The organism is Stappia sp. (genome assembly GCF_048261845.1).
GTDB lineage: Bacteria > Pseudomonadota > Alphaproteobacteria > Rhizobiales > Stappiaceae > Stappia.
The window spans coordinates 1-41,144 of the sequence record NZ_JBLXFR010000035.1 but is presented as its reverse complement, the minus strand read 5'-3'; the positions used below and the strand labels follow the sequence as shown (position 1 = coordinate 41,144).

The following is a 41,144-nucleotide window of genomic DNA, read 5'->3' as shown; positions in this document are numbered from 1 at the left end:
TGAGGACGGTGACGCCGTTCCGCGCCGCAAGCCCCGAACGCGGCCGGACCTGGGCCTCCGTTCCCGGCGGCAAGGCGATGGCAATGCCGGTCGGCACCATCGCCCGCGAACCCGGTGCGATCACCAGCGGCGCCTCGACGGCAGCCAGCAGATCGAGGCCGGCGGCCTCCTCGCTCTGGTAGGCGGGCAACGGCAGATCGGCGCCATGGGGCAGGCGGCGCACTTGAACGGGAAGGGTCATGATCTTTTCCGGGTCGACAGTTTCGGGAAAGGCGGGGAAGAGGCTCCGACCATTGTCGGTGATCGCATCGTGCGGCGCCCGGATCAAGCCGTTCGCCGCACTCGTCCACGCCAGATCGGGCACGCCAGATCGGGCACGCCGGATCAGGCGCACCGGATCAGGAAAGCCGCCGCGCGATCTCGGCGACCAGCCGTCGCGCGACCTCGTCCTTGGGGAGTGTCGGCCAATCCTCGACGCCCTCGCGGCTGACAAGACGCACCGTGTTCGCGTCCCCGCCCATCACGCCATGCCGGGGAGAAACGTCATTGGCGACGATCAGGTCGGCGCCCTTGCGGTCAAGCTTGGCCCGGGCGTTGTCGACGACGTCGTTGGTCTCCGCCGCGAAGCCGACGACAAGGCGCGGACGCAGCGTCGCATGGCGGCCGACGGTCGCGAGAATGTCCGGGTTCTCGGCAAGCGCCAGCGCCGGCACCTCGCCGCTGCCGTCCTTCTTGATCTTGCGGCCGCTTGCCTCTGCCGCGCGCCAATCGGCGACCGCCGCCGCCATCACGGCGACATCGGCGGGCAGCGCGGCATCAACCGCCGCCAGCATCTCGCGCGCCGTCTCGACCCTGACCACATCGACACCCGGAGGGTCGGGCAGCGTCACCGGACCGCTGACGAGCGTGACCCTTGCGCCGTGCCTCGCCATCCAGCCGGCGATCGCGTGACCCTGCTTGCCCGACGAACGGTTGGCGATGTAACGCACCGGGTCGATGGGCTCATGGGTCGGGCCGGAGGTGATCAGGACATGACGGCCGGCAAGGCTCGGGCCGACCGGCGCCAGCATGGCCTCGAGCGCGGCGACGATCTCGAGCGGCTCGGCCATGCGACCGATGCCCGCCTCGCCGCGTTCCGCCATCTCGCCGGCATTGGGACCAACGAAGGCGAGGCCGTCGGCGGCAAGCCGCGCGACATTGCGGCGGGTCGCCGGATGGTTCCACATGGCAGGGTTCATGGCCGGGGCGAGCAACACCTTCTTGTCGGTGGCAAGCAGCACCGCGGTCGCAAGGTCGCCCGCCAGCCCGGCCGCCATCTTCGCCATCAGATCCGCGGTGGCCGGCGCAACAACGATGGCATCGGCCTCCCGCGACAGGCGGATATGGCCGACATCGTGCTCGTCGTCGCGGTCGAAGAGATCGGTGAAGACCTTGTCGCCGGTCAGCGCACCGACCGCCATCGGCGTGACGAACTGGCGCGCGCCGTCCGTCATCACCGCGCGCACATGCGCCCCGCGCTCGCGCAGGCGGCGCACAAGGTCGAGGCTCTTGTAGGCGGCGATGCCCCCGCCGATGACCAGAAGAATGCGCTTTTGCGAAAGGTCCACCCGGATCACTCCCCGGTTCAGGCGCCGAATGCCGGCCGGCAATGGTTCGGTCGGGGCAGCGTCAGCTTCCCGAGCCGAATGCACGCGGCGCCGGCGAAACGACGCGCGACCCCGACCCCGTGACCTCGTATATCGCAAGCCCGCGCTGGTTGCCGCCGTCACGCTCGAACCGGAACACCCCGTCGATGCCGAGGAAGCCGTCGCGATTGGTCAGGACCCGCTCGGAAAACCGGGCCTGGCCGGCCGAGCGGACAAGTCCGGCGGCCAGGATCGTGGCGTCATAGGCAAGCGACGCGTTGCGCGGCGGCTGGCTCCCATAGGTGCTGCGATAGCGATCGGCGAAGGCCTGGAAGCCCGCACTGTCAGGCCCCGGATACCAGGCCCCGGTCAGCGGCGCGGCATTGAGAACCTGCGGCGTCTCCCACTGGCCGCTGCCCAGAAGCCGTGTCGTGGCCAGGTTGACGCCGCCGGTGGTCAGCGTCTGCGCCACGAAGGGCGCGACATTGCCGGCGGGTACGAAGATCGCGTCGATCTGCGCTGCATTGGCGGCTATCCGCCCGGCCTTGGCGGCAATGTCGGACGTGTCGTTGCCCTGCAGGGCATAGCGTTCGATCGACACGATGCGACCGCCGGCCCGGCCAACCTCCTGGCGGAACGCCGCCTCGACCACCGCGCCATAGGTATCGTCGGGCAGGAGGGCGGCGAAGGAGCGCTTGCCCTGGCGGGCGGCGTACGAAACGATCCGCGCCACATCGCTGCGCGGCAGGAAGCTCAGCAGATAGACCCCGCGCGAGGCAACGGACTCGTCGCTGGAGAAGGCGACAACCGGCACGCCGGCGGAACGCGCGGCCGACCCGGCGCCGCCGACGGCCGGGGCGAAGACCGGGCCGATGATCAGCTCCGCACCCTCGGCGATCGCGGCCTGCGCGGCCGCCTGACCGCCCTGCGCCGTGCCGCCGGTGTCCTTGACGAGGATCTGGATATCGGCACCCTGGAAATCGGAAAGGGCCAGTTCGGCCGTGTTGCGGAAAACCGTCGCGATGGACGTCGCGCTGCCACCACCGCTCATCGGCAGGAGCATGGCGACGCGGACCGACCCGGTGCCGATGGTCTGGCCGCTCACTGCCGGCTGACCCGCCGGCGTCGAGGGATAGCCCGGGTATTCGCCGAGGCTTGATCCCGAACAGCCGGCAAGCGCCATTGATGCGCCAAGCGCCAGTCCCTGCACGGCCCGCCGCCCGCACGCGGCGCGGAAGGTGTCTTTCACGATTCGAAGCACTGGGCCCGATCTCCCCGTATCGGCAGTCCATGTCCGCGGTTTGCCACACCGCCGCAGGCAGCCTGCGCGCGATCCCCGCGCGCCTTGCAGTCCCGCAAATGCTTATCAGCACGCCCGGCGCGCTGCAAACCTTCGCTGGCCAGCTTGGCCTTGCAGGTGATTCCTGTCAAAACGAACAGGATCGAACCGGCGACACGCGCCTTGCCGGTCCCTGCCTCCCGTTTCCGGACCCGTCATGACTCCTCCCGATCCAGACACTTCCCCCGACGATGGCGACGGCACGGACAATCCGGCCAGGCGGGGCGAAGCCGACGGCGACCGTTCCTTCTTCATCGGCGCGCACCGGCTCGACGCCCCCCGGGTCGCGGCCGGGCTTTACATCGTCTCGACGCCGATCGGCAACCTCGGCGACATGACCGTGCGCGGGCTGGAAACGCTGGCGGCGGCCGATATCGTCGCCTGCGAGGACACGCGCGTGACGGCAACACTCATGCGTCGGTTCGGGCTGAAGACGCCGCTGACCGCCTATCATGAACACAATGCCGAGCGCGCGCGTCCGAAACTGATGGCCGCCCTTGCCGAGGGAAAGGTCGTGGCACTCGTCTCCGACGCGGGCACACCGCTTGTCTCCGACCCCGGTTACCGGCTGGTGCGCGATGTGGTCGAGGAAGGATACCGCGTCTTTCCCGTGCCCGGCGCCAACGCGCCGCTGGCCGCGCTTGTCGGGTCCGGACTTCCCTCCGACACGATCTGCTTCGCCGGCTTCCTGCCGCAGAAAAGCGGTCAGCGCCGCAACCGGCTGCAGGAACTCGAGGCCCTTCCGGCCACGCTGATCCTGTTCGAAAGCCCGCACCGGATCGCCGCCTCGCTTGCAGACATGGTGGAAATTCTGGGCAGATCGCGGCAGGCGGCGGTGGCGCGGGAACTGACCAAGCGCTTCGAAACCTTCGAGCGCGGCACCCTCGGGGACCTGGCCGGGCGCTTTGACGGCGAGACCGTCAAGGGCGAAATTGTCGTCGTCATCGCGCCGCCCGAAGCCCGCCCGGCCGCCGACGCGAAGGACGCGGATGCGCTGCTGAGCGAAGCTTTGGCGACCATGAAACCCGCGGGCGCGGCCAAGCATGTTGCAGGTCTCACCGGGCTCGACCGCAAGGATCTCTACGCCCGCGCGCTGGCGATCAAGGCCGGCTGAACGCCCGGTTTTGCCGGCCGGCATAAAGCATGCTAGGCCAGCCGGGCTCGAACAGCCAAGCCATCGGCTCACCTTCCGGAGACGCGCGTGACCAAGATCATCATGGTGTTTTTCGCCGCCGTCGCCGCCATCCAGCTGATCAAGCCGCTTGGCTGGCCCGGCCTGAAACGCCGCAAGGATGCCTGGAAGCTGGCCGCAGGCGGTTTTCTCCTGACCGTTTTCGCGGTGATCCTCGCCGCCATGTTCCAGCCCACCGCCTGAACGGTCTGCGGAGACTGCCATGACGCGCCGCCATCACCCGGACATGCCAAGCGGGAGGCGGCGCGGCGCCTATCGCCTCGGGTTGCGCGCCGAGACGCTTGCCGCCCTTCTCCTGCGGCTCAAGGGCTGGCGGATCCTTGCCCGCCGCTACCGGGCGGGAGGTGGCGAGATCGACATCATCGCAAGGCGCGGGGGAACAATCGCCTTTGTCGAGGTGAAGGCGCGGGCCGGTCGCGACCAGGCGCTTGCCTCGATCACCCCGCGCGCCCGGAGGCGAATCGCATCGGCAGCCCGGTCCTGGTGCGCCGGCCGGGAAGACCTTGGCGCCGCGGCGCTGCGCTTCGACGCGGTCCTCGTCCTGCCCTGGCGACTGCCCGAGCACATCGCAGACGCCTTCCCCGCCCCGCCCGACTGAGCCGGCAGGACGGCCTGCAAGGGGCTGCGACTGGACAAAGCCCCGCATGGATCGCATATGCTCTCCAACCCTTCCGGGACCGTTGTCCCGCCTTTCACACGCGCCTGTCCGGGCGCCGGAGACCCTCCCATGCCGTCTTCCACACAGCCGACCTCCCGTCCCCTCAAGGTCGCGGTCCAGATGGACCATATTTCCAGCATCAACATCGCCGGCGACAGCGCCTTCGCGCTGATGCTGGAAGCCCAGGCGCGCGGCCATGTCCTGCACCACTACACGCCCGAACGCCTCGCCATGAACGGCGACACGGTCACCGCGGCTCTCGAGCCGGTCACCGTGCGCGACGAACCGGGCAACCATTTCTCGCTCGGGGAGAAGCGCCTCACGGACCTGTCCGAGATGGACGTGATCCTGATGCGGCAGGACCCGCCCTTCGACATGGCCTATGTGGCAGCCACCCACATGCTGGAGAAGATCCACCCGAAGACGCTGGTGGTGAACGACCCGGCATCGGTGCGCAACGCACCGGAAAAGCTGTTCGTCACCGAATTCGCCGACCTGATGCCGGAAACGCTGATCACCCGCGACCGGGACGCCATCGATGCCTTCCGCGCCGAGCATCGCGACATCGTCATGAAGCCGCTGTTCGGCCATGGCGGTGCGGCGGTCTTCCGCATCACCGCCGACGACCTCAATTACGGCTCGCTCTACGATTTCTTCGCGGCCACCTTCCGCGAGCCCTGGGTGATCCAGCGCTTCCTGCCCGAGGTCTCCAAGGGCGACAAGCGCATCCTGCTGGTCGACGGCGAGTTTGCCGGGGCCGTCAACCGGGTGCCGCAGGAAGGCGACCTGCGTTCCAACATGGTGCGCGGGGGCGCCGCGCGCGAGGCCGACCTCACCCCGCGCGAACGCGAGATCTGCGCCCGCCTCGGGCCGGCCCTGCGCGAGAAAGGCCTGATCCTCGTCGGCATCGACGTCATCGACGGATGCCTGACCGAGATCAACGTCACCGCCCCGACGGGCATCCGCGCCGTTGCCCGCCTTGGCGGGCCCGACATCGCCGGCCGCGTCTGGGATGTGGTGGAGACCAAGCGCGGCAGGATCTGAACCTCCCGCCGCGAACCGCCGCCCGGTTCTCCCGCCCCGGTTGTTACCGACTTCCGGTTGCGCTAAGTTGCAAGCGTTCCGATTGCGCCGGTCGCGCGCAAGGCGTGGAGGCGGGAGGGGCGATGGTTTCGCGGGTCACGACGGTCGCGTTCCAGGGGATCGAGGCGCAACCGGTCGACGTGCAGGTGCAGATCGGCCCCGGCCAGGTCGCCTTCACCATTGTCGGCCTGCCGGACAAGGCGGTCGGGGAAAGCCGCGAGCGGGTACGCTCCGCCCTGCTGGCATCGGGCCTGTCGCTGCCGGCCAAACGCGTCACCGTCAACCTTGCGCCCGCCGACCTGCCCAAGGAAGGGTCCCATTTCGACCTGCCGATCGCGCTGGCGCTGATGGCCGCCATGGGCGCGGTGCCGGCGGCGGATCTGGAGCGCTATGTCGTGCTCGGCGAGCTGGCGCTGGACGGAACGATCTCGGCCGTCGCCGGCGTCCTGCCGGCGGCGATCGGCGCCAGCGCTCTGGCCAAAGGCCTCATCTGCCCGGCTGCCTGCGGTGCCGAAGCCGCCTGGGCCGATCCGGATATGGACCTGCTCGCGCCGGTCTCGCTGATCCAGCTTGCCAACCATTTCAAGGGCACGCAGATGCTGTCGCGCCCCGCGCCGAAGCTCAGCGCCGATCCTGCAGCGCTGCCAGACCTTTCGGAGGTCCGGGGCCAGGAGACCGCCAAGCGCGCGCTGGAAATCGCCGCGGGAGGTGGCCACAACCTCCTGATGATCGGCCCGCCGGGCGCCGGCAAGTCGATGCTCGCCACCCGCCTTCCCTCGATCCTGCCGCCGCTCAGCCCGAAGGAGCTGCTGGAAGTGTCGATGATCTCGTCGATTGCCGGCGAGTTGGCAGACGGCCGGCTGACCGACCGGCGACCCTTTCGCGCGCCGCATCATTCCGCCTCCATGGCCGCGCTTGTCGGCGGCGGCATCCGGGCCCGGCCCGGCGAAGTCTCGCTTGCCCATAACGGCGTCCTTTTCCTGGATGAACTGCCCGAGTTCCATCCGCAGGTGCTCGACAGCCTGCGCCAGCCGCTGGAAAGCGGCGAGACGGTCATCGTGCGCGCCAACCACCGCACCAGCTATCCTTCGCGCGTGCAGCTGATCGCCGCCATGAACCCCTGCCGATGCGGCCATGCGGGCGAGCCCGGGCACACATGCCGGCGCGGCGAGCGCTGCGCGAGCGAATACCAGTCGCGCCTGTCCGGGCCGCTGCTCGACCGGCTCGACCTGCGCATCGAGGTCCCGGCTGTCTCCGCCGCCGACCTGATCCGGCCCGCCGACGCGGAAAGTTCAAGCGCCGTCGCAAGCCGCGTGGCGGCCGCGCGGGACAGGCAGACGAAACGGTACTCCGCCCTCGGCGTTTCAGCGCGCACCAATGCGCAGGCCGGCGCCCGGCTGATCGAGCAGGTCGCGGCCCCCGATGCCGCCGGGATGGACCTGCTGCAGGGCGCCGCGGATGCCCTTCAGCTCTCGGCCCGCGGCTATCACCGGGTGCTCAAGGTTGCCCGGACGCTGGCCGACCTCGACGGCGCCGAAACCGTCTCGCGCCTGCATCTTGCCGAGGCGCTGAGCTACCGGGGGTCCAGCCTCGAGCGCCGGGCGGCCTGAACACGCGGCCGCCCGAGTGTCGGTTCCGCCCTTGGTTGGCGGCCCGCAGCTCCCTAAATGAGGGTCCAACGGAGATCCTCATGCAACATTATTCCCTTCTCGACCTGGCCCCCGTGCCGGAAGGCAAGACGGCAGCCGACGCGCTTGCCAACACCATCGACCTGGCACGCAAGGCCGAAGCCGCCGGCTACCACCGCTACTGGCTCGCCGAGCACCACAACATGCCGGGCATCGCCAGCGCGGCAACGTCCATCGTCATCGGCCAGGTGGCCGCGGCGACAAACACGATGCGTGTCGGGGCGGGCGGCATCATGCTGCCCAACCACGCGCCGCTGGTCATCGCTGAGCAGTTCGGCACCCTTGCAACGCTGTTTCCCGGGCGAATCGACCTGGGTATCGGCCGGGCTCCCGGAACCGACATGGCGACGGCCCGGGCCCTGCGCCGGCACATGTCCGGCGAAGACAATTTTCCGCAGGACGTCGTCGATGTCATGGATCACTTCGGCGACCCGTCCGAAGGCGGACCCGTACGCGCCATTCCGGGCGAGGGCACCCATGTGCCGGTCTGGATCCTCGGCTCGAGCCTTTACGGCGCCCAGCTCGCGGCGGCCCTTGGCCTGCCCTACGCCTTCGCCTCCCATTTCGCGCCGGCGATGCTGGAGGAGGCACTTGCCGTCTATCGCCGCACGTTCCGGCCCTCGAAACATCTTGCCGAACCCCGTGTGATGATCGCCGCCGGCGTCTTCGTCGCGGACACCGATGCCGAGGCCCGCTATCTGCGATCCTCGCAGGTGCTCGCGTTTGCACGGCTCCGGACGGGCAGTCCTGGAAAGCTGCCCGCTCCGGTCGAGGACGTTCGCGCCGAGATCCCGCCCCAGGTGCTTGCGCAGGTCGACCAGGCGCTCAGCGTTTCGGCGACCGGATCGCCCGAGACCGTCCGGCGCGAGCTGGCTGCGATCCTCGAGCGCTACCGGCCCGACGAGTTGATCGTCACCGGCATGATCCATGATCACGGAGCCCGGGTCAGATCCTTCGAGCTGGCAGCAGGGATCCTGGCCGATCTTGTGGACGGCGAGCGGTCGCGGGCTCAGGGTCAGGCCTAGGCTCAGGGTCAGGGGGCGTGATCCCTCATTCTCCCGGCCTCGTCGCGTTGCCTCTGGCCCCGTCGCCGAGCCGGCGCCAACCGCACGGTCGGCGAACTCTCGCCCAAGGTCTTTTGCCGCAACGCTTTCTCAATCTCTCCGACGGACACTGGACAGGCTCGCGCGCCATGCGCGGGCCAGCCGGTTTACGAGGAGAGCAGGTGGCCGCCCGCGAACGCCATGACCGAACGGAGCAACGCGACGCCGGAACGATCCCGGCCGGGCGCGCCGAGATCCGCGCGGGCGAGGCTTCGGCGCTCGCCGCTTCGCGCACGCTTGCCGGCGCCCTTGGCGGCCTCATGCGTTTTGCCTTTTCCTTCGCTGCCTTTTTCGGCGGTGCGGCCCTCATGGTGGCGGTGGTGCCGGAGACGCTGCGCCTGACCGTTGCCGGCGCCGCGCTTGCAGTGGCCGGACTGGCGACAGGGGTCTTCGGCGTCGTCGAGGCACGCCGCCGCGCTGACAGGCAGGCGCTCGCCGACGCCCTGGCACGGATCGAGACCCTGACCGGCGAGCGACTGTCGCTCGCCCGCGACAATGAGCGCCTGCGCGACGAGACCTGGCGATTGAAGGAAAGCGACGCGCGCCTGCGCGATGTGCTCGACACGCTGGGCGACGTCGTCGCCCGGTGGCGCCTTGGCGGAGAGATCGTCTACGCCAATGACGCCGCGCAGGGGCTGTTTCCCGACGGCCTGGCCTCGGCGCTGCACGGCAATGCGGATTCCGGTGCCCGCGACCCGCTGGCGACCGGCGCCGAGACGACCAGCGGCGACATCCTGATGGAGACGGCGAACGGCGCCAGGTGGTTCGCGCGTCGCGACGTCGCGGTGCGCGACGGCAAGAGCGGCGAGCCGTTGATCCAGACCATCCTGCGCGACGTGTCGGACAGGCGCGGCATCGAGGACGCCCTCGTTGCCGCCCGCAACCAGGCCGAAATCGCGAGCGCTTCGAAAAGCCGCTTCCTTGCCACCGTCAGCCATGAAATCCGCACCCCGCTCAACGGCATTCTCGGCATGGCCGGACTGCTCCGCGACACACGCCTCACGGCCGAGCAGCGCAGCTATGTCGAGGCGGTGCGAAGCTCCGGCGAGATCCTGCTTCTCCTGATCAGCGAAGTGCTGGACCTGTCCCGCATCGAGGCCGGCCGGCTCGACCTCGTGGCCGACGAAATCGAGATCGCGTCGCTTGCCGAGGGGGTGGTCGAGCTCCTCGGGCCCCGCGCCCAGTCTAAGGGGCTGGAGATCGGCTGCTATATCGCCCCGAACATGCCGCCTCGCATCTCCATCGACCCCACACGCCTGCGCCAGATCCTGTTCAACCTTGCCGGCAACGGCCTCAAGTTCACCGAAACGGGCGGCGTCGAGGTATCCATTGAACCGGCCCCGGACGACACCTCCCGGGCGCGCAGGTTCACGATCGCCGTTCGCGATACAGGCATCGGGTTCGCTGCAGGCGAAGGCGAGCGCCTGTTCGAGGAGTTCGAGCAAGTCGATCACGGCCCGGCTCGCCGCTTCGACGGGGCCGGCCTTGGACTGGCAATCTCGCGCCGACTGGCGCGGCTGATGGGCGGCGACGTCACGGCGCATTCGGATCCCGGGAAAGGCGCCTGCTTTCGCGTCGAACTGCCCCTCGACGTGATCGAGGACACGCCAAACGATTCGACCGGTCTGGGCAACGTTCAGGTCGTCATTGTCTCTGCCAGCCGGATCGAGGCGCCGCTCGTGGCGAGGTCCTTGAAGGCGCATGGCGCGCAGGTCACGCTGGTGACGCCCGGCGATGAAACCGGCGACGAGACCCTGCTTGCCGCCGACCTCGTGCTGCTCGACCCGGGCTGCGTGGCCGATGCCGGAGCCTGGCTCGCCGGCGCCCGCGCCGTCGGTGTCCAGGCGCCGGCCGCCGCCCTCGTCGCGCCCGCCGACCGGGACCGGCTGCCGCGCCTGCGCGAAGCCGGCTTCGGCGGCTATCTGATTCGCCCCGTGCGTTCCGCTTCGCTGGTCAAGCTGGCGCATACCCTGCTCGGCCACCAGAGCGAATGGTGTCCATGGGAGCAGGCGGACGGAATGGCACAGTCCGCCGACGACACTCCGACCACGGAGGAACTCGCCGCGACGTCGACGCCGGCACGGCCCTTGCGGGTTCTGGTCGCCGATGACAACGACATCAACCGGATGCTGAGCGAAGCCTTGCTGCGCAAGCTCGGTCATGAGCCCGTGGTCGTGAGCGACGGCGCAGAAGCCCTGGATGCGGCGGCGGACGGTGGTTTCGACCTGATCCTGATGGATCTTCACATGCCGGTCGTCGACGGTGTCACGGCGATTCGCCGGTTCCGTGCGATGGAGCGCAACGGCAAATGGTCGCACATTCCGGTATTCGCGGTGACCGCCGATGTCACTCCGGATGCCGAGGAGGCAGCGCTTGCCGCAGGCGCCGACGCGGTTTTCGCCAAGCCGCTCGATCCCGATCTCCTGAGCCGGCGTATCATCCGGGAACGCGGCTTGGCCCGATCCTGACGCCGGCTTGTCAAAAACATCGTCAATTGTCACGCAAGTGTCGGGAAAGTATGATCTACGGCACGCTCGACACGATTGATCGCGCGATCCGGCGTGCCCATCCTCATCCGGTTCCTTAACCGGGTGACTTGCAAAACGGACAAGGGCCGCCGAGATAATCATAAGCAGGATGCCTTCGATGCATCCGCTCGGGGGCAGGCAGGGAAGGCATCGGGGCCATGACGAGGAACGCACTTTTGTCGCCGCGCAGTCTTGTGCGCAAGTTCGTTCCCGCAGCGGCCGGTGCAGCCTTGCGCCACGCCTGGCTTCCCGGTGGCAAAACCGCTCCCGCCGGTCGGCACACACCCAGCCTCGGCCGTATCGGCCCGCTTGAGGTGCGCCTGGCGCGCACCGCCAAGGAGATCCGCAAGGCGCAGGAGCTGCGCTACCACGTGTTCTACGAGGAAATGTCCGCGGTCGCCGACCCGGACACCGCCACGCTTGGCCGCGACGTCGACGCCTATGACACGATCTGCGACCACCTGTTGGTGCTCGATCACGAGACAACCGAACGCAACGCGCTAGGCCGCCGCAAGCCCCGGATCGTGGGCACCTACCGGCTGCTGCGCCAGGATGTCGCCGAGCGGCATGCCGGTTTCTACACGGCCAGCGAATTCGACATCCAGTCGCTGGTCGATGCCCATCCGCGTCTGCAGTTCCTGGAACTCGGCCGCTCCTGCGTCCTCAAGCCGTACCGCACGAAGCGGACGGTGGAGCTGCTCTGGCACGGGATCTGGGCCTATGTGCTGATGCATCGCATCGACGTGATGGTCGGCTGTGCCTCGATCGAAGGCACCGATCCCGACCGGCTCGCCTCGCAGCTGGCATTCCTGCATCACAATGCGCGGGCGCCGGAAGAATGGCGCGTACGGGCGCTCGAGAGCCGCTATGTCGACATGAACCGCCTGCCACGGGGAGACGTCAACGAGCGCCAGGCACTGCGTGAACTGCCGCCCCTGATCAAGGGCTACCTGCGGCTCGGCGCCTATATCGGCGACGGCGCGGTCGTCGACCATCAGTTCGGCACCACCGACGTGCTGATCGTGATGCCGGTCCAGTCCCTGAACAGTCGCTACGTCAACCACTACGGGGCTGACGCGGGGCGTTACGCCCACCAGTAGCCGGGCCAGGACGCGGGCTCAGATCGGCCGGGCCCAGGCCGCCAGTCCGCGTGATCGCGCCAACTCGCGAAGTCCGTCGGCGAGCCGGTCACCGTCGAGCCTCAGGAACCCCACCCGTTCGAGAAAAGCGCTTTCGCCCTTCGGCGCCAGCGCGACCAGCGCGACCAGCGCCGGATACTGGGCCCATTGCCCGTATCCGAGGACGCCCGCCAGCAACGAACTCGCCAGTCCGCGCCCCCGGCAGGTCCCGGACACGCCGAACACCGACAACCACAAGGCGCCGTCGAGATCGCCCGCGGCGGCAAACGCGACCGGAGCGCCGCGCTGGAAAGCGGCCCAGACCCGTCCTTCAGAAGCGAGGATGTCGAGCTCCTCGAGGAGCCCCTGCCCGCCAGAGGCCGGCCGCCAGTCACCGCGATCATCGGCCGCGCGCCACAGGGCATGCAGCGCATCGACCTCGGAGCGCTCGACCGGACGCACGACAAAGGCGCCGGCCGGCCTGGTCACGGCTGCGGACCGTCATAGCCCTCGATGATGACAAGGTCGGAGACCGCGTTCCCGAGGCGCAAGGACATGGCGCGCCCGTAGGCCTCGCTCTCGTAACACTCGAGCGCCTTCTCGTAGCTGTCGAACTCGATGACCACATTGCGCGCCCGCGCCGCGCCTTCCTTGCACTCGAACCGGCCGCCCCGCACGAGGAAGCGGGCGCCAAAGGCGTGAAACGCTTCGGCGTTGGCCGCGACATAGTCCCTGTAGGCGTCGGCATCCGTCACGTCGACCCGCGCCACCCAGTATCCCTTTGCCATTCCGTTTCGTCCCCTGATCCTGTCGCGCGCGCCTTGCCGGCGGCGGTTTCGATCTTCAGGCGTAGCCCGTCGCACCCGTGCCTGTAAAGGCAGGCCGGTCGCCACTTCGGCCAGCGCGCGGCAGGCTTAACACCCCCTTAAATTGCCGCATTTAAGCTGCACCCCGACATCGGGGACAGAGGGGCACTTCGCTCCGGGGAAGACACAGACAGCTGGCATGGCACGACGACCGTCAACCGGAAAAAGGCGCGAACCGCGTGTGGAACCCCGCCTCGACGGACGCGAGGCGGGCACGCTCGACATGCGCCTGACCGGCGCCGACAGGCCGGCGGCCGGCGGCAAGCCGTCGCGGCAGCGCGCCCCAAGCGGCCGGAAGGGCGAAGCGGAGACCCGGGGCCGCTCAGGCGGCAATGGCCGTCCGCCGCGCGGCGGGCGCGGCAAAAGCAAGACCCGGCATCGGCGCGGCGGATTGGTCGGGCTGATCCGCCGGACGATCTATTGGGGTTTCGTGTTGTGTATCTGGGCCGGCATCGGCGGCGTCGGCGTGCTCATCTATTACGCCGCCTATCTGCCGCCGACCTCCGAATGGAAGGTGCCGCAGCGCCCGCCCAATGTCCGTATCGTTGCAGCCGACGGCACGCTGATGGCAAATCGCGGCGACACGGGCGGCGAGGCGGTGCGCCTGGAGCAACTGCCGCCCTATCTTCCTCAGGCGGTGATCGCCATCGAGGACCGGCGCTTCCGCTCGCATTTCGGCCTCGATCCGCTCGGCCTTGCCCGCGCCATGTTCACCAATGTGACGTCCGGACGTCTCGTGCAGGGTGGCTCGACCCTGACGCAGCAGCTTGCCAAGAACCTGTTCCTGGAGCCCGACCGCACGCTGAAGCGCAAGGTGCAGGAAGCCGTTCTGGCGCTCTGGCTGGAGGCGAGTTACTCCAAGGACGAGATCCTGGAGATGTATCTCAACCGCGTCTATTTCGGTGCCGGCGCCTATGGTGTCGACGGCGCGGCGCGGCGCTATTTCGGCAAGTCCGCGCGGCTCGTCAGCATCGGCGAGGCGGCAACGCTCGCCGGATTGCTGAAGGCGCCGTCGCGCTATGCCCCGACCCGCAACCCGGACCTTGCCGCCGAGCGCGCCGCGACCGTGCTCGGCGCCATGGCGGAGGAAGGCTATCTCACCGAGCGCGAGGCGACCGACGCCATCGCCGCCCCGATGCGCGTCGTCACACACCATACCTCGGCCAGCGAGAACTACGTCGCCGACTGGGTGATGGAGCGGCTTCCCGGCTATGTCGGCGCCGTCGATGATGACATCATCGTCGACACGACCATCGATCTCGGCCTGCAGATCATCGCCGAGGATGCGCTGCGCCGGGCGCTTGACGAGGAGGGCGCCAAGCGCGGCGTCGGCCAGGGCGCGGTGGTGACGCTGGACGGTTCGGGCGCCGTCAAGGCGCTGGTCGGCGGGCGCGACTATTCCCGCAGCCAGTTCAACCGGGCCGTCAATGCCCGCCGCCAGCCGGGCTCGGCGTTCAAGCCCTTCGTCTATCTGGCGGCGCTGGAGCGCGGCCTGACGCCCGGCACCGTGCGCCAGGACGCGCCGGTCAAGATCGGCAATTGGGCGCCGCAGAACTATTCCAAGTCCTATCGCGGGCCGGTGACGCTGACCGAAGCCCTGTCGCTGTCTCTCAACACGGTCGCCGCGCGCCTTGCCAGCGAGGTTGGTCCGAAGGCGATCATCCGCACCGCGCGCAAGCTCGGCATTTCCTCGCCGCTCGCCTCGAACCTGTCGATCTCGCTCGGCACCTCGGAAGTGACGCCGCTGGAAATCGCCGCCGCCTATGTGCCCTTTTCCAACGGCGGTCACGCGGTCGTGCCCCATGTCATCCGCTCGATCCGCACCATGGACGGCAAGCTTCTCTATGCCCGCAAGGGCGATGGCGGCGGCCGGGTGATCGACCACCGGACCCTGTCGGACATGAACATGATGATGGGCGAGACCCTGATGACCGGCACCGGCAAGGCAGCGCATCTTGCCGGTCGTCCGGCCGGCGGCAAGACGGGCACCAGCCAGGATTTCCGCGACGGCTGGTTCATCGGCTATACCGGCACCATGACGACCGCCGTCTGGCTCGGCAATGACGACAATTCGCCGACCAAGCGGGCAACCGGCGGGTCGCTGCCGGCGACGGTCTGGAAAGAGGTGATGTCGGCCGGCCACCAGGGCCTGCCGGTCGCCGGTCTTCCCGGCATTTCCGACCGCCCTGTCCAGGTGGCGGAACCCGCCACCCCGCTCGACATGCCGATGCGCGACATTCCCGCGGAAGGCGACCCGGCCCGCCGCCTGCCGCCCATGCGCGACGGCGAGGGCAGCGGCGGACCGCTCGACCTGCTCAACCGCATCTTCGGCGGCTGATCTCCGCAGCTACACGCCTGCCGCCCTTGCTCGGCGCGTCGCCAAAAAGACCAGCGCGGCGCCAAGACCGTTGGCGGCGATGATCAGCGCCAATGGCAGGGCCGTGCCGCCATGGGTCATGCCGACGAGGATGCCGACCAGCGCCGCAACGCTCATCTGGCAGATGCCCATCAGCGAGGACGCCGTTCCCGCGCGCCCGGGGAAGGGCATGAGCGCGGCGGCCTGGGCCTGCGGCATGGCAAGGCCGACGCCAGCCATGTAGAGCATCATCGGCAGCACGACGGCGAGCATCGAAGGCACCACGAGCACCGCCGCGATCATCGCAGCGCCTGCTCCCCCCATCAGCAGGCAGCCGGTCAGGATCGTCGCGTCGGCGCCCCGTCTTGGCGCCAGCCGCTGGCCGATCAGCGTGCCGGCCACATAGGCGAGCGCGCAGATGCCGAACACGATGCCGAACACCGCCGGGCTCAGGCCGAAAATGTCCTGCAGGACGAAGGACGAGCCGGAGATGAACGCGAACAGCCCGGAATAGGTCAGCGTGACGATCGCCAGATGCGCCGCGAACGCCCGGTGGCGCAACAGGCCGGCGAAGGCGGATATCAGCACCGGCACGGAGAAGGGCGCGGTCTCCCGGGCCCTGATCGTTTCCGGCAAGCGCCGCCAGATGGCGACCAGCACCGCCGCGGCGAAGGCGAGCGACACCAGGAACACCAGACGCCAGCCCCCGGCTGCCGCGATCAGGCCGCCGAAGAAGGGGGCGACGGCAGGGGCCAGCCCCATGATCGAGCCCATCCGGGCCAGTTCCTGGCCGGCGCGGGGCCCCTCATAGAGGTCTCGCACGACGGCGCGGGCGAGCACCACCGGCCCCGCCGCGCCGAAGGCCTGGAGGAAGCGCGCGCCGATCAGCACCTCGACCGTCGGCGCCAGGGTGCAGGCAAGGCTTGCTCCGGCATAGATCACGAGCCCCGTCATCAGCACCGGCTTGCGCCCCAGCCGGTCGGCAAGCGGACCATAGAAGATCTGGCCAACGGCGAAACCGACCAGGAACACCGACAGCGTCAGCTGTACCGACGCATGCGCTGTGTCGAGGTCGCGCAGGATCGCCGGCAGTGCCGGCAGATACATGTCGGTGGACAGCGGGCCCAGCGCCGTCAGGCACGCCAGCAGGATGGTGAGCGCCCATGTGTCGGGCTTGAGCATGTGACGAGCACCTTTTTCGTGCGGTTGCTGCCGGGCTGTCGCCAGGCGAAAGCCTGTTCCGGTTCCTGGTTGCCGAGCCTAGCCGTAAAGATGCAGGCGGCCGCCCTCTTGCCGGAGCCAGCCACGCGCCTCCTCGGTGCGCGGCGCAAGACGCCGACACAGGGCCCAGAACCGCGGGCCGTGATTCATTTCGGCGAGATGGGCGACTTCGTGAGCTGCGACGTAGTCGAGGATAAAGGGTGGCGCAAGCACCAGCCGCCACGAGAACGATAGCTTTCCGTCCGCCGTGCAAGAGCCCCAGCGGCTGCGCGTATCGCGCAAGGTGAGGGCGGACGGGTAGCGTCCCAGAGCTGCCGCGTGCAGGTCGACAGCCTGTTTGAGGTCCTGGCGCGCCTCGCGTTTCAGCCAGTCGGTCAACCGGCGGGCGAGATGCTCCTCGGCACCGGGCACCTGCAGCAGCGCCTCGCCGGACCCGGTTTCCGCCCGCACGAGACCGCGCAAGCCTCCGGCGGCAACGATGCGGTGCGGTTCCCCGCGCAGCGGCACCATGCCCCCGGCGGCAAAGGCGACAGCGTCCGGCCTGCGGTCGAGCTGCGCCGCGAGCCAGTCGCGCTGGCGCTCGGCGAAGTCGCGGGCGGTGGCGAGCGTTCCCTTCGCCGGAACGGTCAGCACCGGGTCCCCGCCGGTTGCCGGCAGCCGCAGGATGTAGCGCCGCGCATTGGCGTTGCGGCGCAGCTCGATACGCTGCTCGCCGCCGGCGAGCGCGACGGTGATCGCGTCTGGAAGCGGTGCCGCGCGCATCCCGAACATGGCTCTCACGCGCCGGCCAGTTCGTCGAAACGGAGCGGCGCCGCCCCGTTCAGCGGGTTCTTCGCCGACCAGCGATAGCGAATGGTCTCGAAGCGCATCGACCGCGCGTCGACCAGCAGCAGCCGGCCGAGCAGCCCCTCGCCGAACCCGGCGATCTCCTTGATCACCTCCATCGCCTGCATGGTTCCGACCATCCCGGTCAGGGCACCAAGCACCCCGGCTTCCGCGCAGGTCGGCAGCGCGCCATCGGCCGGGCGGTCGGGAAACAGGCAGCGATAGGTCGGATTGGGCGTGCCATCGGCATCCTTCTCGTGGGGCTTGAGCAATGTCAGCGAGCCGTCGAGGCGACCGACGGCACCCGTAACGAGCGGTTTCCTGGCGAAGAAGCAGGCATCGGAGACGAGATAACGGGTGGTGAAATTGTCCGATCCGTCGACGACGAGGTCGTAGCGCGAAATCAGCGCCAGCGCGTTCGTCGCCGACAACCGCACCGGATGCGGTTCGACCGCTACATGCGGGTTGAGCCGGGCGATCGCCTCCGCCGCGCTCGCCACCTTGGGCTCGCCGAGCTGGTCCGTGTCGTGGATCACCTGGCGCTGGAGATTGGACAGCGACACGGTGTCGTCATCGACGATGCCGAGCGTGCCGACCCCGGCGGCTGCCAGATATTGCAGTACCGGCGCGCCGAGCCCGCCGGCACCCACGACCAGCACCCGCGCCGCCTTGAGCTTCTGCTGCCCGGGCCCGCCAACGTCCTGCAACACGATATGGCGGGCATAGCGTTCGAGTTCGGCAGGCGTCAGGGTCGTCATGAAGTGTCCGTTGAAAGATTGGGGGCCGGTCAGCGCAGCAACCGGCCGACGAGACGTGCGGTGTAGTCCACCATGGGGATGATGCGGGCATAGTTGAGACGGGTCGGCCCGATCACGCCAAGCACGCCGATGATGCGCTCATCCTGATCCCGGAACGGGGAAACGACGATCGAGGACCCCGACAGCGAGAACAGCTTGTTCTCCGAGCCGATGAAGATGCGCACCCCCTCGCCGCCTTCGGCGGCCGCCAGAAGCTGGATCAGGTCGCGCTTGCTCTCCAGATCGTCGAACAGAAGCCGGATGCGTTCCAGATCCTGTTCCGCCTCAAGGTGCGAGAGCAGGTTCGAACGTCCGCGCACGATCAGCGACCCGGTGTCTCCACCGGTTCCGCCGCGCAGCGCGATGCCGGCCTCGACCAGCTTGGCGGTGAGTGCGTCCAGTTCCTTCTGGTGCCGGTCGCGCTGGGTCTCCAGCTCGCGCCGTGCCTCCGCGAGGGTGCGCCCGCGAATCAGGCTTGTCAGATAGTTCGAGGCCTCGATCAGCGCCGATTGCGGCAGGCCCGGCGGCAGATCGACGATCCGGTTCTCGACCGAGCCGTCGTCGCCGACCAGCACGACCAGCGCCTTCAGCGGCTCGATGCGGACGAATTCGACATGACGCAAGCGCACATCGCCCTTGTGGGTGAAAACCACGCCGGCGCCGCGCGACAGGCCGGACAGCATCTGGCTGGCCTCGGTCAGCAATTGCTCGCTGGTGCGCTCGCTGCGCGCCGCCTTGACCTGGATCTCGATCTGGGCGCGCTCGTCCTGCGTCAGGTCGCCGACCTCCAGAAGCGCATCGACGAAAAAGCGCAAGCCGCCTTCGGTCGGCATGCGGCCGGCGGATGTGTGCGGCGCATAGAGCAGCCCGGCATGCTCCAGATCGGCCATGATGTTGCGGATCGAAGCCGGTGAGAGCTGGATGGACGGAAGCCGGGACAGGTTGCGCGAGCCCACCGGCTCGCCGGTCTCCAGATATGATTCGACGATCGCGCGGAAAATCTCCCGCGAACGCCGATCCAGCTCGCCCAGGCTGACGGATGGCACGCCGAGTGTCACGCTTGCGGTCCCCGGTCCTCTTGCATGTCTGTCCTCTTGCTTCGCCGCCGCCCGCCATGGACGACTTTCGTCACGGCAGCGGATATTCGCCGCGAACATCTCCGACCCTCGCGGCGAATATAGTGCGTCTTCGCCGCGATTGCCCACCGCAAACACGCCGCCACGACGCGCGCCATTGCGCTCATCCGTTCGAGAAAGCTCAGACAGGCATTTCATTCGGCCCCAATCTTGGATTAAGAGGAACGCCTGACAAGAGCGGGGACACAGCGTCCCTGCGGGACCGGTTTGAAGGGGATCGACATGCGGCCATCCAAACGCGCAGCCGACGAGTTGCGCGCCGTGACGCTGGAACGAAGCGTTTCCAAACACGCGGAAGGCTCGTGCCTGGTCAAGTTCGGCGACACCCATGTGTTGTGCACGGCGAGCCTGGAGGAGCGCATTCCGCCCTGGCTGCGCGGCCAGGGGCGGGGCTGGGTGACGGCGGAATACGGCATGTTGCCGCGCGCCACAGGCGAGCGCATGCGCCGCGAGGCTTCGGCCGGCAAGCAGTCGGGGCGCACCCAGGAGATCCAGCGGCTGATCGGCCGTTCCCTGCGCGCCGTGGTCGACCTGCCGGCGCTCGGCGAGCGCCAGATCTCGGTCGATTGCGACGTCATCCAGGCCGATGGCGGCACGCGCACCGCCGCGATCACCGGCGCCTGGGTCGCGCTGCATGACTGCATCGCCTGGATGCGGGCCCGCGACATGGTCACCAAACCGGTGCTCCGGGACCATGTGGCTGCCATTTCCTGCGGCATTCATGGTGGCAAGGCCGTGCTCGACCTTGATTACGCCGAGGATTCGGAGGCCGAGACCGACGCGAATTTCGTCATGACCGGAGCCGGCGGCATCGTCGAAATCCAGGGCACGGCCGAAGGCACTCCCTTCACCGAGGAGGAATTCGGCCAGCTTCTCGGTCTCGCCAAGGCCGGCATCGGCCAGCTTGTCGACCTGCAGAAACTGGCCATCCTGTGAGGCCCGCATGACCGACACATCCGCCCCGACACAGCGCCGGCTGGCGCCGGGCCGCATCGTGCTGGCCAGCCACAATCCGGGCAAGCTGCGCGAGTTCGATGCCTTGATGGCGCCGTTCGGCTATGATGTCGTCTCCGCCGGCAGTCTCGACCTGCCGGAACCGGAGGAAACCGGGACGACCTTCGAGGCCAATGCGGAACTGAAGGCGCGGGCCGCCGCGGAAGTCTCGGGACTACCCGCGCTTGCCGATGACAGCGGCTTCTGCGTGGCCGCGCTCGGTGGCGATCCGGGCGTCTATTCGGCCCGATGGGCGGGGCCGGAGAAGGATTTCGCCATGGCGATGCGCACCATCGAGGAAAAGCTCCAGGCAGCCGGCGCCACCACGCCGGAGAGCCGCCGGTCCTCCTTTGTCGCCGTGCTCTGTCTCGCCTGGCCGGACGGGCATGTGGAGACGTTCCGCGGCGAGGTCGAGGGAACCGCGGTGTGGCCGCCGCGCGGCAATGGCGGTTTCGGATACGATCCGATGTTCCAGCCGGACGGCGAGAACCGCACCTTTGGCGAGATGCCGACGGCGGAAAAGCAGGGCATGTCGCACCGCGCCCTCGCTTTCGCGGACTTTTCCGCACGGTGCCTGGAGGGATAATGGCGGACACGGCGACGGTTGACGGCGGTTTCGGCATCTATGTGCATTGGCCCTTCTGCGAGGCCAAATGCCCGTATTGCGACTTCAACAGCCATGTCCGTCATGCCAGTGTCGACCAGCCGCGCTTTGCCGCCGCCTTCGAGCGCGAACTTGCCCATTTCGCCGCGCGCACGCGCGGTCGGCGCGTTGATTCTATCTTTCTGGGCGGCGGCACCCCGTCGCTGATGGACCCCACGACCGTCGGCCGTGTTCTCGATGCGATCGGCGGTTTGTGGAGCGTGGCGCCGGACGTGGAAGTCTCCATGGAGGCCAACCCGTCCTCGGTCGAAGCGGACAGGTTTCGCGGTTATCGCGCGGCTGGCGTCAACCGGTTGTCGCTCGGCGTGCAGGCGCTCAATGACGGCGACCTGCGCCGTCTCGGCCGGCTGCATGACGTCGCCCAGGCGAAAGCCGCGATCGGCATCGCCCGCTCGACCTTCGAGCGCATCTCCTTCGACCTGATCTATGCAAGGCCGGGCCAGGACGGCGCCGCATGGCGGCAGGAGCTGAACGAGGCCATGGATCTGGCCGCCGACCACCTGTCGCTCTACCAGCTCACCATCGAGCAGGGCACGCCCTATTTCGAGCTGCACCGGACCGGCAAGCTTGTGGTTCCCGACGTCGACACCGCCGCCGATCTCTACGACCTGACCCAGGAGATCTGCGCCGGTCGCGGCATGCCGGCCTACGAGGTCTCGAACCATGCGGTGCCCGGCGCCGAGTGCCGGCACAATCTCGTCTACTGGCGTTATGGCGACTATGTGGGCGTCGGCCCGGGCGCTCATGGCCGGCTGACCGGCGGCAACGGCAAGTTCGCCACCGCCACCGAGCGTCACCCCGAAACCTGGCTTGCAGCGGTGGAAGCGCGCGGCGAGGGTGCCGTGGAGGATATCGCACTGACGCAGGAAGAGCAGGGCGATGAATACCTGCTGATGGGCCTGCGGCTCGTCGAGGGCGTCGATCTGGCCCGCTACGAGGCTATTGCCGACCGCCGGATCGACCCGCGCCGGGTGGCCGATCTCATCGAGCACGGCATGGTGGAACGACTCGACGGGACGCGCATGCGGGCAACTCCTGCCGGATTCCTCGTGCTCGATGCGGTTGTCGCCGATCTCGCAGCGTAATTTTTACCTAGTTATTTCGCATCATCCCGACGCCCCGCGCCGGCCGGCGCCGGCGCACGGAAGCCGCTGTTGAGGCGGATCTTTTCGACCCCGCACCGGGTTCCGGCCTGTGTGTTTTCGTGACCAATGCCCTGACATCTTCTTCGCGGCGCAGCATATCGATCTCCGTATCGGTTGATGCGGCGCACATCTTTGTCATACTATTTTGCAATGCGAAAAAACACGCGGGCGATGTTGCGCCGCGTCCGCCAGACTGCGAGGTCGGTCACGTGTTCTATCAGGTCTATGAATTCAACCATGCGGCAATGAGCCCGGTACGGGCCACTGCCGACATGACACGGCTCTATTTCCAGAATCCGCTGAACCCGCTGACGCACACCCCGTTCGGGCGCTCGATGGCTGCCGGCTGCGAGCTGATCGAACGCATGACGCGGCGCTACGGCAAACCGGAATTCGGCCTGCCCCAGACCACCGTCAGCGGCGTCAAGGTTCCGGTGCGCGAGGAAATCGTCTGGAGCAAGCCGTTCTGCAACCTGCTGCATTTCGACCGCAAACTCGGCGCGAAGCAGCGCAAGGATCCCAAGATCCTGATGGTGGCGCCGATGTCGGGCCACTATGCGACGCTGCTGCGCGGCACGGTCGAGACGCTGCTTCCCGGCGCGGACATCTACATCACCGACTGGATCGATGCCCGCATGGTGCCGCTCACCGAGGGCCGCTTCGATCTCGACGACTATATCGACTACCTGATCGAGATGCTGCATTTCCTCGGCCCGGACACCCATGTGATGGCGGTCTGCCAGCCGTCGGTGCCCGCGCTCGCGGCCGCCGCCGTCATGGAAGCGCATGACGATCCCTTCGCCCCGGCCAGCCTGACGCTGATGGGCGGCCCGATCGACACCCGCATCAACCCGACCGCCGTCAATGACCTTGCCGAGCACAAGAGCATCGAGTGGTTCGAGCGCAACGTCATCATGAAGGTGCCGTTCCCGCAGCCCGGCTTCATGCGCGACGTCTATCCGGGCTTCCTGCAACTGTCCGGTTTCATGAGCATGAATCTCGACCGGCACGTCAGCGCCCATCACGAGTTCTTCCAGCATCTCGTCACCAATGACGGGGACAGCGCCGAGAAGCACCGCGATTTCTATGACGAATATCTCGCGGTCATGGACCTGACGGCGGAATTCTACCTGCAGACCGTCGACACCGTGTTCATCCAGCATGCGCTGGCGCGCGGCACGTTCCGCCACCGCGACGAGATCGTCGATTGCGGCGCCATCCGGCGCACCGCGCTGCTGACCATCGAGGGCGAGAAGGACGACATCACCGGTCGCGGCCAGACCCGCGCCGCCCACGATCTTTGCACGGGCCTCGGGCCCGACATGCAGGCCCACTACATGCAGCCCGATGTCGGCCATTACGGCGTCTTCAACGGCTCGCGCTTCCGCTCGGAAATCGCGCCGCGCATCCTCGACTTCATGCGCACCCACGGGACGCGCCCGGAAACAGCGCCGAAGGCGGCTGCCGCCGACGCGCCCGTGGCAGAGGCACAAAAGCCTGCCGCCAAACCCGCCAAGGCGTCCGATCCGCTGGCCGAGGTGCTGCTCGCCAAACCGCGCGGCGTCGCCGACGACCTCACGGCGATCACCGGTGTCGGGCCGAAGCTGCAGACCGCCCTCAATGGCGCCGGCATCTTCCACTTCTGGCAGATCGCGGCGCTGACCGACGTGCAGATCGCGGCGCTGGACAGCCGCCTCGACTTCCGCGGCCGGATCGATCGCGACGGCTGGATCGAGCAGGCCCGCGGCCTCGCCGCGCAGCCGACCGCCTCCTGACGACGCAGTCGATGGGCGGCTACCTGATCGCGGTCGATGGCGGCGGCAGCACCTGCCGGGCCGCCCTCGCGGCGCGCGATGGCCGCATCCTTGCCCGGGGACGGGCAGGGCCTGCCAACATCGCCACCGACCCGGTCCAGGCCAGGGCCAGCATCGGCGAAGCGGCCCGCGCCGCGATTGCCGATGCCGGCCTGCCGCCGGAGACAATCCGCGACTGCGCCGCCCTGCTGGGGCTTGCCGGCGCCAGGCAGGCGGCGCCAACGGCCGCCGCGCTTCTCGGCGACCTTCCCTTTTCCCGCACGGAACTCACCGGCGATGCCGAGATCGCGCTGGAAGGCGCGCTCGGACCCGGCGACGGCATCATGGCGATCCTCGGCACCGGCTCCGCATTCCTGGCCCGGCACGGCGGGGAGATCCGCTCCGTCGGCGGCTGGGGCCTGCATCTGGCCGACCAGGGGGGCGGGGCGCGGCTCGGACGGGACGCCTTGCGGGCGGCACTGCTGGCCCGTGACGGCGTGCGCCCCCACGGCCCGCTGTCGCGGACGCTTCTGGCCGCCTTCGACGACGACCCGGCCCGCATAGTGACCTTCGCCGGAACCGCCCGGCCCGCCGATTTCGGTCGTTTCGCGCCGCACGTCTTCGACGCGGTCGCTGCCGGCGATCCGGAGGCGGCCGGGCTTCTTACGACCGCCGTCGCGGAGGTTTCCCAGATGATCGCGCATCTCGACTGGGCGGACCGTCCGCGCATCGCCCTGATGGGCGGGCTCGCGCCGCTTTACGCCCGCCACCTTCCCGCCGGCATGCGCGAACGGTTGTCCGACCCGCTGGGCGATGCGCTCGACGGCGCGGTCCGTCTCGCCCTGCGCATCTTCGCAAGGACCTGAGCCGGCTTGCGCAGGCGCGCCGGCTGGCGCATGAAGGCGGGACACGCCGTCTTCAGCAGACCGCCCGGAGGATTGCAGCGCGGATGACCGAACTCACAGCCCTTGCCGCCGCGCGGATCTTCGACGCGGAACGCTGGCATGACGATGCCGCGGTGCTGGTCGAGGGGGCCCATGTCGCCGGCATCGTGCCGCGCGGCGAAGTGCCCGCATCCGCCCGCCTGGTCGAGGCGCGCGGCCGGATCCTCGCGCCCGGCTTCATCGACCTGCAGGTCAATGGCGGCGGCGGCTGCCAGTTCAACGACGCCCCCGACCATGACAGCATCGCCCGTATCGCCGGGGCGCATCGCGCCTTCGGCACCACCGCGATGTTGCCGACCCTGATCACCGACACGCCGGAAATCACCGCGCGGGCGATCCGCGCCGCGACCGGAGCGAGCCGCGCCGTTCCCGGATGCCTCGGGCTGCATCTGGAAGGTCCGCATCTTTCGCTCGCGCGCAAGGGCGCTCACGACGCGCGCCTGATCCGGGTGATGGAGGAGGCGGATCTCGATGCGCTCCTCGACGCGGCCCGCCTGCTGCCCGTGCTCATGGTGACGCTGGCCCCGGAGAGCGTCACGCCGGAACAGGTCCACCGGCTTGCGCAGGCCGGAATCCAGATCAGCCTCGGTCACAGCGACTGCGATTTCGAGACTGCGTCCGTCTATGCACGGGCCGGCGCGCGGCTCGTCACCCATCTTTTCAACGCGATGAGCCCGCTGGGTCACCGCGCCCCGGGCCTTGCCGGCGCCGCGCTCGCCCTGCCCGGCCTCTCCGCCGGGCTGATCGCCGACGGCATCCATGTCGCCGACCCGGTCGCCGCGCTTGCGCTCCGGGCCAAGGCCGGGCCGGGGAGGGTCTTCCTTGTCACCGACGCGATGGCGCCGCTCGGGACCGACGCCCCTTCCTTCACCCTCAACGGACGCGAAATCACCCGCCAGCGGGGGGCGGATGGCATCGGGCGATTGACGCTTGCCGACGGGACACTTGCCGGCGCGGATATCGACATGGCCGCCTCGGTCGCGCGTCTGGTGACGCGGCTTGGCATCGCGCTCGACGAGGCTTTGCGCATGGCTTCGCTCCATCCGGCCGAGGCCGTCGGCATGGCAGATCGCAAGGGGCGTCTCGCACCCGGACACGACGCGGATCTCGTCGAACTCGATGACGACCTCCGGCCCCGCGCCACCTGGATCGGCGGCAGCCGGCTCTATCCCTTGCCGGACACGCGCGGCGCGCGGCCCGAATAGACGGCAAGTTCCTGCGCCGAAACATCTGCCTCGTCATAGGCGCCGATCAGCACGCCGGTATTGCCGCCTGCCCCGCCCCGCCTTGCAAGGATGGCGGCATCCGAAACGGTGGTCCGCTGGCTGACCCTCAGCGCCCAGTCGGAGAGCAGGGCGCGCAACCGGACGACCTCGCCGGCATGGGCGGGATCACGACCAAGGTCGGTGAATTCCTCCGGGTCGTTCTTCAGGTCGAACAGCATGGGCGGCAGGCCGCCTTCCGCGTGAATCAGCTTGAAGCGCCCGTCGAAGACCATGAAAAGGCGCGCATCCTCAACGGAAACACCCAGCCGGTCGGCGATCGGCGTGCAGGAATAGTCGTATTCGCTGATCACCGCGCTCCGCCATTCCCCGGGCGTCTTGCCATGCAGGAAGGGACGGAGCGAGCGGCCCTCGAGAACGTGCGAGGGGAAGTCCCGGGTGCCGCCATCCGCGACCTCGACGAAGGTCGCGGCCAGGTCGATCGCCTCGACCAGCGCGTTGCAGGTCGTGCCGCGCGTCCCGTCTGCGGCATCCGAAGGGTCGTAGACGATCAGCGGCACCTTCACCGAAGGCTCGTGGAAGAGGTCCTTCTCGCCCATCCAGTGATCGCCGAGATAGTCGCCGTGGTCCGAGGTAACGACGATCATCGTCTCCTCGAGTGCACCGGTCGCCTCAAGATGGTCGAGCAGCCGCCCGAAGTGGTCATCGCATTGCCGGACCAGCCCCATATAGGCGGGGATCGCCGCCTCGCGAACCTCGTCGCGGGCGAAACTGCGCGAGACGCGCGAGGCCATGAAGGCGGCGTAGACCGGGTTCGGGTCCTCGCGCTCGCGCGGATCGCGCAGGGCAGGTTGCACGTCTTCCGGCCCGTACATGGCGTGATAAGGCGCCGGCACGATGTAGGGCCAGTGCGGCTTGATATAGGACAGGTGGCAGAGCCAGGGCACGGCGCGGCGGCTTGCTGCACGGGTTTTCAGGAACTCCAGCGCCCGGTCGGTCAGCCAGGGCGTCTCGCTGTCCTCCTCGCGGATGTTGGCCGGCTCAACCGCGTTGCGCATCAGCCAGCCGCTCCCGACGGCACCAAGCCCGTCCGCATCGAGCTCCTCCGACAGGCCGGAATTGGCGTGATCGTGCCAGGGATTGCGCGGCGCATATCCTTTTGCGCGCAGGAAGTCGTTATAGGGCGACGGCTTGGCGTCATAGGGACCGTCCGGGCCTTCCGCCCACAGCCCGTCATCGCGCACATGCGCGTCGAAGCCGCATTCGGCGATCCGCGCGCCGATGATGCCCTCCCTCGAGATACCAAGACGATCGAGACCGGCGCCGTCGACCTTCATGTGCGTCTTGCCGATCAGCACCGCGTCCATGCCCCGCTCCCGGAGATGATCTCCAAGCGTCATTTCGCCGACTTTCAGCGGATAGTTGTTCCAGGCAGCTCCGTGCGAGTGCACGTAGCGGCCGGTGTAGAAGCTCATCCGGGAGGCACCGCAGATCGGCGACTGGACATAGGCGTTCGTGAAACGGACCCCCATCGCCGCCAGCCGGTCGAAATTCGGCGTGGCCAGACGCGGATGCCCCGCGCAACCGAGATAGTCGAAGCGCAACTGGTCATACATGACGAAGAGAATGTTGCGGGGATGTCTCGGCACGGCGGCGGCTTTCTCGGATGCAGGTGACGGGTACTTCACGGGCGGTAATTGATCCGGCCTGCGGGCTTCTCCGGCAAGCGCGAAACACATTGCAGAGCCAGAATTCCCCAACGTCCGGTTATACAAAGCCGCTCAAATCTCATTTTACATTACCATTTGCATGGCCCATCCTTCCCTATTCGGGATCCCGTCCCGGTGTCCCATCGACGGGCACGGGTCCGAAGTCCTGGGAGGAGACACGATGATCGGTAAATTCATGACGACGATGGTGGCCGCGACCGCCATCGCCGCTGCCACCGGCATGTCGGCACAGGCGCAGGATGTGACCTTGCGCGTGCACCAGATGCTGCCGATGCAGGCGGCCATCCCGGCCAAGGCGATCACGCCGTGGATCGAAGCTGTCGAGACCCAGTCGGGCGGACGCATCAAGGTCGAGCACTATCCCTCGATGCAGCTCGGCGGCGCCCCGCCCTCGCTCTTCGACCAGGCCAAGGACGGCGTCGTCGACATCGTCTGGACCGTGCTCGGCTATACGCCGGGCCGCTTCCCCAAGACCGAGGCCTTCGAGCTGCCGTTTCTGGGTGCCGGCGGCGAGGCCACCTCGCGCGCCTTTCATGCCTTCGTCACCAAACATGCCATGGACGAGTTCGAAGGCGTGAAGCCGATCGCCCTGCATGTGCACGGGCCCGGCTTTCTGCATGTGAAGGGCGAGGGCGTTGCCAGTCTGGAGGACATGAACGGGCTGAAGCTGCGCGGTCCGACGCGCATCGTCACCAAGCTCCTGGAAAAGCTCGGCGCGACCGCCATCGGCATGCCGGTGCCGGCGGTTCCCGAGGCGATCTCCAAGGGGGTCATCGACGGCGCCGTGGTCCCCTGGGAGGTGACGCTGCCGCTGAAGCTGACCGAACTGGTCAACACCCATACCGGCTTCGACGATGTGCGAGGCCTCTACACCGCAACCTTCGTCTTCGCCATGAACCAGGCGAGCTATGACAAGCTGCCCGATGACCTGAAGGCGATCATCGACGCCAATTCCGGCATCGAGACAGCCGGCATGTTCGGCCGTGCGATGGACGAGGTCGACAAGATCGGCCGGGCAAAGGCAGAAGCCAGCGGCAACAAGATCATCACACTCGATCCGGCGGAGACCTCCCGCTGGAAGGCGGCGGCTGACCCGATCGTCGCCGAGTGGATCATCGAGATGAACGGCAAGGGCGTCGACGGCGCCGCGCTGGTCGAGGATTCGCGTGCGCTTGTCGCCGCCGAGGCTGGCAAGTAAGACAGTAAAGCAGTCGGGACAGGCACCCGTCCGCGACAGTCGCCGCCGGCCCGTGTCATCGCGGGCCGGCTTTTCCGGACCGGGCCGCCGGCCGAACGCAGGGATGAGGCAGACCACGTGCGTCACTCCATCGAACGCATGCTCGAGCGGCTTGCCGCCGCCCTTGCCATCGCGGGCGGCGCCGTGCTTGTCGCACTGACGGCCACCACGGTGGTCTCGATTTCCGGCAGAGCCCTCAACTGGGCCGGTCTCGGCCCGATTCCCGGCGATTACGAGCTGGTCGAGGCCGGAACGGCCTTTGCCATCTTCGCCTTCCTGCCCTGGTGCCAGCTGAAGCGCGGCCATGTGACGGTCGATCTCTTCCTCGTGCGCTTCGGACCACGCGCCAACGCGGCGATCGACGTCGTTTCCAACATCCTGATGACCGGGGTCTGCGCGCTCATCTGCTGGCGGTTGTGGCTCGGTCTTCTCGACAAGAAGGCCTATGGCGAGACCACGTTCATCCTTCAGTTCCCGCTGTGGTGGCCCTATGCGGCAGCCATGGCCGGTGCCGTCTTCGCGATCCTTGTCAGCGCTTATACGGTCTGGCGCAGCCTCGATGAAACCCTTGCCCGGCCGAGCGCCGCGCCGCGCCAGGAGTAGCCAGACGTGACGTCACTCGAATACGGGCTGTGGTCGATCCCGGTCCTGCTGGCGCTGATCTTCGCCCGTCTGCCGATCGGTCTGGCGATGTTCCTCGTCGGCGTGGCCGGCACGAGCCTCGTCACCGGCTCGACCGTGCCGATCCTGGCGCAGCTCAAGTCACTGGTTTACAGTACTTTTTCCAACTATTCCCTGTCGATCGTGCCGCTGTTCCTGCTGATGGGCCAGTTCGCCACGCGCGGCGGCATGTCGCGCGCCCTGTTCAAGGCGGCGGAGACGCTGGTGGGGCACCGGCGCGGCGGCGTCGCCATGGCCGCGGTCGCCGCCTGCGGCGGTTTCGGCGCGATCTGCGGGTCCTCGCTCGCCACCGCCGCGACCATGGGCCAGGTGGCGCTTCCCGAAATGCGCCGCTGCGGCTATTCCGGCGCGCTGTCGACCGCCTGCCTTGCCGCCGGAGGCACGCTCGGCATCCTCATTCCGCCCTCCGTGGTGCTCGTCATCTATGCGATCCTGACGGAGCAGAACATTGCCAAGCTGTTCATGGCAGCGTTCATTCCGGGCATCCTGGCGGCAGCCGGCTACATGCTGACCGTGTCGCTCTATGTCCGCTTCCGGCCCGACAGCGCCGGCAGCCAGGAAAAAGCGAGCTGGGCGGAACGGGGTGCGGCCCTGGTTGCCGTGTGGCCCGTCCTGATCATCTTCATCGTGGTCATCGGCGGGATCTATTCGGGCATCTTCACGCCGACGGAAGGGGCGGCCGTGGGCGCCGCCGGCACCGGCATCGTCGCCCTTCTCAATGGCGGGCTCGACCGCAAGGGGCTGGTGGAGTCTTTCCTGTCGACCGCCAGCGCCACCGGCATGATCTTCTTCATCGTGCTCGGGGCCAGCGTCTACAACGGCTTCCTCGCGTTCTCGCAACTGCCCCAGCAGTCGGCAGCCTTCGTCGTCGATCTCGGTCTCAATCCCTGGACAGTGCTGGTGCTGATCCTGGTCTGTTACCTGATTTTCGGCTGCATCATGGATTCGCTGTCGATGATCCTCTTGACCATCCCGATCTTCTTCCCGATCGTCTCGGTGCTCGATTTCGGCCTGCCGCCCGAAGAGTTCGCCCTGTGGTTCGGCATCATCGTGCTGATCGTCGTGGAGGTCGGGCTGATCACGCCTCCGGTCGGCATGAACCTCTTCGTCATCAACTCGATGGCGCCCGACGTGCCGCTGTCGCAGACCTTCAGGGGCGTGGTGCCGTTCATCGCCAGCGACATCGTGCGGGTGGCGATCCTCGTGCTCTTCCCCGGACTGACACTGTTCCTGGTGCGATTGCTCTACTGAGACGTCCCCTGCCCGGACCGAGGGACAAAGCCCGGCAGGCGCAATTCGGGCAGCATGTACCACTGTTCGACATGGGTGCGCACAAGCGGGTCGAAATACCGGTCGAGCGCGGCAACGCCATCTGAAACCGCAAGGCTTTCGGAACCGTCCCGGTGGATGGCAAGCGGCGCGCCAATGACGAACCGATAGCGGGCCGTCCCGGTTCGCAGGACATGGACCGGCACGAGCGGTGCGCCGGTTTTCAGCGCCAGCTTGACCGCGGTGACAGCATTGCCGCGCGTCGGCAACGCCCGGCCGAAGGCGGGGAGGTGGATCTGCCGGTCGCACACTTCATCGACGAAGAGAATCGCGTCAAAACCCTCTGCGACCACCATCCGGTGCAGGTGGCGGGCCGAGCGCTGTCCCGGCGGGAAGGCGAACAGCCCGTAGCGCGCCCTGAGCCTTGCGAGAATCGCGTTGGACGCATTTGACGGTTCCGGCTGCCAGGTGCCGACAGCCTCGCGGCCAAGTCCGTTGAGGATCGTCTCGAAGCAGAGCTCGAAAGGCCCCAGGTGAATGCAGGCAAAGACCACCGGGCCATCGCGGGGAAGCCTTGCAGCGACAGCCGCGACACCGGCGGGATCCTCGATCTCCAGCCGGCCGGCCTCCCCGAGCCGCTCCAGCGTCGCGTACTCGGCAAAGACCGCACCGACCCCCTTCCACCACCGGGCCAGCGCCGCGGCATGCGCCGTAGCGGACAAGGGGCCGCCCGCATGCAGCCGGTCAAGGTTCCAGGCGATGCGGCGGGCGTAGATCCGGCCGGCATTCATTCGCTGCACGACAGGCGCCAGCGCCCGCCCGAGGCGCGGCGCGAAACCGACCGGCAACCGGCGCAGGATCTCGTGCAAGGCCTGCTTGAGGAGATCGCGCGGCCACGTCCGCAAGCGGTGCAAGGGAGAGTGTGCCGGGACGGCCGGTGCCCGGGTCTCTTCGAAGGGCAGGGGCGGGATGCGGCGACGGCCGCGAACCGCACTCACAAGGAACGCGGGACGAGCCGCATCGGCAACCTGTCGCCGGGCCGCAACGTCAGCCGGCAGACCGGCTGGATGTCGACGCCCTCCTCGAGCTTCAGGTCGAAGGCCTGGGCGAGAAGCGCGAGCGACAGGATCGATTCGGTCATGCCAAAGGCGAGACCTGCACAGATGCGCGGGCCGATGGCGAAGGGAACATAGGCGAATTTCGACTGGCCGCCTCGGGCACCGCCGAGAAACCGCTCCGGCTCGAAATGATCGGGCCGTTGCCAGAGCTCGGGATTGCGATGCAGCAACCAGGGGACGACCATGACGATCGAGCCCTTCGGCGTCGCCATGCCGCCAACCGTCTCATCGGCCAGCGCCTCGCGGGCAAGGATCGGCACGGGCGGGTAGAGCCGCAGGGTCTCCTCGATGACCGCACGGGTATAGGGCAGGCGGGCGATGTCGTCGAATTCCGGCGACCTGCCGCCGAGCACCGTGTCGAGCTCCGCGTGCAGGGCACGGCGCGCGGCGGGCGCCTGCGACAACAGGAACCAGGCCCAGGCGAGCGTGTTGGCCGTCGTCTCGTGGCCGGCCATGAAGATCACCGCCGCCTCGTTGCGGATCGCCTCGCGGGAGAGCGGACGGCCGTCCTCGTCGCGGGCATCGAGCAACCCGCCGATCACCGAGGTCTCGCCGTCGCGGCTTTTCAGCTGATAGCGCGAGATGACCTCGTCCAGCACCTTGTCGATGCGCGCCACCGAGCGGCGGATCGCCCGGCCGCGCAGGCGCGGCAGCCAGTCCGGCAGGCCGAGCAGGGAGAGAAGGTCGATCTGGTCGATATGGCGCTGGTAGTCGGAAAAGCTCTCGACCACCTCGGCGGCGTAGTCGCGCCCGAGCGCGCTGCCGAAGATGGTGCGGCAGATGATTTCCGCGGTCAGATGTGCCATTTCCTGCAAGGCATCGACAGACGCGTTCTCGCCGGCGGCCGCCCAGGCATCGCGCCGCTCCGCGACCGTTTCCGCCATCACCGGGAAAAAGTCGCGCACCTTCGAGGCATGGATGATGGGGGCGACCACCTGGCGGCGGCGGCGCCAGGTCTCGCCGTCGGAGATGAACAGACCGTCGCCGAGCAGCGGCTCGAGCGCGTGGCGCATCTGGGCGCTCTTGCGCTGGAAGCTCTCGTGCTTGCGGACGAAAGCCTCCTGCACCGTTTCCGGGCTGTTGCAGACGAAGATCTGCTTGCGCAGAACCGCGATCTTCAGCCAGGGCCTGGCGAAGGCGGAAGCCGGCCAGACCGAGAGAAAGCTGCGACGGGCAAGGCCGAGCAGCCGGTAGACCGGCACCGCCTTTACATGGCGGAACGGATAGGGCGGCACATAGCCGTCACCGGCGACCGGCGGCGGCCCTTCGGCGACGAGGATAGCGTCCGCCGCACCGCCGGCGGCCGCGGGCACAGACCCGGAGCGAACCGGGCACAGCCCCTCCTGCCCCGCACCCGGCGCCTTGGCATTCGTCCCAGTCGGTTCATCCATGGTTCTCATCCGGCGCGCGTGGCAGATGGGGCTTTATCGCCCGGACAGGGCCTCCCTCCAAGCCCGACCTTGGGCAAAATTTCAGCTGAAGCCGGTGCAACTTCGACAATTCGGGACAGGAATTTTCGAAAAATTGTCGAATTTTTTATCGATATTGCACCAGTCCGACGCGCCTTCACCCCTTCGGCGCGTAGGAGGCCGGATCGACCTCCGCCGGACGCCCGTCAAGGGAAAGACGGGTGATGGCGGGATCGCTCTCGGCAATGACCTTGCCCGCCCGCACCACGGCGAGACGGCGGGCGCGCAGGCGGATCGCCTCGATCGTGTCCGCCGCCTGCAGCAGGACGAAATCGGCCCTGCAGCCCTTTTCCAGCCCGTAGCCTTCCAGCCCCATCGCCTTCGCCGGATGGGTCGTGACGCAGTCGAAGGCGTAACGCATGTCCTCGCGGCTCATCATCTGGGCGACATGCAGGCCCATCGAGGCGACCTCGAGCATGTCGCCGGAGCCCATCGAATACCAGGGGTCCATGACGCAGTCGTGGCCGAAGGCGACATTGATGCCATGGGCGCGCATCTCCGGCACCCGGGTCTGGCCGCGGCGCTTGGGGTATGTGTCGTGGCGGCCCTGCAGGGTGATGTTGATGAGCGGATTGGCAATCGCGTGAACGCCGGCCTCGGCGATCAGCGGCAGCAGCTTGGAGACATAGTAATTGTCCATGGAATGCATGGAGGTGAGATGCGAGCCGGCGACGCGGCCCGAAAGGCCGAGGCGCTGCGTCTCGAAAGCCAGCGTCTCGATATGGCGCGACAGCGGATCGTCGCTCTCGTCGCAATGCAGGTCGACCATCAGGCCGCGTTCGGCCGCGATCTCGCAGAGCGCGCGCACAGAACGGGCGCCGTCCTCCATGGTGCGTTCGAAATGGGGGATGCCGCCCACAACATCGACGCCCATGTCGAGCGCCCGAAGGAGATTCTGCTCCGCATTCGCCGAACGGTAAAGCCCGTCCTGGGGGAAGGCGACAAGCTGCAGGTCGAGATACGGAGCCACCTGTTCGCGCACCTGAAGCAGCGCCTCGACACCGGTCAGCCGGTCGTCGCAGACATCGACATGGGAGCGAATCGCGAGCAGGCCCTGGCTGACCGCGAGGTCGCAATAGGCAAGCGCCCGCCCGATCACTGCCTCGACCGTGAGCAGCGGCTTCAACTCGCCCCACAGTGCAATGCCCTCCAGCAGCGTGCCGCTCTCGTTCATGCGCGGCAGACCGAGGGACAACGTCGCATCCATGTGGAAATGGCTGTCGACGAAGGGCGGCGAGACCAGACGGCCGGCCGCCTCGACCACCCGGCCGGCCTCGGCTTCGATGCCGGGCTGGAGCGCGACGATGCGGCCGCGCTCGCAGGCGATGTCGATGTTCTTGCGCCCGTCGGGCAGGGTCGCGTTCTTGACGAGAAGGTCGAGGGACATGGCGGTTTTCCGGAAATCGGGGCTGAGAGCAGGAGCAGGATCGGGAGCCGGGCGGCGAGGAGGCAGTTTCGGCTGCAACCGCCCGCGTTTCAAGCGCGCGCCTTGATCACGAGCGAAAGCCGGCCGTTTCGGCAGGCAGCCACCCGGCGACACGGGCGACCGCGTGCAGCGGCGCCCGCATGGCGGGCGGCAAGGCGGGCGGGGACACGGGCGGGCGGGGACACGGGCAGCCGGCCGCGAAGCGAAAGGCGTGTCCTGCGAAAAAATGCCGCCTCGCCTCAGTAGGGCAGGCCGGCATAGTTCTCGGCAAAGGCGGCCTGCGCTGCCCGCGAGGTGGCGAGATAGTCGAACTCGGCCCGCTGCATGCGTGCGCCGAAAGGACCTGTTTCAGGGAAACTGTGGAGGGTCGAGGTCATCCACCAGGAAAAGCGCTCGGCCTTCCAGACACGGGCAAGGGCACGTTCCGAATAGCGCTCGAGCGCCTGGTCGTCGCCCGCGGCATAATGGGCGACCAGCCCTTCGAACAGGTAGTGGACGTCGGAAACCGCCAGATTGAGCCCCTTGGCGCCGGTCGGCGGCACGATATGGGCGGCATCGCCGGCAAGGAACAGTCGGCCGTGGCGCATCGGCTCGGCGACGAAGGAGCGCAAGGGGGCGATGCTCTTCTCGATCGACGGGCCGGTGACGAGACGGGCGGCGACATCGGCCGGCAGGTGGCCGGCAAGCGCCTCCCAGAAACGGTCGTCGGACCAGTCCCCGACCTTCTCGTCGAGCGGGCACTGGATGTAGTAGCGGCTGCGGGTGGAGGAACGCATCGAGCACAGGGCAAAGCCCTTCTCGTGGCTCGCATAGATCAACTCGTCGCTGACCGGCGGCACATCGGCAAGGATGCCGAGCCAGCCAAAGGGATAGACGAGCTCGAAGAGCTTCAGCCGGTCCTCCGGGATCGAGCGGCGCGAAACGCCGTGGAATCCGTCGCAACCGGCGATGAAGTCGCAGTCGATGCGGTGCGTCTCGCCGTCAAGCGTGAAGGTCGCGAAAGGGCTCGCGCTTTCAAGATCGTGCAGGGCGACGTCCTCCGCCTCGTGCAGGACGGTGCCGCCCATCGCATCGCGCGCGGCATAGAGATCGGCCGTGACCTCGGTCTGGCCATAGACCGTCACCGTCCTGCCGCCGGCAAGACCGGCAAGGTCGAGGCGCAGACGACGGTTGTGAAAGGAGATCTCGACACCGTCATGGACCAGTCCCTTGCGATCCATGCGGGCGCCAACCCCGGCCTGCCGCAGGAGATCGACCGTGCCCTGCTCCAGCACCCCGGCGCGGATGCGCGACAGAACATAGGCGCGCGAGCGACGCTCGAGCACGACATTGTCGACGCCGGCGCGATGCAGGAGCTGGGAGAGCAGCAGCCCGGCGGGGCCACCGCCGATGACGAGCACCTGCGTGCGGGCCGGAACGGCACTGGCACCTGCAGAGAGGGAACCGGAGGGGCCTTCGGTCATGGGCTGCGCGTCATCCTGAATGCGTCACGGGTGTCGTTGGCCGACATCGCGGCGCAAGGCACGGCGACATGGCCACATTTCCTGCAAATCCTGCCGGAAGGGACTGGACAAGGGAATGAACAATTCGTTCCATTACATGGATGAATCGAACATTCGACCCTGCTCCCGACTACAGTCTTTACGGGGAACCGGCCGCTTCCGGTTTTCCCGATACGCTGCATATCGAACGTCTTTCGGTGCGCAGCGGGCCGCGGCGCTGGCGCATCGCCTCCCATCGCCACCCGTCCCTGCACCAGTTGTTCTGGATCGAGCGCGGCGGCGGCGTCCTGTTCCATGAAGGCGGCGAGAGCGAGCTCCACGACGCCAGCCTGATCAACATGCCGGCCGGAGCGACACACGGTTTCCGCTTCCTCGCGGGCACGCAGGGCTCGGTCCTGACACTGCCCGACACGGTGTTCGAGCCGATCCGGACGCGTGTCGACCCGGACCGCCGGCTGACGCGGCTGCAGGTGGGGACGGCGCGCACGGTCCCGGCCGAACTGGAAGCACTGCTGGCCGAGCATGGCGGGCGGAGGGCCAACCGGGGCGAGGCGCTGGCGGCGCTTGCCACCCTCACCTTCGTCTGGGCCCTGCGGCAGCTGGACGCCGCGCCGGGCACGGCGGCAGCGGGGGGCGGCGCCCCGGCGCGGCTGGCGGAGCGCTTCCAGGGCCTGCTCGACAGGCACCACGGCGAGTGGCATGCGGTGGGCGCCTATGCGGCGGCCCTGTCGGTAACGCCGCCGCACCTGTCGCGTGCCTGCCGCGAGGCGCTCGGAAAGCCGGCTTCGGCGCTGATCCGCGAGCGGCAGATGCTGGAGGCGCAGCGGCTGCTCGCCTATACGCAGGCGGGCGTCGCCGGGGTCGCCTACCGGCTCGGATTTTCCGATCCGGGCTACTTCTCGCGGGTGTTCTCGTCGCGGACGGGCGTCTCGCCGCGCGACTTCCGCCGCAGGTTCACCTCCGGCGCCGGGTGAGAGGCCGGGGGCGCTCCCCTACAATGCCGCCTTCAACCGCTCGACCAGGGTGCGCAGGACCTCGACACGGGCGAAACGCTTGTCCTCGGCCGGGACAAGATGCCACGGCGCGTAGCTCGTCGAGGTGCGGTCGATCATGTCGCCGGCCGCCCGGGCGTAGTCGTCCCATTTCAGCCGGTTGCGCCAGTCGTCGTCGGTGATCTTGAACTGCTTGTAGGGCGTTTCCTGGCGCTCCTTGAACCGGGCGAGCTGTTCCTGCTTGCTGATCGCCAGCCAGAACTTGACGACCAGCGTGCCGGCATCGTGCATCTCGGCCTCGAACTCGTTGATCTCGTTGTAGGCCCGCATCCAGTCGTCTTGCGAACAGAACCCCTCGACCCGCTCGACCAGCACCCGCCCGTACCAGGAGCGGTCGAAGACCGCAGCGTGGCCGAGTTGCGGCAGGCGGCGCCAGAACCGCCAGAGATAGGGACGCGCGCGCGCCTCCTCGCCCGGCGCCGCGATCCGGTGCACCCGATAGCGGCGCGGATCGAGCGGATGCGTCATCCGGCGAATCGCACCGCCCTTGCCGGCCGCGTCATTGCCCTCGAAGGCAACGACCAGCGACATCTTGCGGAACTTCTTCTTCGTCACGAGGTGGGCAAGCTCTCCCTGCCAGTGGTCGAGTTCAGCCCGATAGCGGTTCTTCGAGATGCGGCTGGCGAGGTCGATCGCCTCCACCGCGCTGCGCCGCCCGACACCGGCGGCGACACCGGTGGCGACGGCGGGAAGGACAGCGGCAGGCGGGGCGGCAGCGGGCGGGGCGGCAGCGGGCGGGGCGGCGAGCGCCTCGACCGTCTCGGGCCTGCGGCTCAGCGCCATCTCGACGCAGCGTCCGGCGGCGGGGTCGGGGGCATGCGGGTCCTCGCTCGGAATGACGATCCAGGGGGCTGCCGGCGTCGAGGTCACCAGCGCCGCACGTTCAAACACCGCGCGGGCCTGTTCGGCCCGTCCGATATCCGTCCACTCGGCCAGGATGTGGCGGGCGCGAGCCTTCTTGCCCAGTCCCTTGAGACGTTCCTTCTGCACTTTCGGGTCGAGAGAGAACCAGAACTTCAGCACCAGCACGTTCTCCTGCGCCAGCAGGTCCTCGAACCGGCCGATGCGGGTCAGCGCAAGCTCGAACTCCGCCTCGTCGATCCGGCCGAGCACGAAGTCGCGCATGGGTGCGTTGTACCAGGAGCAGACGACAACGGACATCTCGCCCAGCGCCGGCAGGTCGCGCCAGTAGCGCCACATGTCCGGCCGCTCACGCTCGACGTCGGTCTCCGCGTCATAGGCGTTGCAGGTGACATAGCGCACGTCGAGCCATTCATGCAGGCGGGCGATCGCCTTGTTCTTGCCGGCGCCGTCAATGCCCGCCACGACGATGACGACGGAGAAGGGCTTCGTCTCGATAACCTTGCGCTGGGCAGCGAGAAGCTCGGTGCGCAGGGCCGGTTCGAGCGCGTCGAAATCGGCACGCGACAGATCGACGGGAAGCGAGGCCGACTGGAACATGAAAACGGACACCTTTTTCCGGAAAACGGGAGGCCAAGGGTGGCGCGTCGCGCCGGCGGGTGCAATCGCGAAACACGCCAAACCCGCATGGCGACGAAGAAAACGGCGCGGCCAAGGATTGGCGGAGCGCCCAGCAGCGCGTACATGTAGCGGGCCCCGCCCCATTGGGCATCGTTTCATTCCGGTGGCCGCGCCGCCTTTCAGCGATTTTGCCAAGATGCCGAGCAGCGACCCGTGACCGACCTTCTCAACCAGCTCGTCGCCTTTATCGGCGAGCACCCGACACTTGCCAATGCCGTCGTGTTCCTGATCGCCATGGGCGAGGCGCTGTTCATCATCGGCATGGTCGTCCCCTCGACCGTGGTGCTGGTGGGGGCCGGAACGCTGGTCGGGCTGGGCAAGCTCGACCCGTGGCCGATCTTCATCTGGACGGTGCTCGGCGCCATCGCGGGCGATGCCATCTCCTACTGGATCGGCCATTTCTACAGGGACCGGATCAAGGCGGTCTGGCCGTTCAACCGCTACCGGACGCTGGTCGACCGGGGCGAAGCCTATTTCCTGCGTCATGGCGGCAAGAGCGTCTTCATCGGCCGCTTCGTGCCGGGCGTGAAGGCGATCGTGCCCGGCATCGCCGGCATGGTCGGCATGCCGGCAGGGCGTTTCACCTTCATCAACGTCACCTCGGCGATCGCCTGGAGCATCGTTCACCTGGGGCCCGGCGTCATCGCCGGCACCGCGTTCAGCGCGCTCGGCGAGATCAGCGGCCGGCTGGCGACGATGCTCGGCGTCTTCATGGTGCTGCTGTTCCTCGCCGTGATGATCGCGCGCTGGATGATCCTGATCGTGCTGCCGCTTTATGCGGGCAGCCGGCTGCGCACCGTCGACTGGCTGGCGCGACGCGAATACCGGGCGGCCAAGTGGCTGGCCCGTGCGCTCGACCCGAGCCACCCGCGCTCGGCCGGCATGATCCTCTCGGCGCTGGCGATCATCGTCACGGTGCCGCTCTTCGTCGCGCTGGCCGCGGCGATCTCGCCCGACAACGGCCTCAACCGCGCCGACACGGCGATCCGCAACCTGTTCCACGACCTGCGGACCCCCGTCGGCGACGACATCATGACCTTCCTGACGATGCTGGGAGACGGCGTCGTCACTGCCTGCGTCGCCGCGGTGGTGGTCGCCTATCTCTTCGCGCGGCGGGCCTGGCGGCGGGCGAGCGGCCTGCTCATCGCAATCGCCGGAGCGGCCGTGTTCGTGCCGCTGTTCAAGCTGCTGTTCCATCGGGAGCGGCCGATCGACATCTATTCCGGCGCCGACGCGCTGTCCTTCCCCTCCGGCCACGCCACCCTGACGACGGTGCTTTACGGCATCATCGCGGTGCTCGTCGCCCATGACCGTTCGCCCCTGACCAAGGCCGGCGTGTTCTCGCTCGCGGTGCCGCTGATCGGCGGCGTCGCCTTCTCGCGCATCTATCTCGGCGCCCACTGGATGAGCGACGTGGTGGGCGGACTGGCTTTCGGCACGGCGATGGTGGCCGCCTTCGCCTTCGTCTTCGGCTCGATCCACAACGAGAAGATCGGACGCTGGGCCCTGGCGGCACTTTCCTGCGTCACGCTGGCGGCCGTCGGCGGCCTGCATGTCATGCGCAATTTCGACCAGACGACGGCGATGTACCGGCCGACGACGCCGGTGGTGTCGATGTCGGCGGGCGACTGGCTTGCCGACGGCTGGAGGCAATTGCCCTCGCACCGCATCGAGCTCAATGGCGAGCGCGAGGAACCGCTGATCCTGCAATGGGGCGGCGATCCGGAGGCGCTGGCCGCGGCGCTGGCGCCGGCCGGCTACCAGCCGGCACAGGGCTGGGCGCTGACGACATTTGCCGGCTTCCTGACCGGACAGACGGCA

General features: G+C 68.2%; 34 protein-coding genes and 1 pseudogene. 20 read left to right on the top strand and 15 right to left on the bottom strand.

The features are described 5' to 3' along the window. From ACN0T5_RS14435 to ACN0T5_RS14425, 3 genes and pseudogenes are all read right to left on the bottom strand, one after another. Positions 1 to 241 (bottom strand): annotated as a pseudogene (locus ACN0T5_RS14435) (dUTP diphosphatase); the annotation flags it as partial. A gap of 157 nt (positions 242 to 398) precedes the next feature. Further along, positions 399 to 1,607: a bifunctional phosphopantothenoylcysteine decarboxylase/phosphopantothenate--cysteine ligase CoaBC gene (gene coaBC, locus ACN0T5_RS14430; RefSeq protein ID WP_417769307.1), complete on the bottom strand. Its 1,209-nt coding sequence runs from the start codon at positions 1,605 to 1,607 to the stop codon at positions 399 to 401. Positions 1,608 to 1,668: 61 nt separating this feature from the next. Then, positions 1,669 to 2,886 (bottom strand): penicillin-binding protein activator, encoded by a 1,218-nt coding sequence (locus ACN0T5_RS14425; RefSeq protein ID WP_417769306.1) that lies wholly within the window; start codon positions 2,884 to 2,886, stop codon positions 1,669 to 1,671. A gap of 235 nt (positions 2,887 to 3,121) precedes the next feature. Here ACN0T5_RS14425 and rsmI point away from each other — a divergent pair, with 235 nt between their 5' ends. The 8 genes from rsmI to ACN0T5_RS14385 all read left to right on the top strand — a co-directional run bounded on the left by rsmI (position 3,122) and on the right by ACN0T5_RS14385 (position 12,316). Continuing rightward, on the top strand, positions 3,122 to 4,078 hold the full coding sequence (gene rsmI, locus ACN0T5_RS14420) for a 16S rRNA (cytidine(1402)-2'-O)-methyltransferase (protein WP_417769305.1): 957 nt from the start codon (positions 3,122 to 3,124) through the stop codon (positions 4,076 to 4,078). A gap of 87 nt (positions 4,079 to 4,165) precedes the next feature. Next, a complete protein-coding gene (locus ACN0T5_RS14415; protein WP_417769304.1) occupies positions 4,166 to 4,339 on the top strand; it encodes a hypothetical protein in 174 nt (57 codons plus the stop codon). A gap of 19 nt (positions 4,340 to 4,358) precedes the next feature. Next, positions 4,359 to 4,754, top strand: a complete 396-nt coding sequence (locus ACN0T5_RS14410) for a YraN family protein (protein WP_417769303.1) — start codon at positions 4,359 to 4,361, stop codon at positions 4,752 to 4,754. A gap of 129 nt (positions 4,755 to 4,883) precedes the next feature. Then, the gene (gshB, locus tag ACN0T5_RS14405) at positions 4,884 to 5,858 is read left to right on the top strand and encodes a glutathione synthase (protein WP_417769302.1); all 975 of its coding nucleotides are present in this window, start codon (positions 4,884 to 4,886) and stop codon (positions 5,856 to 5,858) included. Between the two features lie 122 nt (positions 5,859 to 5,980). Continuing rightward, positions 5,981 to 7,507, top strand: coding sequence for a YifB family Mg chelatase-like AAA ATPase (locus ACN0T5_RS14400; RefSeq protein ID WP_417769301.1), 1,527 nt, complete (start codon positions 5,981 to 5,983; stop codon positions 7,505 to 7,507). A gap of 80 nt (positions 7,508 to 7,587) precedes the next feature. Continuing rightward, the gene (locus tag ACN0T5_RS14395) at positions 7,588 to 8,610 is read left to right on the top strand and encodes an LLM class flavin-dependent oxidoreductase (RefSeq protein ID WP_417769300.1); all 1,023 of its coding nucleotides are present in this window, start codon (positions 7,588 to 7,590) and stop codon (positions 8,608 to 8,610) included. Positions 8,611 to 8,810: 200 nt separating this feature from the next. Beyond that, the gene (locus ACN0T5_RS14390) at positions 8,811 to 11,156 is read left to right on the top strand and encodes an ATP-binding protein (RefSeq protein ID WP_417769299.1); all 2,346 of its coding nucleotides are present in this window, start codon (positions 8,811 to 8,813) and stop codon (positions 11,154 to 11,156) included. A 218-nt stretch (positions 11,157 to 11,374) separates the two neighbouring features. Beyond that, positions 11,375 to 12,316, top strand: a complete 942-nt coding sequence (locus ACN0T5_RS14385) for a GNAT family N-acetyltransferase (protein ID WP_417769298.1) — start codon at positions 11,375 to 11,377, stop codon at positions 12,314 to 12,316. An 18-nt stretch (positions 12,317 to 12,334) separates the two neighbouring features. On the opposite strand, the gene ACN0T5_RS14380 is transcribed toward ACN0T5_RS14385, so the two are convergent. Next, a complete protein-coding gene (locus ACN0T5_RS14380; RefSeq protein WP_417769297.1) occupies positions 12,335 to 12,823 on the bottom strand; it encodes a GNAT family N-acetyltransferase in 489 nt (162 codons plus the stop codon). Beyond that, positions 12,820 to 13,122, bottom strand: coding sequence for a DUF1330 domain-containing protein (locus ACN0T5_RS14375; protein ID WP_417769296.1), 303 nt, complete (start codon positions 13,120 to 13,122; stop codon positions 12,820 to 12,822). The genes ACN0T5_RS14380 and ACN0T5_RS14375 overlap by 4 nt, the downstream gene beginning before the upstream one ends. A 259-nt stretch (positions 13,123 to 13,381) precedes the next feature. Between ACN0T5_RS14375 and ACN0T5_RS14370 the strand changes: the two genes are divergently transcribed. Further along, positions 13,382 to 15,538, top strand: coding sequence for a transglycosylase domain-containing protein (locus ACN0T5_RS14370; protein ID WP_417769295.1), 2,157 nt, complete (start codon positions 13,382 to 13,384; stop codon positions 15,536 to 15,538). 9 nt (positions 15,539 to 15,547) lie between these two features. Here ACN0T5_RS14370 and ACN0T5_RS14365 read toward each other — a convergent pair whose 3' ends face one another. The 4 genes from ACN0T5_RS14365 to hrcA all read right to left on the bottom strand — a co-directional run bounded on the left by ACN0T5_RS14365 (position 15,548) and on the right by hrcA (position 19,457). Continuing rightward, positions 15,548 to 16,738 (bottom strand): multidrug effflux MFS transporter, encoded by a 1,191-nt coding sequence (locus ACN0T5_RS14365; protein ID WP_417769294.1) that lies wholly within the window; start codon positions 16,736 to 16,738, stop codon positions 15,548 to 15,550. A gap of 78 nt (positions 16,739 to 16,816) precedes the next feature. Then, a complete protein-coding gene (locus ACN0T5_RS14360) occupies positions 16,817 to 17,548 on the bottom strand; it encodes a M48 family metallopeptidase (RefSeq protein WP_417769293.1) in 732 nt (243 codons plus the stop codon). A 5-nt stretch (positions 17,549 to 17,553) separates the two neighbouring features. After that, positions 17,554 to 18,360 carry a molybdopterin-synthase adenylyltransferase MoeB gene (gene moeB / locus ACN0T5_RS14355; RefSeq protein WP_417769292.1) on the bottom strand — a complete coding sequence of 269 codons (807 nt, stop codon included), beginning with the start codon at positions 18,358 to 18,360 and terminating at the stop codon, positions 17,554 to 17,556. A 29-nt stretch (positions 18,361 to 18,389) separates the two neighbouring features. Continuing rightward, positions 18,390 to 19,457: a heat-inducible transcriptional repressor HrcA gene (hrcA, locus tag ACN0T5_RS14350; RefSeq protein WP_417769291.1), complete on the bottom strand. Its 1,068-nt coding sequence runs from the start codon at positions 19,455 to 19,457 to the stop codon at positions 18,390 to 18,392. Positions 19,458 to 19,757: 300 nt separating this feature from the next. On the opposite strand from hrcA, the gene rph reads away from it, so the two are divergent. The 6 genes from rph (at position 19,758) to nagA (ending at position 26,279) form a co-directional block, all read left to right on the top strand. Continuing rightward, complete coding sequence (rph, locus tag ACN0T5_RS14345) at positions 19,758 to 20,471, top strand: ribonuclease PH (RefSeq protein ID WP_417769290.1); 714 nt, start codon at positions 19,758 to 19,760, stop codon at positions 20,469 to 20,471. A gap of 7 nt (positions 20,472 to 20,478) precedes the next feature. Continuing rightward, the gene (gene rdgB / locus ACN0T5_RS14340; RefSeq protein WP_417769289.1) at positions 20,479 to 21,114 is read left to right on the top strand and encodes an RdgB/HAM1 family non-canonical purine NTP pyrophosphatase; all 636 of its coding nucleotides are present in this window, start codon (positions 20,479 to 20,481) and stop codon (positions 21,112 to 21,114) included. Next, positions 21,114 to 22,277 (top strand): radical SAM family heme chaperone HemW, encoded by a 1,164-nt coding sequence (gene hemW / locus ACN0T5_RS14335; RefSeq protein ID WP_417769288.1) that lies wholly within the window; start codon positions 21,114 to 21,116, stop codon positions 22,275 to 22,277. The genes rdgB and hemW overlap by 1 nt, the downstream gene beginning before the upstream one ends. Before the next feature lie 269 nt (positions 22,278 to 22,546). Next, a complete protein-coding gene (gene phaZ / locus ACN0T5_RS14330; RefSeq protein WP_417769287.1) occupies positions 22,547 to 24,112 on the top strand; it encodes a polyhydroxyalkanoate depolymerase in 1,566 nt (521 codons plus the stop codon). Positions 24,113 to 24,123: 11 nt separating this feature from the next. Beyond that, a complete protein-coding gene (locus tag ACN0T5_RS14325; protein ID WP_417769286.1) occupies positions 24,124 to 24,996 on the top strand; it encodes a BadF/BadG/BcrA/BcrD ATPase family protein in 873 nt (290 codons plus the stop codon). 83 nt (positions 24,997 to 25,079) lie between these two features. Further along, a complete protein-coding gene (nagA, locus tag ACN0T5_RS14320; protein WP_417769285.1) occupies positions 25,080 to 26,279 on the top strand; it encodes an N-acetylglucosamine-6-phosphate deacetylase in 1,200 nt (399 codons plus the stop codon). Here nagA and ACN0T5_RS14315 read toward each other — a convergent pair. Next, positions 26,240 to 27,946, bottom strand: a complete 1,707-nt coding sequence (locus ACN0T5_RS14315; RefSeq protein WP_417769284.1) for a sulfatase-like hydrolase/transferase — start codon at positions 27,944 to 27,946, stop codon at positions 26,240 to 26,242. The genes nagA and ACN0T5_RS14315 overlap by 40 nt on opposite strands. Positions 27,947 to 28,187: 241 nt before the next feature. Between ACN0T5_RS14315 and ACN0T5_RS14310 the strand changes: the two genes are divergently transcribed. The 3 genes from ACN0T5_RS14310 to ACN0T5_RS14300 all read left to right on the top strand — a co-directional run bounded on the left by ACN0T5_RS14310 (position 28,188) and on the right by ACN0T5_RS14300 (position 31,196). Then, positions 28,188 to 29,225 (top strand): TRAP transporter substrate-binding protein, encoded by a 1,038-nt coding sequence (locus ACN0T5_RS14310; protein ID WP_417769283.1) that lies wholly within the window; start codon positions 28,188 to 28,190, stop codon positions 29,223 to 29,225. A gap of 117 nt (positions 29,226 to 29,342) precedes the next feature. Continuing rightward, a complete protein-coding gene (locus ACN0T5_RS14305; protein ID WP_417769282.1) occupies positions 29,343 to 29,867 on the top strand; it encodes a TRAP transporter small permease in 525 nt (174 codons plus the stop codon). A gap of 6 nt (positions 29,868 to 29,873) precedes the next feature. Continuing rightward, positions 29,874 to 31,196 carry a TRAP transporter large permease gene (locus ACN0T5_RS14300; protein ID WP_417769281.1) on the top strand — a complete coding sequence of 441 codons (1,323 nt, stop codon included), beginning with the start codon at positions 29,874 to 29,876 and terminating at the stop codon, positions 31,194 to 31,196. Here the strand turns inward: ACN0T5_RS14300 and ACN0T5_RS14295 are convergent. From ACN0T5_RS14295 to pobA, 4 genes are all read right to left on the bottom strand, one after another. Next, entirely contained in the window at positions 31,190 to 32,128 is a 939-nt protein-coding gene (locus tag ACN0T5_RS14295; RefSeq protein WP_417769280.1) for a lysophospholipid acyltransferase family protein, read from the bottom strand. The two genes, ACN0T5_RS14300 and ACN0T5_RS14295, sit on opposite strands and share 7 nt — an antisense overlap. Positions 32,129 to 32,208: 80 nt before the next feature. Then, on the bottom strand, positions 32,209 to 33,723 hold the full coding sequence (locus tag ACN0T5_RS14290) for a cytochrome P450 (RefSeq protein ID WP_417769279.1): 1,515 nt from the start codon (positions 33,721 to 33,723) through the stop codon (positions 32,209 to 32,211). Positions 33,724 to 33,898: 175 nt separating this feature from the next. Beyond that, on the bottom strand, positions 33,899 to 35,188 hold the full coding sequence (locus ACN0T5_RS14285) for an amidohydrolase family protein (RefSeq protein WP_417769278.1): 1,290 nt from the start codon (positions 35,186 to 35,188) through the stop codon (positions 33,899 to 33,901). 278 nt (positions 35,189 to 35,466) lie between these two features. Further along, positions 35,467 to 36,690: a 4-hydroxybenzoate 3-monooxygenase gene (gene pobA, locus ACN0T5_RS14280; protein WP_417769277.1), complete on the bottom strand. Its 1,224-nt coding sequence runs from the start codon at positions 36,688 to 36,690 to the stop codon at positions 35,467 to 35,469. A 140-nt stretch (positions 36,691 to 36,830) separates the two neighbouring features. On the opposite strand from pobA, the gene ACN0T5_RS14275 reads away from it, so the two are divergent. Further along, complete coding sequence (locus tag ACN0T5_RS14275; protein WP_417769276.1) at positions 36,831 to 37,703, top strand: helix-turn-helix domain-containing protein; 873 nt, start codon at positions 36,831 to 36,833, stop codon at positions 37,701 to 37,703. Positions 37,704 to 37,721: 18 nt separating this feature from the next. Here ACN0T5_RS14275 and pap read toward each other — a convergent pair whose 3' ends face one another. Then, complete coding sequence (pap, locus tag ACN0T5_RS14270; protein WP_417769275.1) at positions 37,722 to 39,254, bottom strand: polyphosphate:AMP phosphotransferase; 1,533 nt, start codon at positions 39,252 to 39,254, stop codon at positions 37,722 to 37,724. A gap of 222 nt (positions 39,255 to 39,476) precedes the next feature. Here pap and ACN0T5_RS14265 point away from each other — a divergent pair. Further along, positions 39,477 to 41,144 (top strand): bifunctional DedA family/phosphatase PAP2 family protein (locus tag ACN0T5_RS14265; RefSeq protein WP_417769274.1); only part of this gene is annotated, 1,668 nt, incomplete at its 3' end.

Coding starts and splice junctions, on each gene's coding strand:
- rsmI (WP_417769305.1), top strand. CDS start 3,122: ATGACTCCTCCCGATCCAGACACTTCCCCCGACGATGGCGACGGCACG.
- ACN0T5_RS14410 (WP_417769303.1), top strand. CDS start 4,359: ATGACGCGCCGCCATCACCCGGACATGCCAAGCGGGAGGCGGCGCGGC.
- gshB (WP_417769302.1), top strand. CDS start 4,884: ATGCCGTCTTCCACACAGCCGACCTCCCGTCCCCTCAAGGTCGCGGTC.
- ACN0T5_RS14400 (WP_417769301.1), top strand. CDS start 5,981: ATGGTTTCGCGGGTCACGACGGTCGCGTTCCAGGGGATCGAGGCGCAA.
- ACN0T5_RS14395 (WP_417769300.1), top strand. CDS start 7,588: ATGCAACATTATTCCCTTCTCGACCTGGCCCCCGTGCCGGAAGGCAAG.
- ACN0T5_RS14385 (WP_417769298.1), top strand. CDS start 11,375: ATGACGAGGAACGCACTTTTGTCGCCGCGCAGTCTTGTGCGCAAGTTC.
- ACN0T5_RS14375 (WP_417769296.1), bottom strand. CDS start 13,122: ATGGCAAAGGGATACTGGGTGGCGCGGGTCGACGTGACGGATGCCGAC.
- ACN0T5_RS14365 (WP_417769294.1), bottom strand. CDS start 16,738: ATGCTCAAGCCCGACACATGGGCGCTCACCATCCTGCTGGCGTGCCTG.
- ACN0T5_RS14360 (WP_417769293.1), bottom strand. CDS start 17,548: ATGTTCGGGATGCGCGCGGCACCGCTTCCAGACGCGATCACCGTCGCG.
- moeB (WP_417769292.1), bottom strand. CDS start 18,360: ATGACGACCCTGACGCCTGCCGAACTCGAACGCTATGCCCGCCATATC.
- rph (WP_417769290.1), top strand. CDS start 19,758: ATGCGGCCATCCAAACGCGCAGCCGACGAGTTGCGCGCCGTGACGCTG.
- rdgB (WP_417769289.1), top strand. CDS start 20,479: ATGACCGACACATCCGCCCCGACACAGCGCCGGCTGGCGCCGGGCCGC.
- hemW (WP_417769288.1), top strand. CDS start 21,114: ATGGCGGACACGGCGACGGTTGACGGCGGTTTCGGCATCTATGTGCAT.
- ACN0T5_RS14325 (WP_417769286.1), top strand. CDS start 24,124: ATGGGCGGCTACCTGATCGCGGTCGATGGCGGCGGCAGCACCTGCCGG.
- nagA (WP_417769285.1), top strand. CDS start 25,080: ATGACCGAACTCACAGCCCTTGCCGCCGCGCGGATCTTCGACGCGGAA.
- ACN0T5_RS14310 (WP_417769283.1), top strand. CDS start 28,188: ATGATCGGTAAATTCATGACGACGATGGTGGCCGCGACCGCCATCGCC.
- ACN0T5_RS14290 (WP_417769279.1), bottom strand. CDS start 33,723: ATGGATGAACCGACTGGGACGAATGCCAAGGCGCCGGGTGCGGGGCAG.
- ACN0T5_RS14285 (WP_417769278.1), bottom strand. CDS start 35,188: ATGTCCCTCGACCTTCTCGTCAAGAACGCGACCCTGCCCGACGGGCGC.
- pobA (WP_417769277.1), bottom strand. CDS start 36,690: ATGACCGAAGGCCCCTCCGGTTCCCTCTCTGCAGGTGCCAGTGCCGTT.
- ACN0T5_RS14275 (WP_417769276.1), top strand. CDS start 36,831: ATGAATCGAACATTCGACCCTGCTCCCGACTACAGTCTTTACGGGGAA.